This is a genomic window from Aureisphaera galaxeae, from assembly GCF_028561275.1.
GTDB classification, from domain to species: Bacteria; Bacteroidota; Bacteroidia; order Flavobacteriales; family Flavobacteriaceae; genus Aureisphaera; species Aureisphaera galaxeae.
On sequence record NZ_JAQQTF010000007.1, the window covers coordinates 346030 to 403700 of the forward strand.

Consider the following 57671-nt stretch of genomic DNA (forward strand, 5'->3'; position numbering starts at 1 on the left):
TCCGCCCAGCAATTTGTTCAATAGTCCCAGGGCGGCAAAGTCGGCTATTTTGGTCAAGAACTTTCCTGCCATGTTAATGAGAATAACGATGATAAGGAAGGTAACAGCAAAGGAGGCCAGTTTTGTTACCTCATCGCTCCAATTAAACCAGCGAGAAATATAGGCCCCAGCAAAATCTGAAAAGTAAATGGCTCCAAACACTCCAGCTATAAGGCCAATGAGGGAAGCCAGTGCAACAAAAAGTCCTTTTCTAAATCCAGAAATAAAAGCGAGAAGCAAAATAACGCCAAGAACAATGTCTATGATATTCATGATTGTTTTTTAGGTATAACGTAAAGATAAGATTTCTGTTATATTCTCAATTTTAAAGGGGAATACCGCTACCTTTGCATGAGAACACAAAGTATGTCCAGAGATCCACAACTAAAAGAGCGATGGGAGGCCGTAACGACCTTTTTAAGCGACCGTTTTGCCGACGGGGATGCGTTGGATTTGGACGCCATCATTTATTTGGTTGGACTTCAGGAATTGGGACAATTGCACCGTAAGTTTAAAAAGGACGAGAAGGTCAATTTAATGCATATTGCCATTTGTCGTTTGCTGGAACCTTTTGGGTATTATGAATTCGATTATTTCGATGATGACGGATGGCCCCATTATCGTATTTTAGAACAATTGCCGCCCTTAAAGGCGGGAGAGCAAAGTGTATTAATGAAGGAAGCGATCGTTCAGTACTTTTTAGAGAAGAAAGTGATTACTTAATTCAATAGAATTTCTGTAATTTTGCCGACCACATTGGCGTGTAGTTATGATAGATAAGATAAAAGAGCATCTGCAAGAAGTTGAGGTTTTTAGCGCAAAGACCAAAGAGGATATTGAGGTATTCCGAATTAAATATTTGGGAAAGAAAGGACTTCTCAATGAGTTCTTTTCCGAGTTTAAGAACGTAGCCAATGAACAGAAAAAGGAGTTTGGCCAAACAGTGAACGCTCTAAAGAAGGCTGCCGAAGAGAAGGTGAATGCCCTTAAGGAAGAGCTGGAAGGTAAGGAAGAGAGTGCTGGTATCTACGGCGATCTTTCCCGTCCAGGAGAGCCTATTACCCTTGGATCAAGACATCCTATTTCCATTGTAAAGAATAAGATTACTGAAATTTTTTCCCGCATTGGCTTTAATGTTTCCGAAGGTCCCGAAATTGAGGATGACTGGCACAACTTTACAGCTTTAAACCTTCCCGAATATCATCCGGCGAGGGATATGCAGGATACATTTTTCATTCAGACAAATCCCGACGTTTTATTGCGTACCCATACCTCTTCGGTTCAGGTACGTTATATGGAGAACAACAAACCACCCATTCGGACCATTTCCCCAGGAAGGGTATACCGAAATGAGGCCATTTCTGCCCGATCGCATTGTTTCTTTCATCAAGTAGAGGGATTGTATGTGGATAAGGGAGTGAGTTTTGCAGACTTAAAGCAAACCCTTCAGTATTTCACCACCGAGATGTTCGGAAAGTCGAAAATACGTTTGCGACCCAGTTATTTCCCATTTACTGAACCCAGTGCTGAGGTAGATGTGTATTGGGGATTGGAGACGGAAACCGACTACAAAATGACGAAAGGAACGGGTTGGTTGGAAATCATGGGCTGTGGTATGGTAGATCCTAATGTTTTGGAAAACTGTGGAATTGATTCCAGCGAATATTCCGGTTTTGCCTTCGGAATGGGGATCGATCGTATTGCCTTACTACTGCACCAGATTCCAGACATCCGTATGTTGAGCGAAAACGATATTCGTTTCTTGGAGCAATTCAAAAGCACTTTGTAAACCCGCACAGAGCGTTCACCATTTATGAGAAAAGATATTAAGATTCCTGAGGTTAAGGATGTGTATGTAGCTGCTGTTAAGGAATTCAATAAAGATTTCAACACCTACGATTGGAATGCGTACATCATTAATGATGGCAATGAGCCATTGGAGACTGTTTTGATTGTTTCCCAAGGCTATAATACCGAACATATGACCGCTCCTATGAGGCATTCGTTAAAACTGCTTCCTGTAAGAAGTTATGCGAAGATTGAGTTCTTGGAGGAGAGTATCTTTAAACTGAATAATTACTTTTCCGTTACTTTCTTTATTGGCGATACCTTATACGATAAGCGCTATGAATTACCTGCGAATTCCATTCTGGATGATAATGCAGTAGAACTTCCTGTTATGGCACAGAAGGGCGTGATCGCTCGATAAAATCTCAAAAAATTTTTCATTAAAAAACCCTCCTTCGCGTAAAGCTCTGGAGGGTTTTGTTTTGGGAATTGTTTTCCCTTATCTCTTGACGAGTCGCTTCACCGTTGAAGCGTCCTCGCTTGTGATCAGTACCATGTACACTCCCGTTGCCAGTGTGGACACGTCTATGGCCTTCTCCTGCTGCATGTCGCTCAGGTCGATGGTCTGGATGTGCCTACCGTTGGTGTCGTAGATCGCCGCCTGGTCCAACAGGATGTTGGCCGTGTTGGCAATGTTGACCACGCTCTCCGCTGGGTTCGGGTAGATGCTGATGGCATTGTCCAGCACCGTGTCCTCAAGTCCCAGTACGCTCTCCACCGTAAGCTCGAAGGTACATGTCGATACGTTTCCGTACTCGTCCTCGGCCGTCAGGGTGATGGTATAGGTCCCGTCCGGTACGAGGGTTCCGGCAGCTGGGTCCTGGCTGGTGATGGTCACCGGGTCGGTACAGTTGTCGGTCGCCGTTGCCTCGCCCGTGGCGAAGTAGTCCGGGATCTCGTAGAACAGGTTCCCCGGTCCTGGGTCAACGGTCTGGTCGTCAGGACAGGTAAGCTCCGGCCCCATGGCGTCCACAACGGTCACCTGCGATGTACAGGATGCGATGTTCCCGCTCNCCCGAAGATGTTGTCGTCGGTCTGTGAACGGAAGCCGAACACGTCACCGGCCACTAGGCTCACGGATGCACTGCCGGACTGGTTGCCCTGCGCTGGGTCCGTAAGCTGGGTGTACGTACCGTTGACGAGGTACCCGAAGCTGTCGAAGCCTGGGGTGTCGTTAAGGGTGTAGTCCCAGTCGAAGCTGACGGTCACGTCGGCCGTAACGTCCACGGTAAAGTCGGTGAACCCTTCCGTACCGGACTGGTTGTCGCTACCGATGACCATGGCCTCGAAGGTGCTCGGCGCGTTGGCCAAGAGGTCCTCAGGGTTTATCTCGGTGGTCCCGTCAGGCCCGATCTCGATGGTCACGTCCTGGCAGATGAGTATTGGGTCGGTCACGTCAAGTACTTCAACGGTGGCCGTACAAGAAGCAGTGTTCCCACTGTCATCGGTAACGGTTACTTCTACCGCATTAAGTCCCAAATTAGAACAGTCAAGGTCAAGTGTTGTTGAGATTCCCCCTCCACAGGTTCCGCTGAATACATATACACCGTCGTTTCCAGGCACTGGGTTCCCCCAGGTGGCCCCACCATCGGTGGAGTTCAGGCAGTCATAACTTCCTGCCCCCGTAGCACCGGACACTTCCCAAGCGGTGATCCCACCGGAAGAAGAGGTCACGGATACGGATACCCAATAGTTCGTATCAACACCTGCTTGGCTCGCAAACAGGAATGGAGCGATGTCGAATACTGTTTCACTTACGTCGAAGCCGAAGTTGTTCCCCACAACGGCCTGCGAGGTCGGTACAACGCCCGCTTCGCTACCGATCATGGTACCGGGCTGTCCACCGTCATCCTCGTAATAGGCAAAGTCCGCGGTTGCGATGGTCGCCCCCACGTCGTGGAACAGGTTCATGGTCACCTGCTCTAAAGTAAAGTCTAGGTCCGCTGCCACGACGATATCATTGGCTACGATGAACCCACTTCCCGGGTCACTGAAGTATCCGTTTTCAAAGGCGTTACTTGGGTTGGACTGGTCGCATGGAGCGGCGGGGTCACCTGTAGTGGCGGTCCATCCACAGGCTTCATTAACACTAGAGATCAAGCTACTAACATTGATAGTTGCCATTCCGTTGGCATCCAATTCTACTTGAAGTACAGAAGAGGCAGGAGCCATAAAGGTCTGTCCAGCGTTAATACTACCAGGAGAAGAAGCAGAAGGAGCGTTCCATACGAAATCACCACTGCTGGATCCAGTTCCTGTTAATTGCAAGGATTCCCCGATTGGAGTCCCACTAGCTTCAGATACTCCGATATCGGTAGAAGTCATTCCGTTCGCAATACCATCGATCGCAGTGAACGTACCTTCATAGCTTAAGAACTGAAGTACATTTCCACCCTGTGCCAAAACGATTCCGTCTGGCGATCCGTTCTGGATTCCAGCAATTGGGAAGTTTACAGCACCGTATCCGTTTCCTTCATCATCAATAGTTCCAGAAAGGGCTACTTCGTTGTATTGTGCACCACCGTTTCCATTGTACAGTACAATGGTATAAACACTCAAGTCGGTTCCTGCGGGACCAGCAATTTCAATTGCTTCATCCTGATCGGCACCAGTGTTGTCATAGTGAATCTCATTAATGAAAACAGGCTCTCCGTTAATTTCGCCTAAGCAGAACACTTCGGGAGCAGTTACATCTTCTACCGTTACGTTGGCAGAGCATGATACCGTGTTTCCAGAGTCATCAGTAACATACAGTGTGTAGTTGTTGGTGCCTACATCTGCACAAGTTAAATCCATTGAGGCCGTAGTTGCATTATCGAAAACAAATAAGGTTTCCGAAGGCGTTGCCCCATCTCCGGATATTGCATATAGGTTACCTGAATTATCGAAAGAAATTCCTGAGAATCTCATACCCGTATTTCCAATTCCTGTACCAATTCCTGTAGTTACATCTATGATTCCAAGACTTCTGTTAGAACCACCACTTTTGTAAATGATATATACTTCGCCCGTAGCAGGATTTGCCGTTAGGCCCGTAGATCCAGCTGTGATCTCAACTCCATCCATTACAACAGGAACTGTTGAAATAACGGCACCAGTATTAGGATCAAATTCTACAAGGTCCGATGAGAAAGGATCTACAGCATAGATACTAGTTCCCACAACAGCAAAACCTCTAACATAATCACGAGCCAGTGTAGATAGTAAGGTAAATGTCTCAGCAACAGGATCAACCAAAACAATGTTTTCAGATCTGTCCATTGCGACAAAACCGCTCAGTGGTGGATAATATGCCATACCAGTAACTTCCTGTGTAAGACCTGAAGGCCATGTGTTTCCAGGTGCGAGATTCGCTCCAACCGTAAGGGTTGTCAGATTTATAGGTTCAAAATACTGGTCTCCTGGAGAAATTCCAGAAGCATGGTACATAAGACCATTAACAGGATTGTAAGCAATAGACTCTCCATCGTTACCATTTCCTAATGTCAATACTTGTGTATTGCTTGCCAAAGGACCAGGAGGTGTAAATGAGAAGTTTACATTCCCACAATTATCGGTGCTACCACCGTCCAATTCGGAAGCATCTAAAGTATACATTCCGTTGTCGTCCAACTGTACGGTAATGTCTTGACAAACGGCAACAGGGTCTTCATTATCTTCTACAGTAATGGTAAAGGAACAAGAAGCCGAGTTTCCAGCCAAGTCGGTTGCCGTAAACGTAATTGTGCTTACTCCCACAGGGAAAGCACTTCCACTTGGCAATCCACCTGTTTGTAGCACCGTATCTAAATCTCCATCAGGATCGCTCGCAATGGCATCTGGGAAACTTACAATAGCTTCACACTGTCCTGGGGAAGCAGGTGTAACCACATCACTAGGACATGTAATCATTGGAGGATTTCCTGTACCTGCAGAAAAAGTTTGACCCACATTAATAGAGCCAGGGGATTCTGCAGCTGGAGCATTCCATGTAAAGTCGGTGTATACATTACCTGTACCGGTAAGCTGAAGGGATTCACCCACAGGCGTTGAACCGGGTTCGGAAACACCAATATCGGTTGAGGTAATGCCATTGGCAGGGCCATTGGAGGCAGTGAAGCTACCTTCGTAGCTTAAAAATTGCACAAGAACGACTCCATCCACAAGGGCAATTCCGTCTGGAGCACCGTTTTGAATACCAGAGATTAGCTGGCTTACAGCTCCAAAACCGGCTCCTTCGTCATCAATAGTACCGCTAAGGGCTACTGTATTGTAACTGGCGCCTCCGTTACCATTGTAAAGAACGATGCTATAAGTAGAAAGATCTGTTCCTGCAGGCCCAGCTACTTCTACAAACTCTCCAACGTCTCCGCCAGTATTGTCATAATGAATTTCATTGATAAATACAGATTGGCCAAAGGCAAAGCAACCCGTAAATAGCAATAAAAAGGTTAAAGTAAATTTTTTCATGTAATAGTGATTTGTAATAATATCCTACAAATATACTGGATTACATAGGGGATAGGAAGGTTTTTCGGATTAAATTAATGTGAAGAAAAGACAGACAACTATGAGTTAAAAAGAAGGCTGGGAATTTGACAATAGTCATTAATCGGCGAAAGGCAATAGAGAGATGCTTATGGCCAAAAAGTTAGTGCCCACATGAAAAAGTAGTGGATACATAAATCCGAAGGAAACCCGCATGTATCCATAAATGAGAGCACTCATGAGTTGAGGCAAGGTAAGGATGGGGAGGAGAAGTACATTGGTGAGGTTCAATTCATATTTCGTGATGTGTGCCCAAGCGAAAATCACGCAGGATACGTAGTATATACTTTGGAAGTGTAGTGTCCAAAATTCGATCAACTTATCTTTTACCGTTTTCAGGTTTACAATTGGAAACAGAACGACTCCGACTAAAACCGAAATGGCAACCCTAGTGACAAAACTCTCATCGACGGCACTCATTTTGGTGAAGAAAACGGCCTTGGTCAAAATGTAGTAGGTGAATACAATGGACGACAAGACAAAATAGAGAGGCCTGAATCGCAAGGAAAGCCTGAAAGCGGTTTCTTCAAGAAGGGGTAAAATAAAGGCCCCTACCAACAGCAATAGCATAGGAGAAAATCGCTCGGCCATACTTACACTTTGTACGTTCTCCGGATCATACACCAATGCGAAGAATAGTACTACGGGAATGAGTAAGATGAGTTTTAAAATGTACAATCCGATAGTGTCGTAAACCTTGGCTTTGGTCGATTTTTCCAGATTTTCTTCGTTGTGCGGACTTTTAATGAAACTGAAAATTTCGTTGAATAGGGAGATATAATACTTGGGCTTGATCAAGGGATACTTCATGTTCGGCTGCTTTAACTGGAAGACGAAGCACCCTTCTATTTGTTACCTCAAGGAGGGAATGAAACAAGAGTATTCTGGATGAATGCCAATGGGTTCGCGAAGATTTGGAAAGTGAAATCTAATTTAGTTTGTCAGTCAATTTTTTGAAGACCTTCTTTGGGTTCTTCTTTTCATACAGTACGGCATAAACCGCATTGATGATGGGAGTTTTGGCCTTTTTCTTTCCCTTGGCATTGTTGAGTTCGTAGGCACTTTTGGTTGCATAATATCCCTCTGCGACCATGTTCATTTCCATTTGGGCACTTTTCACGGTATATCCTTTACCAATCATATTACCGAACATTCGGTTACGGCTAAACGTAGAGTAGCCGGTTACCAGAAGGTCCCCCAAATAGGCAGACCCGTTAATATCCCGTTTCATTTTGTGCACCTTTTTTACATAGCGCTTCATTTCGCGAATGGCATTGCTCATTAATACGCTCTGAAAGTTATCCCCATAGCCCAAACCATGGGCGATCCCTGCGGCAAGTGCATAGATGTTCTTCAGCATGGCCGCGTACTCGGTACCGATAATATCATCACTAGTAGTACATTTTATATAGCGGCAGGATAATTTGTCGGCCACCAATTCCGCTTTTTCGGTATCGGCACAGGCAATGGTAAGATAAGAGAGACGCTCCAAGGCAACCTCCTCCGCATGGCAGGGTCCCGTAATAACGCCTATGTCCTTGAAGGGGATATTATAGTGGGTATAGAAATGGTCTCCTACGATCAAACTACTTTCGGGAACAATTCCCTTAATGGCCGAAAAAATTACTTTCCCTTCTAAAGAAGAGGTTAATTTCTCCAACTCTTTTTCTACAAAGGCGGATGGAATTACGAAAATGAGATAGTCGGCATAGTCCACCAACTCATTAATATCATTGCTTAATTTTAGTTTATCGATGTCGAATTCTACAGAACTGAGGTAATTCGGATTGTGGTATTGTGTTCTTAGGTGTTCCAATGCTTGTTCGTTTCGCATGTACCAACCTATTTCATCTAGGTTCTCGGAAAGCATTTTCACAATGGCGGTAGCCCAACTACCCCCACCAAAGACTGCAAATTTTGTTTTTTGAGCCATGTAGTTTTTTCTGAAATGTAAAAATACACAATTCTCCTGCATGCTACTTTCCAAATGGTTTCTTCACACATTATTGATTTCAAATTTCCATTAAACTAACATTTAAGTTACTGAAAAACAGATTAATAAATTTTTGGCACGCTTTTAGATTTCCACTTCCCGAACCTTAAAATCCAGATGATATGAAAGCACTTAAATTACTTTTCGGATTTACGTTATTGGCTACGCTATTCACCTCTTGCTACACCGAAGTGGTAGTAGAGGATCCTACAACAACCATAGATCCCGTGCCAACGGTTACCTTGGCAGAGGTATTGAATTCTTATGAGTTATGGTATGTGGATATTAATCGCTCCAATGCCAGTGGTGAGATTCCGTTCATGCAAATTGCCTTTACGCTTTCATTCAGAAATGGAAATCTGAAGGCAAACAACAACCTGGTTGGTATTGGCGATCAAGGATATGGTTTTGGAATCGATGTGGGATACTACGACACCTTTGTGGATGAGTTGGATATATCTCACGATGTCGATGGATTCCACTCCTTTGAGGTGATCCAATTGAACAACCGTGAAATAGAATTGTATTATCCACCGTTGAATCTACGTTATATTCTGGTGGGATACCAGAGAAGTACCTTCGATTACGATCTGCTGTTCTATGACAATATCCACTATTTCATGCAGGAATATACTGCTTGGGAAAAGATATATACCAGTCCTTATGGAGAGCCGAATGAGTTCGATTACGAGAATTTCCTTCAGTTTTTACCAGGAGGTGGTGATGGAAACTTCCAGAGTTCTCAAGATTTGAATGGAACGGACATCTATGATATTTACTGGGATTACACGGGGATTTTCAATATAGATGATGTGTCGGGAGACATCTACACGAAATATTTAACACTAGATTATGATTATCTGGGCAATGAATATTTTGTTCTCGACGTTATTGATGATAGAACGGTCGAATTGTTCCATGAACCTTCAGGTACCTTGTACCGCTTCCGAGGAAAAGGATACATTCAGTACCGAAACAATGAAAGAGGAAAAATGCGTTTATCTAAAAAGGATATTGCGAAGCAAACCAAGAAGATTAGCATTTTCTAAGATATAAAGACTTTTGGTTGGTTATTTAGTTGAAACCGCTGGCACTCAATCTTCGAGTTCCGGCGGTTTCTCATTTGTAAAAATTCATTTCGTCCAAATACTGCCAAACATTATGAGGCAGTAAAGGCCTAATGTTTTTCCCTTCTTTGATGCTGTTTCTTATAAAAGTGGATGAAATTTCCATAATAGGGGCATTTATCTTGGTGATCTTTTCGTGTCCCTCAAATTGATGCTCAATGGTTCCTTCGGAAATTCTAGGGTAGACATAAATGGAATATTGCTCTAGAATAATTTCATAGTTTTTCCATTTGTGGAAACTCTTCAAATTGTCTTCGCCCATGATTAGGCAAAATTCATGGTCGGGGTATTTCTCTTCCAAAACTGCCAAGGTATTTACCGTGTAATTGGGCTGTGGCAAATCGAACTCCACTTTGCTCGATTTTATTTTCGGGTAGTCTTCTAAGGCAATATCTACCATGACCAAACGGTGTAAATCACCTAATAACGTTTTCTTCTTTTTGTGCGGATTGTGCGGTGTTACGACCATCCAAACTTCATCCAACTCCCCATATTCTACCATATGGTTGGCAATGGTAAGGTGGCCTACATGGATGGGATTGAAGGTTCCGAAATACAGTCCTATCTTCTTTGATGTCGCCATTATTCTTCTTCTGCACTTATTTCATTGGCAATGTGCTGTGCCACTAAATGCTCTGCTTCTTCCAAAGCATTTTCCAAGATATCATTCTCGATGATGAAGTCGAACTGTGGGGCCGTGGCCATTTCTACGGAAGCTTTGGCAATGCGCATATTGATCTTTTCTTCACTCTCGGTTTTTCGTTTTTTCAATCGGATCTTTAGCTCTTCTACGCTGGGAGGACGCACAAAAACAGCCAGGGTTTCTTCCGGGAACTTTCGTTTAATGCGAAGACCACCCACCACATCGATATCGAATATTACATTTTTCCCCATGGCCCAAATGCGTTCTACTTCTGTTTTTAAGGTGCCGTAGAAATTATCGCGGTATACCTCTTCCCATTCTAGGAAATCACCCGCTTTCATGTGTTTTTTGAATTGCTCGAGGCTTATGAAATAGTAATCCGTTCCATCTTTTTCATCACCGCGTGGCGCCCTTGAGGTAGCCGAAATAGAAAATTCCAGGTTGAGATGTTTTTGGGCTAAAAGATGACGGACAATGGTCGTTTTTCCACTCCCAGAAGGGGCCGAAAATACAATGAGTTTTCCTCCCTTCATTATAGTACGTTTAGGGCTTGTTCCTTAATTTTTTCGAGTTCGTCCTTCATCTGTACAACCAATTGTTGCATGGGAGCGAAATTGGCTTTAGAACCAATGGTGTTTATTTCCCTTCCTATTTCTTGGGAAATGAAACCTAATTTTTTCCCGTTGGAATCTTTTGAAGATAGGGATTCTAAGAAGTATTCCAAGTGATTTTTAAGTCGAACCTTCTCTTCGGTGATATCGTACTTCTCCAAATAATAGATAAGTTCTTGTTCGAATCGGTTTTCGTCTACATCTTCCTTAAGATCCGAAACGGCTTTACGAAGTCGTTCTTTTACGGCATCCACTCGCTGGGGATCCATCTCGATCACCTTTTCCAAAAGTGCGGAAATGTTAGTGATTCGTTTTTCAAAATCCTTCTTCAGGGCATCCCCTTCGGCGCTGCGGTATTTGTTAATTTCTACCAAAGCCTCGTTCACAGCATTCAAAATCTGGTTGAATTCATCGGCATCGATCTCCTCCCGTTCTGTCTTTAGCGCATCAGGCATTCGAACGGCCATTTTCAACAATTCCGTTTTATCGCCATCCACCACATGGGTCAATTGCGAAATGTATTGGTTAACAACGGCCGTGTTTATTTTGGTGTTGGTTTCTTCTCCCGTAATTTCTACGAACAGATTAAAATCTACCTTTCCCCTAACGAGGGATTTGGCGATCCTGTTGCGGATTTCCAATTCCTTTTCCCGATAGGCACCCGGAACACGGGCATTCATATCGAGGTTCTTGCTATTAAGGGATTTTATCTCAACCGTTATTTTTTTACTGGCCAATTGGATTACACATTTTCCATAGCCGGTCATGGATTGAATCATACTGCAATGTTAAGAGAAGCAAAGGTACGCAATTCCAAATTCTGAAAGGCAAGGACTATTCCTTCGGATTTCCCATAGCATCGAAATGTTTACTTAGATAACGTTCCGTACTGAAAAATGCCAAAAGGATAAGGAGTGTATTGCCGATAATGGTTCCCAAGAGATTATATTGGGGATACAAAAAGTAAAGCATCGCAGGAATAAAAAAGCTATAGAGCGTATACCGAATTGAAATCTCTATGGAATGCTCATTGGCGGCTTTCCAGATGGTTTCATTGCGCATGGAACGCGTGGTCCTGTACCCATAATACATATTGATTTTTTTAGGGGGAAACCTTTTAAAAATCAAAAAGAGTATGAGCATAAAGACGCAGTATCCTACACCCAGTAATAATTGAAATTCGGCGGTCATACCTAATTAGTCTAACTCACGTACCCAAATGTTACGATAGCTAACCCCGCTCATATCCTGATGGTCTTGTAGTTTAATGGGACCTTTGCCATGGGCATTGTTTTTAGGCCAACCAATATATTCGGTAGTTCCCTGTAATTCAAAATGATCCTGCACTAAGACTCCATTGTGTAATACCGTAATGGTTCCGGATTTGGTTTTATTACCCTCGGCATCAAATTCAGGTGCATGGTAAATGATGTCGTATGTATTCCATTCCCCAGTAGGAACCAGTGCCTGTACCAAAGGAGGTGCTTGCTTGTAAATGGAAGCAGCCTGTCCGTTTATGTAGGTTGGGTTGTCGTTGTTGTCCAATACCTGTACTTCGTACAGATCCTGAAGATATACACCACTATTGCTTTTGGCTTGCCCTTCGGCAGTGCTCTCGGAATTACTTCGCCATTCTACATGCAATTGTACACTGCCAAAGTTTCTTTTGGTCTTGATATCCCCTGTTTTATCCTTTACGGTCATACTACCGTCATCGTTCAACACCCATTGGGCGGGACCTCCATCTTTAGCCGACACCCATTCGTCCAGATTGGAACCGTCGAAAAGAACAATGGCATCACTAGGAGCGCCGTTTTGCCCTGTGGGGTTCACAATTTCACGAGCAGGTTCCCAAACTTCGGTTTCTTTGGGATCTGTGGGTTCTTTTTGAGTAACTTCTTCTTTTGGAGCTTCTTGTTCCATGGTTTCTTCAGTTTTCTTTTCCTGTGTTTGTCCACAGGAAATTAAAAAGATACAGAATAGCGGAAAGAGTACGTATTTTTTCATGACTTTATTTTAAAGCTAGAAGGTAGAAAGGAATCCATATAAGAATCATTACTACAACAGCGATTATTATAGATAGTATTGAATATTTTTGTCTTCGACTTCGTCCAATTATTGCTAACACAAAAGCACCTATTTCAGCTAGTGATGATAGCATCAAAAGCCTAATATCTGAGGCAAATAGAACAGGATCCCTTCCACTTATGATATAGCTGTTTTTTGCCCTTACAATGAATTGATACATGTCCAAGTTTAACCAAACAATTATTACAATGACCAAAAGGGAAATCAGAATAGATGCTTTCGATGCATTCATAATGATGCTACAACCCTAATATTTTCTTCAGTTTTTCTTTATCAATTTCCTCTCCGGCAAAATCATCGAAACGCTTTTGGGTGGCTTGAATAATATGGCTTGCAATAAATGGCGCTCCTTCGCGTGCCCCTTGTTCTGGACTTTTAATACAGCATTCCCATTCCATTACCGCCCAGACGTCACAGCCGTATTCGGTTAATTTACTGAAAATAGTTTTGAAATCTATTTGTCCATCCCCTGGGGAGCGATACCTTCCAGCACGATCCCGCCAATCACTATATCCGCCAAAAGTCCCGCGTTTACCATCGGGTTTAAACTCACTATCCTTTACGTGAAAGGCTTTGATGAACTCGTGGTAATGGTCTATGTATTCGATGTAATCCAATTGCTGCAATACAAAATGGCTTGGATCGTATAAGATATTAACGGCTTTGTGATTGTTCGTTGCTTTCAAAAAACGCTCGAAAGTCACCCCATCGTGCAGGTCTTCTCCTGGATGGATCTCGTAACAAACCGCTACGCCATTATCTTCAAATTCATTCAGAAGGGGAAGCCAACGGTTTGCCAATTCTTCGAATCCCATTTCCACCAGTCCATCAGGGCGCTGAGGCCAAGGATGCCATGTATGCCAGAGCAAGGCTCCACTAAATGTAGCATGGGCATTGAGTCCTAAATAATTACTGGCTTTAGCAGCACTAATTAGTTGTTTTCGGGCCCATTCGGTTCTCTTTTTTGGGTTGTTTTTGCAATCGTCGGGTGCAAAATTATCGAACATCAAATCGTAAGCAGGATGCACTGCTACCAACTGCCCTTGCAAGTGGGTGGAAAGCTCGGTAATTTCGAGCCCATAGTCGTTTATTTTACCTTTCAGTTCGTCACAGTAGGTTTTGCTTTCCCCTGCAGTTTCCAGATCGATTAAGCGTGTTTCCCAAGTAGGAATCTGTATTCCTTTATATCCTAAATCGGCAGCCCATTTGCACAGCCCATCCAGAGAATTGAAAGGGGCCTTATCGTCCATGAACTGGGCTAAAAATACTGCCGGTCCTTTAATTGTTTTCATGTTGTTTTCTTAGAGTTCTTTCCAAACATTTCCTTCTGCATGGCTGGCCACAGCTGTTTCAATAAAATGCATGCCTCGCACGCCATCCTTCATTCCTGGAAATTCGGCGGGGTGGTATTCCTCTCCGCGAATGGCTTTGGCCATACCTTTGTATATATTCCCCATGGCATCGAATATTCCTTCGGGATGCCCCGGAGGTAATTTGGTGCCATCCAAAGAAAGGTCGCTGTTGTATGCGTGACCTGGTTTTAAAGTACGCATGGGCTGTCCATCTTCCAATAAATAGAGGTAATTAGGGTTTTCCTGTTCCCAGCGTAGGCCTGCTTTCTTTCCATACACCGCTACAGTGAAATTGTTTTCCTCGCCTGTTGCAATTTGGCTGGCACACAGCACGCCTTTTGCGTTTGTATCGAAACGCAACAGTACCGTTCCGTCGATGTCCATTTGGTTGTCATTATAGAGATGGTTGAGGTCGGCCAAGATAGAAGTCACCTCCATACCCGTTACAAATTCGAGCATCTGATAGGCATGTACCCCAATATCTCCCATACAGCAACTAATCCCTGATTTTTCGGGATCTAATCGCCAAGTAGACTTTCGTTTTTCGGGATCGTGAATAATCGGATTGATCCACCCTTGATAGTATTGCGCGTCCACCTTCTGGATATCCCCAATCTCACCATTGGCTATCATTTCCTTCATTTGCCGTACCATGGGGTACCCCGTATAGGTATGGGTTAATGCGAAATGTGCTCCACTTTTCCTTTGAATTTCAGACAACGCTACCGCTTCCGCATAGGTCATGGTCATGGGCTTTTCGCAAATGACATGGAATCCTGCTTCTAGCAGTTGTTTTGCCATAGGGAAGTGCAGGAAGTTGGGCGTAAGTACTGATACTACCTGAATGCGTTCGGATTCTGGGAGCTTAAGTTCCTGGATGATCATATCGTCAATTCCCCGATAGATCCTATCTGTGGGAATGCCCAATTCCTCGGCAAATTCTATACTTTTTGAATGTTCTGGATTAAATGCCGCTCCGGTAAGGGCGTAGGCATCGAACATACTGGCGGCTACACGGTGCAATACCCCAATTAGGCTATCGCCACCGCCTCCTAGTACACCCCATCTAATTTTTTGGCTCATTAGGCTTTGTATTCTATTTTTTCGTTTTTAAATAATATAGCAAACAGGACAAATACTCCTGCTGCAAATAATGCTGGGAACAACCATATGTCTTGCCAGCTATGTACTCCTTCTGAAACTAAATATTTGTCTGTAATTTTTCCGGCCACCCAGAAACCAATGAGCATTCCTACTCCATAAGTTGCCAAGGTAATCAAACCTTGTGCAGCACTTTTCACTTTTTCTCCAGCTTTTGAGTCGGTATATATCTGTCCCGATACGAAGAAGAAATCGTAACAGATTCCATGCAAAGCGATTCCGATCAATAGCATGAACAATAGTTCCCCGGAATTTCCATAAGCGAATAACAGATATCTTAAAGCCCAAGCGATCATTCCTATTAGGATAGTTTTCTTAAATCCATACTTTTTAAAGAATACAGGTAATAGAAGCATGAATAGAACTTCCGAAATTTGTCCAACGGTCATAATACCCGTTGGGCCGATATCCTTCCCGAAAAGATTGATTTTAGTGTCAATTTCGGCTAAAAAGGGATTTGCATTTTGGTAATAAAAAGCTAGGGGAATACAGATCAATACAGATGACAAAAAGAAAATCAAAAAGTTCTTGTCCTTCAAAAGTTTTAGGGCATCTAACCCCAAAATGTCTGAAATACCAACTTTTTCATCCTTACCTTTTGGGGGAGTTTTTGGAAGAAGAAAACTAAAAACACCCAAAACGGCCGAAGCTATTGCAGTCATTAAAAAAGTATTTGACAATAGTCCTTCGGCGATAGACTCTTTTAAATCCCAACCAAACCAGCTAATGAGCAATCCAGCAACGACCCAACCCACAGTTCCCCAAACTCTAATAATTGGGAAGTCTTTTGAGGGATCCGACATCTGATTAAAGGATACTGAATTCACTAAAGCCAAGGTTGGCATATAGGCGATCATATAGCCCAGTACGTATGGATAGAAACCATTAAAATCGGTTGCTTGGGATAGCTGATACATTAAGACAGCGCCAATAATATGTAACACACCAAGGATTCTTTCGGCATTGAAAAAGCGATCTGCAATTAATCCAATAACAAAAGGAGCGATAATGGCTCCCCAAGATTGGGTGGAGTAGGCCATGGCGGTTTCCCCACCACTGGCGGACAGATTGTTCCCCAAAAAGGTTCCCATGGTTACAAACCAACCTCCCCAAATAAAGAATTCGAGGAACATCATAAAGGAAAGCTGTATGCGTGTAATAGATTTCATACGATATTATTTTTGGTTAGCGTGGGCTTTTTCAATGAGGGCTTTGGTGGCTAGAATACCTTCTTCTTCTCCCATATCCTCTCCTTCAAACTCCACTCCAATATGTCCATCGTATCCAGCATCCTTTACAATCTGCATCATTCGGTAATAATCGATCTTTTCTTCGTTTCCATCGGCATCGAAACTATAAGACTTGGCACTAACGGCCTTTGCGGCAGGCATCATTAACTTGATTCCTTCGTAATAATCGGGATATTCCTCCACACATTCGCCCCAACGTTTTCCGTCTTTTCGCTTTACGCACCAGTTTCCGAAATCGGGTAGGGTACCGCAGTTTTCCATATTCACTCCATTGATAGCTTCCATGAGCTTTGGAGCATCGGAAGAAAGCCAGCCATGATTTTCGCACAATACATTAATATTCTTCGTGGCTGCATATTCAGAGATTTTCTTGAGTCCATCTTGCACAGCAACCATCCATTCGTCAGGGTCATTGGTCCCGAAGGTATTTACCCGGATTGCATGTCCTCCTAATTTGGCAGTAGCATCGATCCATTTTTTGTGCTTTTCTACTGCCTCATCGCGTTTGGCAAGATCGGGATCGGCCAAATCGCCTTCATGATCTACCATGACCAATACGGTGCTCACCCCGTTGGCTTCGTTCATGGCTTTTAAAGAGTCGATCACCGCATCAAATCCTAAGGATTCTATGTCCTTTTCGTATAGTTGAGAAACGAATTCGACTGCATCAAAACCGAGTGCTTTGGCATCGGCAGCAAAAGTAAAAGGATCTCCGCCTTCGGCTTGGTATTTCTTATGTAGGGACCATTGTGCCAAGGAAAGTTTAGGAGCCTGTTTCGTCTCTTCCATCTGTGTTTCTTCTTGGGTGGGTGTTTGAGCTGTTTCCTGGGTTTCTTCGGTCTTATTCTTGCAGGAAAATGCCAACACCGCTATGAGGGATAATAGTATAAAACGCTTCATGTAATTGGAGTTTGTTTTTTTGGTTTTGGTTTGTGAATAATAGTGTTCTAAGTTAGGCTTTTTTTAAAAGTTTTATAAGAGAATAGAGCTTGTATTGCCATATTCGTATCCGAAAACGTTTTCGGTTGCTGATCTTATTCTTTTAAGAGTGGTTTTTTGTATAATCCGAAAAAATACAGGAAATTAGACCGTTACTTGAACAACAAACCCTATCTGTTTTTAAAACAGATGCAACCAATAAACTTACGAATCGATTTTTAAATAAAAAACCACCATGGCAAACCCTAGCGAATTGTATGATGCCATTGTCGTAGGTTCTGGAATTAGTGGCGGATGGGCTGCTAAAGAACTATGCGAAAATGGATTGAAAACCCTCGTTTTAGAACGAGGTCGTATGGTAGAACACGTAAAGGACTACCACACCATGAATATGGACCCTTGGGAATTTAAATTCAAAGGTCAACTCCCCTTAGAAGAAAAGAACAAACAGTTAAAGCAATCCCGTACCGGATATACGACGGATGAAGCACATCGTCATTTCTTTGTGAACGATGTAGATCATCCCTATAATGAGACCAAACGATTCGACTGGATTCGTGGGTATCACGTCGGAGGAAGATCCATTGTATGGGGGCGCCAAAGTTACCGCTTGAGCGATATTGACTTTGAGGCCAATAAGAAGGAAGGCATAGCCGTAGATTGGCCAGTGCGTTATGAGGATATTTCACCTTGGTACGACAAAGTAGAAGAATTTATCGGGGTTAGTGGCGAGAATTTGGGCCTACCTCAACTGCCCGATGGAAAGTTCTGTCCACCCATGGAATTGAACTGCGCAGAAGAAGATCTTAAAGGGAAAATCGCAAATAATTATGATGATAGAGTATTGACCATTGGTCGATGCGCTCATATTACAGACGACAAGGCCTATGAAGGAGATGGTCGCGGGAAATGCCAATACCGAAACCGTTGTATGAGAGGATGCCCTTATGGAGGGTACTTTAGTAGTAATTCGTCTACGCTTCCGGCCGCCGAAAAGACAGGGAATTTAACCCTTCGTCCAAATTCCATTGTGAGCCAAGTATTATACGACGATGAAACAGGAAAAGCCACTGGTGTAGAAATTATAGATGCTGAAACCAAGGAGAAAATGGTATTTAATGCTAAGGTAATTTTCCTTTGTGCTTCTGCCATTGCCAGTGCTTCGATCTTGATGAATTCCAAGAGTGAACGTTTCCCGAACGGAATGGGGAACGATTCTGGAGAATTGGGGCACAATATTATGGACCATCATTTTAAAGCTGGAGCTTGGGCCAATGTTCCCGGTTTTGAGGACAAATACTATAAAGGAAGACGACCCAATGGAATTTACGTTCCGCGTTTCCGTAATTTGGGAGGGGATACCGACCAAAAAACCTTCAAAAGAGGATACGGATACCAAGGTGGCGCCAGCCGAAGTCGCTATAACGAAATGGTAGCGGAGTTGGCGTATGGTAAGGATTTGAAAGAAGCCATCGTAAAACCCGGTACATGGCGTATGCTGCTACTTGGATTTGGGGAATGTCTACCTTACCACGAAAATAAAATGACCTTGGACTATGATAATCTAGACCAATGGGGATTGCCTACTGTGACCTTCGATGCAGAATGGAAGGAAAACGAATACGAAATGCGTAAGGATATGGTACAACAGGCCATGGAAATGCTAGAACAAGCAGGCTATACCGATGTTGAACCTTGGGACGATCCGGGAGCCCCCGGGCTTGGAATCCATGAAATGGGAACGGCCCGTATGGGACATGACCCAAAGACTTCTGTACTTAATGGGAACAACCAGATTCACACTGTACCCAATGTGTATGTAACGGACGGAGCTTTCATGACCTCAGCAAGTTGTGTAAATCCTTCCTTAACGTATATGGCATTTAGTGCGCGAGCTGCCAATCATGCCGCCAATCAACTTAAAAAAGAACAAGCGTAATGGATAGAAGACAAGCCTTAAAGAGTATAGGAATGGGAGCTGGCTTTTTGGTAGCCACGCCCACCATTATGAGCCTGTTGCAAAGTTGCACCAGCGAACCAGAATTTAACCCCGTATTCTTATCGAAAGGGGAAGGACATGCCTTACGCCGAATGGTAGATCTTATCATCCCCGATGATGAGGCAGTACCGGGAGCCAATAAAGTAGGCGTACATGCTTTCATCGATGCTTTCTGGAACGAATGCATGGAAGAGGACGACCAAACCCATGTTCGCAATGCATGGGCCGTGTTTACCGACCAATTCAAAACTACCTTCGAGAAGGAGGAGTTGGAAAAAGGAAAACCCGAGGAGTTCGATCAATTGTTGGCTAAGTACCTTAAAACGGATGAAGAAACCCAAATGGGATATGGACGTAAAATTGGGGAGTACTATCAAGCTTTTGACAGTGATCCTACAGTGAAACCAGATACGGATGCTGCGATGTTCAGCCTAATGGCAAACATTCGAGGCATGAGTATGTGGGCATGGAAGGCCTCCGAAGAAATTGGTAAGAACGTACTTTGGTACGATCCGGTTCCGGGCATGCAAAACGGATGTATTACCTTAGGGGAAGCCGGAAATAATGGAAATGCCATGGCATTATAATTTTAAGACCACCCACATACGTGGGCATTACATATGAAAAGACGAGATTTCATACAAAAGGGAGCCTTAACGGGTTCCCTTTTATCTTTGGGAGGGACTTCCCTCGTTTCGGGGATGTCGCTATCCGCTTCGGAACAAAAACACACGTTTAACTTAAAATACGCTCCACACGAGGGGATGTTTAAGACCCATGCGGGGAACGATATTTTGAGCCAGTTGGACTTCATGGCCGATCAAGGCTTTACCGCTTTCGAAGACAACGAAATGAAGGGCCGATCTATCGAAACGCAAACTGCCATGGCCAAATTGATGGAAAAACGAGGTTTGGAAATGGGTGTTTTCGTGGCTCATAAAATCTATTGGAAAGAACCTAATCTGGCCAGTGGCAAAGAAGCTCGGCGCGAGGAGTTTTTAAACGATATCCGAAGTTCGGTCGAGGTAGCCAAGCGGGTAAATGCCAAGTGGATGACAGTGGTGCCAGGTCACGTGGATTTGCACTTACATCCAGATTACCAGACTGCCAACGTCATAGAAACCTTAAAACAAGCAAGTGCGATTCTCGAACCCCATGGACTCGTCATGGTTTTGGAGCCGCTTAATTTTAGGGGCCATCCAGGTATGTTCTTGGCCGAATCACCCCATGCCTACCAAATTTGCAAGGCGGTGAATAGTCCTTCGTGCAAAATCCTATTTGATATTTACCATCAGCAAATTCAAGAAGGGAACCTTTTGCCAAACATTGAAGCCTGTTGGGATGAGATCGCTTACTTTCAGATTGGGGATAATCCCGGACGCAAAGAACCCACTACCGGTGAAATTAATTACCTGAATGTCTTCAAATACATTCATAGTAGAGGTTTCGATGGAATTTTAGGAATGGAACACGGGAACTCAGTAGAAGGCAAGGAAGGGGAACTACGCGTAATTCAGGCTTATAAAGAATGTGATAACTTTGCCTAATCATCTAGCGCAAAGTACATGGAATCATTACTGAAAGGGATTGCCGAATATACCCTCGTTTCGGAGGAGCTGAAAAGTGAATTGGAAACGCGTTTCGAAACACAATTCATTTCCAAAAATGAAATTCTTCTCAAGGAAAATGCCTATTGCAACTACTTCTATTTTTTGGAAAAAGGACTTATTCGATCCTATTTTCTGAAAGACGGTAAGGAACGTACCTATTGGTTTTACGATCAAGGGAACTTTTTCACTTCCTGGTATAGCTTCTATCTTAAGATGCCCGGTTTTGAAACTTTTGAAGCCATTGAGGATTGCCACCTCTACCGAATTTCCAAAGATAACTTCGATGATTTTGCTCAGGAATCTCCGCGTTTTGAACGTTTCGCCCGACTTTTTATCGAAGGCCAATGTGGCTATATAGATTATGTGACCAAAAACTTCATGGACCTGACGGCAAAGGAGAAGTACCATCAGATGTTGGAGTCCATGCCCGATATAGAGCAGCGCGCTAAGTTGGGACAGATCGCTTCTTTTTTGGGGATGTCGCAGGAAACATTGAGCCGACTTCGAGGACAAAAGTGATTTTTTGATATAGGTCAAAGGAAGGGGTGTCCGGTGATGCTACTTTTGATTTTATAAAAATCAGATTATGAGCAACACAAAGTTATTTTTTATCAGTATCGGGATCATTGCCCTTCTGGCTGGTGTCCCTCACATTACCGCAAACCTTTCTTATGCCAATACCACAGAGATTGTGGAAACGCCCAAGGAAAAGATCATTTCAGAAGTTACAGAAGCAGAACCTTTTGAAGAAGAAGAGACCATTAATGAATCACCCTTTTTGGGAAAATGGAGGGCCAGTTTCAACTATGATGGAACCATGGGTTATATGATCGTTCGTATTACCTCCAAAAAAGGAAAGATGGTAGGGCATATCATTGCCTATGAAGACGATTTGGGAAATAGCGAAGGCGCCAAGGATTTGGTACTGCAATTCAAAAAAGAAAAGAAGTCGGGATGGAGTGCGATTTACACCACAGAATATGAGAACGAAACCTACCAAATTCCGTGTACAGTTAAGCTGTTGAGTCCATCACAGTTGCAATTGAGCTATGATTACTATGGGTTTTCCGATATAGAAACTTGGACAAAAGAGAAGTAGTATGGTAGCGTTGTTGGCAAAAGAATTAGAGTGGATAGACGTACAATATTGGTTTTCCATATTCAATGACTGGAGCTTGGTATACGTCATTCTTCCGTTCTTTGTTTTCGAGCTGATCCGTTATACGGTTTTGAAACGGATGACGATGGACCTTATTAAGGATTCCATTGCCAACGCCATCACGTTTGTGGCCTTCGTGTCCATTGAATATATCTTAGGGATATTGGCCGTTACCAAACTCTATTTTTGGGTACACGAACACGTAAGCTTGCCGCATTTACCGCTCAACTGGATTACCATTATCTGCTGTATTTTATTGGCCGACTTTGCCTACTATTGGGATCACCGTATGATGCATAGGATAGGGATTGGATGGGCTACACATGCGGTGCACCATAGTTCGCCACATTTCAATATGTCGGTGGCCTATCGATTCGGTCCCATGGATGCCATTTTTCCTATTTTGTTTTCCATTCCCATTGTTATGTTGGGGTTCGATCCTATCTTGGTATTACTATCGGAAGTTTTTGTTCAGGTGTTTCAAACCTTATTACATACCGAAGTGATTAAGAAATTCCCAAAGCCCATCGAATATATTTTCAATACACCGTCCCATCATCGGGTGCATCACGGATCCAATAGGCAATATTGGGACAAGAATTATGCGGGAATGCTCATTATATGGGATCGAATGTTAGGCACCTTCGAACCTGAAGTGGAAGAGGTGCGTTACGGGATTGACAAACCGGTTGACTCTACCAATCCCATTACCATCTTTCTTCATGGGCTTCAACGATTAGTCAAACAAATGAAAAAAACTGAAGGGATTGGGAACAAACTAAAACTATTGATAAAACCACCGGGTTGGGAGCCCAAGTAAGTTATGAAAGGCAACGATTTTATTTGGACCGATTTGGCCACCTTCCACCTACTGGAAGCCCAGGATTTCTATACTAAGGCTTTTGGTTGGGAGTATTCTAAGATAGACGACAACTACTACTTTGCGCACGATGGGGTTCGCAATTGCAGTGGGCTCTATCGTATGCCCGAGAAGTATGAAAGTATGGGAATGCCTTCTTTTTGGATGTCCTATATAAGCGTGGAGAATTTGGAGGATACCTTAGAAAGGGCAAGGACTTTAGGAGGGAGAATAGAATGGTCCAATAAGGATGCTTCCTTTGGCCATACCGCCTTAATTCGGGATCCTTTGGGAGCTGGGTTTACGATATATGAGGGTACCGCTTTTCAATCGAAAACGGAAAAAACTCCCGGCACCTTGATCTGGAACGAATTGTTCGTTTCCAGCTTTGAGAACGTAGAAGCCTTTTATAAGGGCGTATTCCAGTGGCAATTGGAATACGAGGGATATGATCGACACTTCATTGTTTCCAACGGAAGGCGCATTGGAGGCATTCAGCAAATGAGCAATGCCATAAAAGGAAAGCACGAGTATTGGGCTGTTTACTTTGCCACAAATGATTTGGCTGCTTCTCGAAAAAATATTCTGGAAGCAGGAGGTAATATCCTATACGAAGGAGAAGGCATGCATTTATATGCCGATCCTTTTGGCGCTATGTTTCAGTTAAAGGAAGTGTAGCTTATTCTACGATAAACTTACCTTTCATTCGGGCTACGTGCCCCGTAAAACTACAAACGAAGTCATAGGTTCCTGCCGCTGGTGCATCGAAGGTGATCGAAGTAGATTGTCCACCACCAATCATTTTGGTATGAACGATAACATCCTTCCCGCCATCCGGAATCCAATCACTAGGCTCTCCAGCATTGGCAGCAGCAAGGGCGAAGGCGTTGATGTCCGTGTCTGGTTTCAACAATACAAAATTGTGCCCCATGATTTTAATGTCGCCTTTCCCTGTATGACGAAAATTTAGGGTAACCTTCTGTCCCGCTTTTACCCTAATTTCAGTTTTATCGTACTGCATTAGGTCATCCCCACTTAAGGCTACTGTTACGGCATTAGAATCACTTTTCTTAGTCTCCTTTTTGGTGCCTATTTTCACAGATTCTTTCTCGTCTTCCTTCTTTTTATCGCCTCCACAACTCACAAGGGCTAACGATAGTACAAATACACAGATGAACTGAAATCGTTTCATATTTTTTGTTTTAGGGTTGGGTTAAAAACTGAAGGACACGTTGCTCGCTATAATACAGAGAGTGGGTCGCGTGGAACCCTACATGTCCGCCGTGTTTTGGGGTTTCAAGATAGATGTTTTTTTGCTTTTCTGAAAGCGAAAAGGGATAACATTCTTCCGAAAGAAAGCTATCATTTAAAGCGCTTAAAACGAGTACGGGAATTCGCACATTGGGAAGGAAATAGAGACTGCTATTCTTTTCATAATAGTCCATTGCATCCTTGAACCCATGGGCCGGAGCCGTATAGATATCATCAAAATCCCGAAGGGATTTAATGGCCTTGAATTGAGAAGGGTCCAGACGGTCTGGAAAACGCTTCATTTTCTGTTTGCACTTCTTCTTCAAGTGGTTCAGGAAGGTCGTATAATAGACCCAATTTTGACGTTCTGTAAGTCGCCGCAGGGAACCTTCTAAATGCAGGGGTGCCGATACAGCGGCCCCTTTCTTTATTTGCGATGGAACCTCTTCCCGTTCACCGAGATACTTTAGCAGTAAATTTCCACCCAAACTAAAACCCACCAAGGCGATTTCATCATATCGATCCTTTTCCAATATATATTGAATGACGGCTTCCAAATCGTCTGTTTTACCCGCGTTATACGATTTGTACGAGCGATTTTCTTCCCCACTGCATCCACGATAGTTCACGGCACAGGCATCCCAGCCCTGTTGATTGGCATATTTAGCTTGACCTTTCATATAGGTGCGGCGGGCATTGCCTTCTAAACCGTGCAGTAAGATGATGATCTTCGACGAGTTCTTTTCAGAAAATGAGAAATCAAGATCCATGAAATCCCCATCGGGCAGGGTAAGTCGTTCGCGCTGTAGATGCAGGGAAGGGTTGGGCCGTAGCTTGGCCGAATAAATGGTTGCAAAATGCATGTTTCTGTACAACCCTTTGGCACGATAAGAAGAAGCAACTTTGGGCATTAATACAGAATATGGTCTTTGGGTTGGATGCCTTTGGGTAGATCGGTTTCGTCTAGCATATCCCTTAAATCAATTTCTATGGTCCGGCATAGTGCGGTCATGGGGACATCATTTATGCGTCCTTCGAAAGGATCTTCACTATTATCCCCAATAGAATCCATGGTGCTGAAAATCCAAGAAATAAGCACGGAGAAAGGAATCATTAAAAAGAGGTACCATTCCCTCATTCTGGGCCCTACATCTATAATGTCTTTTTCAAATACATCCAGCAAACCAAAAGGGAGTAGTAAAATAAAAATGGTTGTAAATAACCACGCAAAGTAACCATACTGTCTAGGGAAAGGAGTATTCTTAATGCGCTCACATTTGCCCTGTAGATTGTAAAACTCCTCAAGTACCGATTGTAGTTGATCCTCTTGGAAGCCATCGATAATTCCCTTCTTTTTCAACTCGGTAATTTCCAAGGCTTGGTTTTTTACGAGTTGAGTAGCCGGATTCACTCTATTTGTGAGGTCTTCGAATTCTGCAGGGCTCACATAATTTTTGGCTTCATTGCACGAAGGGTTTCGTTCTCCGTGCCGGTCGAATAGCCTTTCCACACTCTTATTTTCCTTGATCGCCCAGGATTTGGGTTGTCTTAACTGTACACGCAGGGAATTGAGCCAGGCAATGTGTCGGTAGATAAGTTCTTTTTGTACTCTTTTATTGAAATCCTCATCATCACTTTGTACAAAACTAAGGACCTGTATACCCCAAGTCCGACTATAGTTTACTATGCCACCCCATATTTTACGTCCTTCCCAAAAACGGTCATAACTCTGGCTGTTTTTGAAACCTATGTAAAAGGCGACGGCAATTCCTATAACACTAAGGGGTTGAAAGGGGATGTCTAAAAAATGCCATTCGAAAAAGTGATAAATACAAAAAATGGCGCCGGCATACAGGGTATAGAAAATTACTCGTTTCCAGGCGTATCTTACTATGAGGCCCCAGCCTACATTTCTTTTTACGTACATAGTTAAAAATTGGCAATTTAAAGATAAGGTGAAATGCGAAAACCATAAAATTTTACTAAAACGTTTTTTTGAAATGAACGTTTCAGTATATTTGTCATGCAATTGCAATACTAAGAATGCCTAGAAGCGAAGATTTTAATAGAGACGAAGTACTGGACAAGGCCAAACAGGTTTTTTGGATGAAGGGATACAACGGTACCTCCATGCAGGATTTGGTGGATGCTACGGGACTGAACCGAAGTAGTATCTACAATTCGTTTGGCAATAAGATGGAGCTCTATCAACAAAGTCTGAAGAAGTACCAAGATGAAAGTGGTTGTCTTTTCAATCGAGTTAAGGAGAAGAACCGCAATGCGATGGAATCTGTAGGACTGGCGTTTTTATACGTGCTGGACGAAATGGTACATGATAAGGAGAACAAGGGATGTATGCTCATTAATTGCTTCACCGAAATGGGCAATCAGGATGAAGCCTTGCTTGGGCTCTTAGAGGCCAATCAGGAAAAAATGCATGGCGTTTTCGAAGATTTGGTAAAGCAAGGACAAGAAGATGGTTCCATTCGTACCGATGAAAGCAGTGATGCACTGGCACATTATCTAGTGAGCGCTTTTCAGGGTTTCCGGATTACGGGATTGGGGGTACGCGACCCCAAAATATTGAAGGGCATCATTCAAAATATATTAAAAACAATAGCATAAATTTTTTTAACCTTTTTTGAAACGATCATTTCAAAACAAATTAATACACATGGGAAAATTTCAAAACAAAACAGTAGTAGTAACAGGGGGTAATTCGGGAATCGGATTGGCCGCAGTAAAGGGATTTTTACGAGAAGGGGCCAATGTGGTCTTTTCCGGAAGACGACAAGAGGCCTTGGATGAGGTTTCTAAAGATCTAGAAGGTAATTTCAAGGCCGTTTTGGCCGATCAGGCAAATCCAGCCGACAACAAAAAACTGATCGATGCGGCGGTGGACACTTACGGCAAGATCGATGTGGTATTTGCCAATGCTGGAGTAGCGCAATTTGCACCTGCCGATCAGATAAACGAAGATTTTTTCGACAATCAGTTCAATATCAACATTAAAGGTCCTGCCTTTTTGGTGAAGGAAGCCATTCCTAACCTGAATGATGGAGGGAATATTATTTTCAATACCTCTATTGTGCATCAAAAAGGATTTGAAGGTGCTGGCGTGTATAGTGCAACCAAAGGAGCCCTTCGTGCCTATGCCCGGGTATTGACCACTGAGTTGGCTCCACGTAATATTCGTGTGAACTCTATCGCCCCTGGGCCTATTGGAACTCCAATCTATGATAAGATGGGAATGACCGAAGACCAGATTCAGGAAATGGGATCCTCCTTTGCGCAGCATGTACCATTAAAGCGTTTCGGGGAATCCGAGGAAGTAGCCGAAGGCGTACTGTTCTTAGCAAGTGGAGAAGCCAGTTATGTAAATGGGATCGAATTGGAAATTGATGGTGGAATGAGCCAGATCTAAGAAAGGAATTCCTTACAAATCACAAAATCTTCCCAAATCGGGGAGATTTTTTTGTTTAGCAAGATACCGATCGGTATCTTTGCCCCGTGAGAAATCCAGAAACCACAAAAAATACGATTATAAAGGAGAGCGCAAATCTCTTTAATACCCAAGGGTACAAAGCGACTTCCATAAGTGACATAACCAAGGCAACAGGCCTAACCAAGGGAGCCATTTATCGTCATTTTGAAAGCAAAAGTGATCTGGAGCAGGAAGCGCTACGAAGTTTGGGGAAGCTTATGTTCAACGAATTGGGGCAGTCCATTCGGGAAGCGAAGAACTTTCATTTAAAGATGGAAGCCATTTTCTCCTTCTTCGAAAAGTACATGGAAACTCCGCTTTACGACGGAGGTTGCCCTCTTATGAACGCTGCGGTGGAAGTAGATGATACCAATACCGCTTTGCGTCAGCAGGCCTACAATATGTTGGCTCAATTAAAAGCATCTGTAGAAAAACTGTTGGTGAATGGAATTAAGAATGGCCAAGTAAGGCCAGAGATCGATACGTCCCTTTACTGCACCATTATTATTGCTACCCTGGAAGGAGGCATTATGATGAGTAAGTTGGAACGAAACAAAACTGCCATTACCCAAACTATCGCTCATTTGCGAAGTTTGGTGAAGGATATGTCCTTGTAATATTTTTTTGAACAAAACGATACCGATTGGTATCTTAATTAAAATGAAAAAACTAATCACCCAATCCGTAGGTGCGTTTATTAACGTAACTGCTGTAGTATTCCCTAAATGGAATGCCGATTTCTCTTTCAACTTGCTTTGCAAGGTGAAACGTGTAGGCATTTCTGAAAAGGGAAAAGAATTTTTTGAAGATGCTGAACAGACCTTCCTCGAAGTGGATGGACATTCGGCCGTACTGCACAAATGGGGTCAAGGCCCAAAGACCGTGCTGTTTTTGCATGGATGGCTTAGCAATTCCCAACGCTGGCGCAATTTCGTAGATCATTTAGATCTCAGCGAATACACCGTATATGCAGTTGATGCGCCGGGTCATGGTATGGCCAAGGGGAAGTACCTCAATTTGGAAGTGTACCGTCAATCCCTGCGTCAGGCCCTGGAGCTAACCGGTCCTGTGGATACGTTGGTATGCCATTCCCTAGGAAGTTTGGCGACTGCCTATGCCCATTTGGAAGCGGACGGATTGCCCATAAAAAAGTACGTCATTACCGGAGCTCCTTCAGGCATGGATGCTATCTTTGTGTACTTCGAAGAGTTGCTGGGCCTATCCAATAAGGCCATAGCTAATTTGGAAGGAAAAATTAATAGCATCTTGAAGTTACCGCATGGTGAAGTTTCTATGAAGCATTTCTTTAAGAAGGTACAGGACCCCTTGTTGGTAATTCATGAGAGAAACGATAGGGTAACGCCTTTTAGGGCGATTGAGAGTGCCTTGAATGGCAACAAAGTGATCCAAACCTATTTTACCGAAGGAAATGATCATAACCTGAAAACGCCCGATGTTATTGACAGAGTAATAACCTTTATAAAAAATTAGTGCATGTATTTTAAGGAATTCGATATTCGATGGAGCGATCTGGATGCCAACCGCCACTTGGCCAATAGTTCGTATATCAACTTTATGAGTCATACCCGCATGGGCTTTTTAATTGATCATGGGATTAATCAAGAAGTCATGATGAAGTACGATATGGGCCCTGTGGTTTTTAACGAGAATGTATTTTATTTTAAGGAAATATTCCAGGGGCAGCCTATAAGGGTGAGCTTTCAGTTGGGCGGTATGAGTGAGGATGGAATGTTCTTTCGTTTTGTGCACAATTTTTACGATCATAAAGGACGTAATCTGGCCTTTTGCGAAATGCAGGGAGGCTGGATGGACCTAAAGGCACGTAAGCTCACCGCACTTCCGGAGGAGCTACTTCCTTTGTTGGCAAAAGCTCCGAAAACGGATGATTTTAAAGTCTTGACAAAAATGGACATGCGGCAATCGGGCCGAATGCCTAAAGATTTAGCATAAAAAAACCTCCCAACGGGGAGGTTCTTTTTTATCCTTCGCTAGGAACGTCGTAGAAGAATTGTTCCCGTACTATTTTTCCGTCGCCTACGGTATAGACACTAATTTCGGACGTCTTGCTGCGCTGTCCGCTGGGTTTGTGGGTTACATCTATTTCGTGACGTACGCTAAACCAATTATCGGCTATGATGGGATCGCTCATATGGCTACTGTGCATTTCAAAATTCTCACGCCACCATTCCCCTTTTTTAGCCACGGCTTCCATGCCTTCGGCAATAGGATTTTCTGAACTTCCCTCAGGCTCGATACTTACAATATTCGGGCTGTACAACTCTTGGTAGCATCGCTCTTCCTGACCGCTGTTACACCATTCTACTAGCTTGCTTGCAATTTCTTCAGTATTCATTGTGTAAGGTTTTTAATTAGTCCCCTAAAGTTAGGAATTACGGCGTTCAATAAAATTCGCAACATGTTAATCCTATATTAAAAAGTAGACAGACTTGTCTGTTTTTGAAAATTACTGCTATATTTGTTCCCGTGAAGCATTCAGAAGTACGAAATACGATTGTAAGGACGGCCTCCAATTTATTCTATGAGCAGGGGTATAACCTAACGGGAATCAATGAGATCATTGCCGAGGCGGGTATTGCCAAAGCGACCCTGTACAATCATTTTTCGTCTAAGGAAGACATTTGTGTGGCGTATATTCAATACAAGAACCAAGTGTTTTTGCATGAGATTGGGCTGTACTGCTATGCAAAGCCCAAGGGAGACAAGCAGATCCTCGGAATTTTCGATTTCCTCCAACAGTTTTTTAAAGGGGATGGGTTTCACGGTTGTTGGTGTTTGAATACGGTTTCTGAAATCCCCAGCGATAACCAGAAGATATTGGTGGAAATTCAGAAAGAGAAAAGGGAATTCCTGAAGTTCATAGAAAAGCTCATTGCTGCCAATCGGGAAGGTATGGAGGAAAAACAAGCAGAATCCTTGGCCAAACAGATCTATTTGCTGTATGAGGGAGCGGTGGCCGAAAGCCATTTGTACAAACAGGATTGGCCTATTAAAATGGCCAAGCATATGGCTACCCAATCCTTGAAGTAAAAATTTTTAACCAAAAAAAGACAGACTTGTCTGTCTATATTAATCTTTAAATTGCATACTATGAAAGAATTCGAAAACAAAGTAGCCATCATCGTTGGTGGCACCAGTGGTATTGGAAATGCCGCAGCACATCAATTATTGGATCAAGGAGCGACCGTAGTGATCGTGGGACGAAATCCCGATAAGGTGGCAGATAAACCCAATCTTGTAAAGGTGAAAGCCGACATTACCAAGGCTAGTGATTTGCAACAGTTGGTCGATAAGATCGATTCCTTAGATCGGGTAGACTATTTGGTAAATGCTTCAGGAATTTTTGGTCCCAAGTCTTTCCTGGATCATACCCTAGCCGATTATGACTCCTATCTCGATCTAAATCGCGGGTTCTTTTTCCTCACACAGGCCGCGGCCAAAAAGATGAAAGAAGGCGGGAATGGATCTATCGTAAATGTAGGTTCCATGTGGGCCAAACAGGCGGTAAAAGCAACTCCTTCTTCCGCCTACTCCATGCAGAAAGCCGGACTGCATTCCTTAACACAACATTTGGCTATGGAATTGGCCGACCACAACATTCGGGTAAACGCGGTATCTCCAGCTGTGGTTGCTACTCCGGTGTACCATAGTGTTTTTGGAGGACAGGAAGAAGCGGAAAAGGCATTGGAAGGTTTTCACGGTTTTCATCCGATAGGACGTAATGGAAGTCCCGAGGATGTGGCCAATAGTATTTTATTCTTGTTATCGGATAAAACTTCTTGGGTTACCGGTGCCATTTGGGATACGGATGGTGGTGTCATCGCAGGAAGAAACTAGTGTTGTTTTTTTTGAAATGAAAAGCGGTTTAGCCTCCGGGTTGGGCCGCTTTTTTCTTTCGGGTTGAAAGGAATACGCCTAGAAAAATCAACGCAGCAGCTCCTAATCGTAGGGAATTGAGGGTGTCTGCCCCAGCCATGATGGCAAATAGCGTGGCCAATACCGGTTGCAGGTAAATAAAGGCACCTATCGTAGACGGGCTTAGTTGCTTTAATGCATAGATGTTGAAGAGATAGGTAAGATAGGTAGTTCCCACCACCACAAAGGCCAATTTCCACCAAGCATCAAAATTCAGGTTTGCCCAGTCCACTGCCATAAATTCGCTTCCACCAATCGGGATATTGAAGAAAATCGCAATGAGGAAGAAAAACTTCATCAGGGTAATGGAACTATATTTAGCGACCAAAGGTTTCACCATAATGAGGTAAAATGCGTAGGAGGTTGCATTTACGATGAAAAAGATGTTCCCAAGTGGAATGTTAGGCGCATTGGGCTGGGTCTTTTCACCAAAGAGAATCAGTAGGAGTGCTCCCACCAATCCCAGACCAATCCCTACCGATTTCAACCAAGTAATTCGTTCCTTCAGGAAGAATGCCGAAAGTATAAGCAACAAGACAGGCGTAAGCGTAATCACCACAGAACTATTAATGGGCGTACTCAATTCCAATCCCTTGAAAAAGGCATTCATATTCATGACCATTCCAAAAAGGGCACAGCCTACAATGCGCAGCCAATCTTTTCTGTCGATTTTTTCCTTGGGAAGGAACAAACCGGTGATCCAAAACAGCACTGCTGCACCCGTTACCCGCAATACAATAAACCCAAACGGGCCAATGACATCGGGCATTAGGCCTTTGGCCAACGTATGGTTAATCCCATAAATAGCGCTGGCTCCTGTAGCTGCAAGAAGTGCAAGTGCTCTTTGGTTCATAGGTTATTAGGAAAGACTGGCTTTGGCGGCTTCCACCACTTTTTTACTGTTCCCCACAAAGATTTCGCCTCCATTAATGAGTACGGGACGTTTTAAGAAAGTATAGTGTTCTAAAATGAGTTGTTTAATGTCATCTTCAGAGAGATTCTTATCCTTTAATCCGCGTTCCTTATAAAGTCGGGCACGTTTACTGAAAAGGGCTTCATAACTTCCGGCAAGTTCCTTCATCTGCTCTAATTCGGACTCGGAAATGCCCTCTGATTTTATTTCACGTTGTTCAAAGGTTTCGGGAAGGTCCCATTCTTTCAGGATGCGTTGACAGGTGTCGCAAGTAGCTAGGTGGTATACTTTATTCATTCTATGTTAAAATTGAGATGTTCGTCGATGTTTTCTAAGGGAACTTTCAGCTGGATGATGCCTTCAGAATAGGGTGCAATGTCGTACGGATTGTAGGTAACCAGCATGTGGTTTGCCGTGAATCCAACCGTTTCAGGAAGGTAAAAGGTATCATTTTCGAACCAAAACCCAGGATCGTTAATGCTTTTATCGTTAGGGATGTCGTATTCCTTTCTGAATGCTTCTTCGACCAGCTTCGTAATGGCCTTGGTGTCGGAAAAAAGGTCTTTTGTTTTTATTTCTTTTCCCGTGGTGCTGTTCAGATTGAGGTAAGAGATTCCGCCATATCCGTGTGCTCCACCGGTATAGGTAAAGTGATCCATCATCATGGAAATGATTTCAGAGGATTCATAAGTGATCCCTATGTTAATTTCGGCTTCGTATCCGCCAGTATCGATTGCCGTTGGTAGATCCGCCTGGTGATCGCGATAGGCGAGAATGAAATCTTCAGCGGTACTTTTCAACGTTTTTGCGGTAGGTACGTCGTCTTCCCCCAAAAATAGTACTGCAGCAATCCATTGTTCTATCTCGGCATTGATGGTTTTGGAAAGGTCGGCATCGCCACTCACTCGTGGAAAATCGACCACGACCGAAGAACAGGGTTCCTCTTCACAGATCTTAAGTTCTTTTTCAGTAAAACTTTCAGGAGTAAAGGTCAGGGTAGGTTCGCTTTTGCAACTTATGAGGAGGCAAATGAAAAGGAGGGACAAGGACTTTTTTAGCATGGAATAAAAATACGACGATTTTAATTATTGCTATATAACGTGGACTTCAATTTTACATTTCCTTGTGTGAATAAAATTCAGCTTTCTAAGCTGTAAAAGGAAGCTAATAACAAGTCCCGATAAACTAAAATTGGGCCTGTCTCAAAAGGTAATCCGTACGGCAAAACCGTAAGCATGGTTTGTAAAAAGCAGGAGATTTCAAAAGGGTTTTTCCTATTCAAAACGGGGCGTTCGACCCGACATTAAATAATTGATTCATAATAATTTAGCATCTCCAATCAATGATAACTTTAATATCAAACCTTACTTAAAATCTTAATTAAAACATTAAAAACCACCATTATGAAACTATGTTATTTTCAGTATCGAAAAATCCCTGTGTTCAGAGGGAAGATACATCATTTAAAAACTTTCATGCTTTTGGCCTTGTTCCTATTTTCGGGAACATTGATGGCCCAAAATAGAATTCACGATCAGGTTCAGGAAGCTAAATCGAATAATATCGATTTTCAAACGGTAACACCTTTCGAGCTTTCCAGCAAAAGATATGCTCAACCCGAGGATTTCTACAATGCCGAAGAGGTGCACTTATTAGAGTATCAGCAAAATTCCTCTCAATGGAAAGGAAGGGCTATTTCCTTCGATATCCCCTTGGGAAGAAGTACTGCTACCATCGATTTGGTTGCCGTTCCCGATAGTTTTTATGACTATCAATTGGTAACCAGCGATGGAAAGCAGCATGAGCCCAACAGAAACGCAAAGCATTATCGAGGTGTAATCCGAGGTGAGGAGAACAGTCTTGTGGCCTTGAGTTTCTTTGAGAAGGATGTCATGGGTTTTATCTCCAACAATGAAGGGAACTACAACATCGGTAAGTTAAAAGATGCAGATGAGTTTATCATCTACAACGATAACAACTTACGCGTGCATTTCGATTTTGAGTGCGATATGCCAGATGATATTGGCTTTATCGAGTACGATCCGAACATGTTGATGGAGCCTTACGATCCGCACGGGCAAACACGTGCTTTCGAAACCAACTGTGTGGGACTATATTTTGAAACGGAATTCGATATTTTCCAGTCTTTCGGAACGGTTCCTGGAGTAGAAAATTATGTAACGGCCCTGTACAATCAGGTAGCCATTATCTACTACAATGAAGGGATCGATACGACCATTTCCATGATCAATGTTTGGAATACGGCCGATCCATATACGGCGACCAACACAGCCTCCCTACTTACCCAGTTTCAGAACAATACTGGGGCCTTTACCGGGGATTTGGGGCAATTGCTGACCTTCCGAAATGCTGGAGGGGGACGTGCCGCTGGGTTCGATGGGATTTGTAATCCCAATACCGATTTAAGTCTGTCTGTTTCGGCCAACCTCTCTTCTACTGTGACCAATGTTCCTACTTACAGTTGGAATGTGATGGTAGTAACCCATGAGTTTGGACACCTTTTTGGTTCGCGACACACGCATGCCTGTGTATGGAATGGTAACAATACCGCCATCGATGGTTGTAGTAGCTGTCAGGAAAACCCGAATCCGAACATTCCGGGATGTAACTTCTGTCCACAACCTCCTGTTCCTGCCAATGGGGGAACTATTATGAGTTATTGTCATATCCAGCCTGTGGGGATCAACTTTAACCTTGGGTTTGGATTACAACCAGGAAATGTATTGCGTGACAACGTAGCCAATGGCTCTTGTTTGGGCGATTGTTCACCATGTCCTATTGTTTCGGGATCCTTTGATTTGTATACGAAGGATCGTCCTTTCGATATTGGATTGGAGCCGAATCCAGATACGGGCCCAATGTGGATTAGTGAAGATATTTGGGTGCGTCAGTCCTTAGACGGAGGAACCACGCCACAGAATCCAGAGTTTAAGGAGTCTGAGCCCAATGGAGTCTATGTGAAGATTAGAAACCGTGGGACTACGACTTCAGACTGTGCGGTGTTGAAGGTGTACTTCAGTAAGGCTTCTACGGGACTGCAATGGCCAGTGCATTTCGATAATTTCTATCAGAATGTAGGACCTAACAGTGTGTTGCACGGAGATATTATTGGTACGGCTATCATCCCATCCATTGCTCCGGGAGCTGATATTACTATGGAAATTCCTTGGTGGCCACCTGATCCAGACGATTATATTAATGACAAACACCATTTCTGTTTGGTATCGCGTATTATTTCGCCCAACGACCCTATGTTTAATGAAGCAGTGGGAAGTGTGAGCCCGAATGCGAGAAACAACAACAATATTGCATGGAAGAATGTTAGTGTATACAATGCCGATCCTAATGATCTTCCACCGCCACAGAGTGTGTTTATTCGTGGAATCAACGAAGAGCTGCCATTGATCAATGTTCGCTTCTTCGATAGAGGGTTCAATGAAAGAATCAGAAAAAGATATTTCGACGTTGGACATGTTTTGGTGAAGATGGATTATGAGTTGTTCGAGCGCTTGTTGGAATACGGTTCCTTGGAAGGGGAAGGCATTGAGATTGTAGATGAAGCTGTTGTAAAACTGACAAGTCCAGAAGCTGCCTTTATGCGATTCCCATTAGAATATAGAGAGACTTTCTCGCTTACTTTCAAATTTGAATTGTTCCGTGAAATAGAACGGGGAGAGCAAATTTTGTTCGATGTGGTTCAGGAAAATTACCTGAAGCGTGAGTTTGAAGGAGGAGAGCGATTCTTGATCATTAACGATCCTGAACAACGATCTGCAGATGCCGAATCACAGGCACGACAAGCTTCGTTTAGTATCGTTCCGAATCCGAACAGTGGAATCTTCGATTTACGCTTGGATGCTGCCGAAGAAGGTACGTATGAGGTGTATGATTTCCACGGAAATACAATTGCAAGCGGTACAACCGGAGGTAAGAAGCAGATTTCTGTGAATTTATGGAAGAAAAAGTCAGGAATCTATTTCGTGAGGGTTACTACGCCGTCCATTAATATGAACAAGATTCTGGTTCTGGAATAATCAGAAATAATAGGTTTGATTTTATAGTTTGGCACCCGGGAAACTGGGTGCTTTTTTAATATAAAACCAATAAAAAAAACGGTATAGTACAAGATTGGGTTGCCATTTACTGAATTGTATTTTTTGCCTAAGATTTATTCTGATTACGCATTGTTCCTTGGTATTTATATGGGCATGTTTTCGATTAGGGGAGGTTTTATTCGATAATTTGTACCGATCCTAGTTAGGATTTCCTTACTTTGGGAGCCCCCAAATGTCTCAATATGAGTTATCTGAAAAAGAACTTACACTGGATTTCCTTCTTTTTCTTACTCCTTACTGGAGCACTTTTTATTTTATATCTCAACAATAATTTTAATAAGAAGGAGGAACAGGAGCGAAATCTTAGGTTGCAACATGAACATAGTAGAACCGTGGATCGGTTTACGACTTCTGTGGATAAGTTTGCTGGTTTGGTTGCTGGAATGCGATCTTTTATGAACCTCTCCACCGAGATGCCCACAGCTGAGGAATTCCAAGAATTTGTAAGGAACCAATACGCCGATATAAAAAGTGAAGATTCCATTGTGGTTTCTTTTATAGACACCAATCATGTTTTTAGGCAGTCCTTTAAAAGGGATAAAATGAATCCTGCCGGATTGGTGGGAACTTCAGTGTCCTCCCTTAGAAGTGACAGGAAGATTAAGATGCTCGATGCCTTGATGGCACAAGATTCCCTTAGGGTATTCCCTCCGTTAAACCTAATTGAAGGATGGGTAGGAGTGCCTATCGATTTTAGAGTAAAGCGGAATGGGAGGGTACTGGGGTATGTGGCTGCCATCGTGGATTTTAAAAGTATTATCCAGGACATATACGACGATGCCGATGAGCAAGAATTCGTTTTTCATTTTAGTACACAGGAAGGCTATGATTTTGATAGAGAGCAAACCTATAACAATACCAAGGTATACAATACTGATATAGATACGGAGTATTATAAAAATTATATGGCCGATACTTCTTCCTTTATTTACTCCGATGTCACGGCTTATGGGTTTGGGTTTAAGATTGGAACTGCCTACAAACCTGGAGGAGCTACTGCAGGGTTTTCCAGTTGGCTGTTATTGTGGTATTGCACCTTTTTGGCATTGGCATTTGCTATAACATTACAGGTAAGAAGCTATAAAAAGCTTAGTTCGAGGCTAGAAAAGGCCAATGAACTGCTGGTAATCAATGAAGAAGAAATACAGCGAAAGAATGACGAACTCTCGAAAATGAACCAGACGCAGAAAAGGTTCTTCTCCATTATTGGACATGATATGAAGCAGCCTTTGAATTCTATTGAAGGAATGCTTCACCTTCTTAGAAATGAAGAAATAAATAATCCAGGTCTCACTCAAATCATAGATGGCTTAACTGACGCAACTTCCAATACGGTAGATTTATTGAATAATTTACTTCGTTGGGCACTTTCACAGACTGGAGATATCCGATTTCAGGAAACTTCATTTCACATGAACCATTGTTTAGTCCATGTCGGGAGCTCTATGCAGCAGCATGCTAGGGCCAAGGGAATACGATTGACATATCAGTTGGAAGAAGAGGTGCTTTTTAGAGGGGATAGTGATATGATGCAAACGGTATTTCGCAATTTAATCTCCAATGCGATAAAGTTCACTGAATATGGTGGAGAAATTAACTTGGGAACTCAACTTAAGAATGGGGTATTACGGGTATGGATTAGTGACAATGGAACGGGAATGCACCAAGAACAGGTAGATGGGTTGTTTCGTTTGGATGCCCGAACCAGTTCGTCTGGCACTCACGGTGAAGAAGGAACTGGACTGGGTCTTATTTTATGCCATAATTTTGTGGAACGTCATGGGGGGCATATAGTAGTGGAAAGTAAATTGAAAGAAGGAACCCGATTTACGATAGTGCTACCAAATCGCAGTGTGGCTAAGGAAGTACAGATCTATTAAATTACTACGATCCTTTTAAAAGCAGAACTTTATTAAGAACTTTCTCCTTTGATCTTTTCATAAATATCCTTTTCAACAGCTTCAATAGATTGAGTTAGTGTTTTTATTTCCTCACCAATGGTATTTAGAAAAAAAACCTTTTTACCATTTTGAAATTGTAAGTAAAAAAATAGAAAAACATTCCCCACTTTTTTTAACTCTTCCTTCTTGATTGCCTTTTCACTGAATACTCCCTTTGTGATGATGTTGTTTTCATCAATAAATATCGATTTTAGTTTAATCGCGAGTAGGAGAAATAAAATGCAAAGTCCTCCAATAATTATTGCAGCAATAAGATGTCCGTTAGAAAACATAATCCAACTGAATGTCAATAGGATTCCGGATACGAAAAATAAAAGCAATTTATAAGGGATCGTAAGTACAGAACTTATTCTTTTCATAAAACTTACTTTATAATATTACCGACATCAAATCCATCATAAAAGCCAATTCCTTTTTCCTGAACCAATTTATAGAACATCTGATTTCGTTCATGTAACGTTTCTGTATTGTGGTATTCGATTCTTTCTACATGTAAATAGTATTCTTTAGGATCTTCTTGACTTTCCATTTCGGCCTTAAAAATATCAACGAATCTGTACCCTTTCCCTTTCATCTCATCGCCAAATCTTTTTAGCCTATTCAAGTTTGAGTCCAGAAAGAAATATCCCCACATAAGTTCCGTAGATGTGTCAAATTCATTTCCACTTTCTAGGTTTGCAAAGAACTCTCTTATAATTTCCTTTGTAATCATAGTTAGAGGATTCTATATTTCTAATCCCTTTTCTAAAAATAAGCTGCCCTCAGTTTAACAAAAAACCACAACCCTCGGCTAGGCGTCGAGGCTGTATTCTTAAAAATAGAAATTTTATTTAATTCTGACGTTGCATACCTATGCCCATAGAAGAACCAACCAGCCTGCCGATTGGCAGGGTTAAAGGCCGTAACAGTGGACATGAAAAAAAGGGGAAAACCACGCTAATAATACCATCTTTTAACTGTAAATATCTCATTATCAATTTATTAAATTTAAAGTCAGTGTAGCTTATTTCGTGGGCTTTGGTCGCGAGGTATTAAATCTAAATAAAATGGGACAACCAGTAATTAAATCGAACTCCGTCATTAAATCCGGAGATAAGTTCATTCAGGTAATCAAGATTTGTAACGAATCCAATACGGATGAAACACTATGGGTCACAAGCTGGCCTTACGAAAAAGAGAAAGGAAAAGCGAAGAAAAAAATAAATGCGAAGCGATCGGGTAAAAGAATTAAAATTGCCAAAGGGAAGTGTAAAACGGTGGTTTTTGAACATACCAAAAAGCCTTATCAGTATTATACAGATTTGTACCGATATAAGGCCGGCGGCAACCATCAAGGCAAATGGTTTGGATGGAATGTGAACATCGTTAAAATTTTCGACCTTGATGCATTTCTGGAGAAAATCCGAAAGTTGGGGATATGGCATTTTCAATACATTTCTTTCCTACCGTATCCTATGCGACAAGAGGTAGGGGGGAGCCCAAGACAGTTCAAGATTAATAACGTTAAAGGACTTCCCGAAGGATGGGAGGTAAGTTGGTTGTCACCCGAAATTGGGCAAGTACTCAACTTTTATCCAAATCAGAAGAACGATCAGGTATTGCTTGAATTTGTTGCCAGTAATGCCAATATCGAAAATGAACGGTTGGACATATTGATTGATGCAGGACTTGTGGACGAGCCAGATACTCCGTTTAATTCAATACCCATTGGGCTAACGGCGGTGCGAAGACAATCACTTCCTGAAGCTACTAAGATCCGATATAGATACGACAAAGAATATCCTCATCTAAGATGTCGTATTACGGTAACCGATAAGCAAGGACTTATGGATGCTCCAGAAATTACTTACTCTACAGATGGTGGGAAATCATGGATTCGGGAGGATATGAAATTAGACAGAGTCTATGAATTCACAGATTTGGGAATGGCTCGGGCTCGATTTAGCGCATGGATTCCTTTGCCTAAAATGAATGCGGATGTACTGGTTGGATATGTTCTGAATGATCAGTTTTGTAATACAGTTTCGGTTCCTATGGAAATGGTTTCTGGTGAAAATCGTAAGAAATAGTTCCTATGTTGGCGCCAGACAGGTGTTCAACCTTGTCTGCCACTGGGCAGAAAAAACCACGGCCTTCTCTATGAAGGTCGTGGTGGTATAAAGAAAGTATTTCATTTTCATCCCTCAGCGCCGACCTGACCTTTTGTATGAACCCGACAGGGTCGGGCGCTGGCAACGTATATCATTGTGTTAATAATCAATCGCTTCCAAAGTTGTATGTTTTTTCTTCTAATATATTGCCATCCTTGTTGGTAATCTTTAGAAGTCTTCCAAAACTATCATATATATAATTAATCTCATCTTTTCTATTATCCATTTCCAGGATTGTCCTTCCCTCGCTATCAAAAAGGGATATGGATACCATTGCCGATGGAATTCTATCATAGAGGACGGAGAGCGCTGATTTAAGGCCAGCACTAATATCCTGAAGTTGAGCGTAGCTGTAATCCAATTCAGCCACAACATCATTGAATCTTGCATTTTTAATTTGAGCCACAGGATAACGATGTTGCATCCCATATAAGGTCGTTGAATAGATTCCTTCGCCATTATTGGTTTCTAGTATATTACCATTGTCATCAATTTCAGAGATTTGGCTAATTCTTCTAAATGAAGAAGCGTTAGTTTGTATCCACTCCTCGTAAGGATAAACTGCACTTACAGAGGTTTTTTCTTCCCAAACGGTTCTACTAATAGAAACTACTTGGCCATTTATCTTATTGATGACTTCATACGGGGCAGTTAAAAGGTTATTGTCATTTACAAATGAATATTGTTGGTAGGCATAGAATATTTCTTGACTCTCCGTTTCACCTAAACTATTTGTTGAATACTGTCCAGTTTTTAAACCAAGACTATTATAGGTATTGGCCGTTATCATTTCATCTAGCTGATCGCCATTATCCATAAATTGTTTATTTGTTGTACTCATTAATCGTGCATAATATGCTGGGGCGATGGCATATTGCCCATTGTGTGATAATCCTGTCTGCAATATATCCCAGTTATATATACTCTCACTCTCTAAATTATTATTTGCATCCCTTATTTCCTGTTTCTCAAGTATTCCAGCCTTTCTAATATCTATATCACCTATATTATAAAAATTCTTAGTGTATCCAATATTTCCAGATCCCAATCCTTTATTTTTTGAAATAACCTCTCCATAGTACGTAATACTTTGATCCGGTAATGAATTCGGATTTGAGTAGGCATAATCCATCTCCCTAATGTTACCTTTATTATTGTCTATCAGAATGTTGTCAACAACAATGTCATATACATCTTCATTGATTCTGTCATCGATAATTCTGTACAAATAAGTGCTGAAAGAACTCATTCCATAGTTGTCGCGTAACCACATAGAGTTAGTACTAAGAAAAGGATACCAACCTCCGAAAGAACCTCCGAAAAGACCAAAAAGATGAGATTTACTATTTAAATTGATATTTTCAATGTTCCCATTTCGCTTGTTTTTATAATAGAGTTTTGAATGTGAAAAATTTAATCCCCCATTATAGAATTGGGCAAGAATATGATTATAATTATTAGAATATACAAATTTCGAATCGTATGAACCCTCTATAGTTACTGGAGTATGCAATGCGCCTAAAGTATTTCTTGTGTAAAGCTTATTTCCTGTTATTCCAAAATCCGGAGTAAGACCCGCTATGGCCTTATAATAGTTGGTTTGATCATAGTAATCTAAGTATGTTTTTGACCAATTGTCCGTATTTGGATTGTAAAGCCAATAGTAAAATTTTTCTGTTCCAGTCCCTTCATGAGTCAAAACCATATTTTCAGATATGGTTGTAGAAAAAGAAGGTGTTATTTCCTTTACGTTCCATATTGATCCGTTAAATCGAACTGTTTTTTTAGGGTTTTTATTATAGGAAGTAAGAGTAAAATTATTATTGAACGTAGGAAATATTGGAGAACTAGAATCATACCAACCATAAGGGGAATCGACCCCAGTAACTGCATACAATTTGTTCCATTTTATTATTTTCTCTGGATTATCGTCATCTTGAACAAATCCGGCCATTGTCGTACCGGGGTAAAAGTAACTTGGATGCTCGATGCCATTAAGGTGTGGGTCTAAGATACTTGACCATGAATGAGTTACCCATTTCCTTTCCGAATCCAGATAGTGAAAATAATAATTATCATTATAAGTTTGCCCATCTCCCATATCTATTCCTCCGTCTTCATCCATAGCGAGGATAAAGTTAATTCCAGCTCCATAATAATATTGTCCGCTACCTTGGAAAATTGTTCTTTTCCCCCAATCGATACCATTCCAAAAATAATTTATCAGTTTGCCATTATGATGTGAACCAATACTTACATATTCAAGCCCATTCATAAATCTTGGTTTACCGGGTCCAATATCGAGATTCAGGTCCTGATATAAATCCCAGGTTTTTCCGTCCTTGTTCAAATGAAACATATGAAGATCAGCATCGTCATTTTCATATTTTACGATACCATAAAAATTCTCGTTGAATACGGCTAACATGTTTTTAGGCCTTTCAGTCCCTCCGACAGTCTCAATCTCAAACAAATCCCTTCCTGCTTGCATGAAATCGTATAAATCGTGGTTCCATTTTTGACCATTCCACCAGAATCTCAAAACCCTAAATTTTCTTTTATTACCACTATACAGGGTTTTAGACATGTATAGTTTTAGGGCAAAATTGTTCCCAGAATAGGATCCTGCTAAATTGTAGTCTTGGGATAGATTAGGGGGAGCAGTTTCAAATCTATTATAACCGTTGTAGAACTGATACTTATTTTCATAATTGTAGGTAACAGAGCCACCAGAGGGGTAGGTTATTTTTTGAAGGCCACCTTTGAAATCTCCATTGTAAAAATATTCAAATTCCTGGGGAGGTAAGGGATTAAATTGGGAGTCTTTCTTGGTAATCCTAGTGAGGTATCTCTTCTTATTTTGAGAATCTAAATCTTGAATGGTATGCTCCAAATCAAATAAATATTTAAAATTATTTTCACGATCGAAAATTTCAATATTGTCTAAATATTTTTTTTCGTAGAATTCTTGATACGCGTCTGGTTCCGCCATTTCTGTATGTGGCTCAAAATATTCACCTATGTTTTTGGTTCCATAATTGAAAATAACTTTACCCCCGCGAGAGGAGATGATTTCCTTTACATAACTTGCTTCCGTGTGGTCTGCGTAACTAGGTTGACTGCTGTTGTTTTTGCCCATGATCTCATCATATACAAATGAAAGTGAATTGCCATTCCAATGATCTTCGATTTTCCCCAATTTCCATTCTCTTGTAAAACGAGCGTCAGCAGATACGCTTGTGCTACCAACCCAATTTCCGCCTTGCCATGTTGAGATGTATGAGTTTTTATCATATGTATAGATAGTTGCATTTTCATCGATTATAGTCCATGTGTCAGCGAACTGGTCGTAGGTAACTTTAATCGGACTATAAATTTCTGGCCTAAAATTGAAATTACCCTCATTCAATAATTTTACTGAAGAACCGTTCGAAATTAAGTAGAATGTGTCATCATCTATAGCCCCTGTATTATTGTGATCTGCGATAATTTTGGGGATCTCCATAGACCATCCGACACCAACTGGGCTTACAGGGCTATATTTGTTCTGTTGGCGTCCCTGTTCAAATGAAATTTGTCCGTTGTATAAAAGTGCGATAGGAAACGAGACTCTATTCGCTGATATAGTTGCTACTGGTATGTTAAAGACAACTTTACCCGTAGCAAGATTAACTGAATTTTGGATATGCCCTTCAATCTGATCTCCCGTATTGAATGGGATATCTTCAGGAATTGTAACATCATAACCATCAGTAGCACTTACTGAAAATCGATCAGAAGTCGCCTGTGTTGTCTCATTTTCTATAACTTCATATTCACCGTTTGCATTTTGTGCTAAAACAAGCCCGATGTTAAAAAGGGTCAAAAAGAAAAAGGGTATTTTCATAGTATTATGCGTTGATTGAACGATATTAGTTTTCGAACTCGTAGATAAATGTAATGTCCGGTCCGCCAGTAGTCTGATTTGCTTCAATAATTTCGATTGTTAACGATACTTCAGTCAATTCCAAGATTTTCGATGAGCGTATATTTGGGTTCGAAAACTCGACTTGATCATCATTAGGATTTTCAATAACTTCACTTGTTTGCTGCATGAAGTCGATATCGTCATTGGATACGACATAATTACCCGTAAACTCTGCTGTAAAATATTCATTGACATCACAATCCACATTCTGGGATTTTCTCCATATATAATTCCCGCTCTGATTAAGAATTAAATAATTCTGAGATTGACACTTGCCAACTTGTACCCAATGCCCATAAAGTATGTTTAATGATTGGGAATCATTGTCAGAAGTGGAATCATTGTCAGAACTGCATGATTGCATAATTAATGCGAGAGCAATCAGGAATGGGAACATTACATTCACTAAAGAATAATAATTATTGAAAGAAAAATATTTGAAACCCATACTAATTTGTTGTAAAAATGAATGCTTTCAATTCAATTAAACCCATTACCGTATCAACGGAGGTATCACCATTCTTTTTTTGATTATTATAAGTCAAAGACAATTCAAATGAGGAATTGGCATCAAACTCTAATCGTTCAAAATAATTGGTGACTAAAGAAACTCTTTTTTGAGAGTTTGATTTAACAAGTAGAAACCTAGGTAAATTAAGTACTTGATATGGAGGGTCTAAAGTTTTGATTTTCCTAAAAGTATTGGGCTTTACTGGTTTGATGCCTATTTTCCAAACTAAGGCATCGCAATTAATCCATAGATCTCGATTTTCTTCATTATTAATTAGTATTTCGATTGATTTTTCGACTACATCAATATTAGTGATCTCTAAATAGATCTTATTCTGATTAGCCTTGTTAATAAGTTTTTCTTGGCTCTTACAACTGACCAATACCACGAATAATATTAATAAAATACTTCTCATAATCATTAAAAATTAGCTGGATTGTAAAGATTAATACCGAATAAATGACCTCTTCTGGGAATATTCCAGAAATTTCTAACGAAGTTAGATCTTCCAAAATGGGTCTTAAAATTTTTCCAAGCGTCTAGGGAATACACCCTGTCCGGATTGGAAAAATCTCTAGGGCCAATTATTCTAAATTTACCAGAGTTCTTTATTGTTTCATAATAACCAATTGGGCCATCGAATTCGAATAAAGCTTGTTGTTCAGCAGAAAGACTTTCTGAAGCCCAAACACCTGGCAAACCAGGCCCTTCCTGAATTAAATCTTTATAAAAATGAGCTTGTTCGTGAATAAGTATTTCTTTAAAATACCCAACGGTTCTTCCTTCTCCGAATTCATGTGATGAGACAGTAATGATCCCATGCTTATCTGTCATAGTTTCAACTTCCTGTGCTCCCGTAAACATGGATGTTCCACCGTACCTTTTTGTGAAAAAATCCACGGCTCGCTCCATTTTTTCATCAGCTATTCGTTCCAGTTCGGTATTTAGCATATCTCCTGCTTTATAATCGGCTAATGCTTTTTGAGCATCTTTATATAAATGTTTCAAAGTTCCGTCATTTGTTCCGAAATAACCTTCACTAAATAAATTCTGGAAACTTTCAACAGAAGAAGATATAAAAGCAAGTGCACCACCTGTAATTGATCCTCGTAAGAACCCCTGACCAATGTCATTCCCTTCTAACAAGGCTCCTACACTCCCCGTAACACCTCCTGAGCCGGCACCAGACGCAACACTAGCAGCAAAGCTTCCCCCTGAGACATATTGTCCAATTCCACCTCCAAGAGCTCCAGTAACAGCACCTTTCCAAGCTCCGTCTAAGAATTCGCCTCCCGAAATATCAGCGGTAATACCTCCAATATAAAATCCGGTAATAGCTCCAATTATGATGGGGGTCCAGGCGAACTCTCCATCCGGATCGATGCTAATAATAGGATTATTGAAAGCATAAACATATGGACTTGAAAATTGATTTTGTGGATCTGTATTGAACCACCTTCCTATTGAAGCATCATAATTTCTCGAACCAAAATCGTACCAGCTCAGATCTAGCTCCGACTGTAGTTGTTTGCCTCCAAATTTCCACTGCTGTGCAATAGCATTTCCACCTCCGGTAATGCCCGAATTATATCCCTGATGCTTTAAGCCGAAAGGATAGTAATGAGATTCTTCAATTATTTCTGACATGCTAACAGCCCCATTTTTGTTTAAATCACTATAGGACAATCGAACATTTCCCAGATGATCCGTGTACTGAAACACATAATTATATGCACTATATGTCGTTTGACCTGTGTCAATATCAAATCCGGTTACTGATTTTGTGTCGCTTCCATCTGTAGGAATCACAGGCGTTGGTTCTACATACCCTTCAGGATGTCCAAAGAATTGAAGTAAATTATCTCCTGAACCAATTTGATTGTAAATGTGTCCACCATCATATTGCGTTATTACAGGTATAGGATTGACTCCCGAGGGAGTAAATTTTTTCTCAATTTTATTTCCAGTGGCGTCATAAATATATTCTATAATTCCACCAACTCCATTGTTATCAATGTTCACAAAAGTTGGCAAGTTCAGGTGGTTATACGAAATACTTACAATGTTCTTATTGGCATCACTAATTAGATTACCATTGTCATCATAAACATAATCTTGAAGGTTATTATTTGAATCATTAAAACCCTTATATTTTTGCGTTGAGGTGCTATTATCAATTACCCCTAAAAGCTTATTTCCATCATAGTTATACACTAAATTATCCCATTGTGCTGCCCCCCCATTTTCATTATCCCCCCAACGGATCATTGACATAAGATTCCCATTTAGGTCATAATCTATCCCCCAAATACTATGATTGTCGTCTGTGTTTAAATCACTTCCCACTCTACTAAATGCTGCTTTCACCCTATTTAAAGCGTCATATTTGTATCCATAGCTTCTTCTTTGAGAATCAACATTGTTTGTTTTCCAAATAGTTTGAGCAATATTCCCATTGTACAAGGGGATGGTTTTGCCAGGATCTCCAGCTGAACCTTCAATGTCCCTGTTGTAAATTATTCTGAATTTGAAAAGATCTGTATCCGGAGCAAGAAGAGTGGAAACAGTCCCAATATTGTTGATATCCGTTAGCCATCCTCTTACATTATATTCGTAATCTACAGTTTGTAAGGATTTATCGATGTTGGTAGCGTAAAATTGGAGGTTACTTATACTGGCACCAGGTGTATAGAACGATACGTCCCCTACCAGAGCAGGATTTGACAGAGATACATCATAAGTATAAATAGAATTACCATTATGTAAAAAATGGAGATTATTGCCATCCTGTTCAATCGCAAATAAATCCCCTTCATTGTACTGATAATAGGGTCCCGTATATATGGTTACATTATTCTCCCTAATTCTTACACGAAATCTATTGGGGTTGGAGCCCGTTCCCAGGAAGAAAAATGCATAATCGATTTCCCCGTCACCACTACCAGTGTTACTGTCATTGAGACCAGCATAGTACTTTTTTTGGACGTCGCCGGCAACAAAGGAAAGCCCTCCATCACCTAGGAGTTCTCCAATAGTGGCCAAGCCAGCATCGTAAGCACCGGAGGAACCTGTTTTGGTAATTACTCCAACAGACGAAACGCTAACATTAACAATATCCGTATAACCATTTTTAAAGAGTTCGCCACCAACTTTTTTTCTAACCAATTGCCCAATTTCATCAAATTCATTATGGACTATTAATTGGGTTGGTTCGTTATCTATTCTTTGTTGATGGGTTATGAGTCGTCCAATATGGTCATATGAATAATAATCTCTTGTTGTGATGGTAGCATTTCCAGCCTTACTATGAGTGGTTTGACTTTCAGTTGTTTTGCCTGTAAAGTCAAGTTTACTGTGGATAGCATTTGTGGTGAGAAGATATTCATTGCGGGAACCCGCGTAAATTACTCTCCCATATTCGTCATATCCAATCAAAGAAATCCGCCAATCATTAGTGCCTAGAACTCTTTCACGATTTACTGTGAGAAGTCCTTTCGTTTCAACCTGGGTGGATTCACCAAAAATAGATGTTGGCAAGGCAATACCCGTATGATCTATGTAGTTATCATAATAGTTGATTGACAAAACCTCAATATTCAAGGTCGGATAGGCACTATTGCTGTAGTAAATATTAGTATCTCCTAAAGTAATAGGGTTTTCTAGTCTCTCTTCTATTATCGGTTGTGATGTAAGTTCAACCATTAATGCAGATCTATTCAAATTATTTGAATATAATCCGCTGTACGCTAGTCTTCCAAAAGCGTCGTATTTTTTAAATAACCACTTTCCTTGATTCCTTAGATTTGCATCTTGTAGTAAAATTGGTTGATCTAACTTATTATATATGATGCTTTCCCAACCCTTCGAAGGAGTTTTTTGTTCAATAATTCGATTTTGATCGTCATATTTGTATTGGAAAACCAATTTGTCTAATATTTCCTGGTCATTGCCCTGGGTTGTTTGAACTGTTTGTCCACTTTCATTAATTGTACTCACCAGAAACATGTAATTCGGATCGTTGTCGTGTGTAATTGAGTTTCTTAGGTTTATATGTAAATTGTTGTTAATAAGTGCAAATTCGTACCAAATATCATTGGGGAAAACGGGACTTTCAATAGTAAAAAGCACTTGATCTGTTAGATGGTTTCCATTATTAGGAATGGAATATACTTGTCCAATTTCGAAGTAGGCACCAGTTCCTCCATACGCCCAATCATCATACTCCATATTAAAATTCCAGTTTAATGTATAGATGGTATCTCCATTTCCATCAACTTGACTCGTTAGATCGATTATGCCAGAACCTGTTCCATCGGTTGTTTCCGGAGATTCAACGATATCATCTTGTGTTAATGTTTCAGAAAATTCCAAGTACTGACCAAGGGCTATAACTTCGGAAGCCTCAGGAGGAATTTTAAATGCTACTCTTCCCAAATGGTCATATACCATGTATGTAGATAGCTTAGTAACTGAGTTGTCTTTCCAAACATAGTTATTTGTCAATAACTCTCTGCCGCTCTTATCCGTAAAAGTTTCCGTAGTGTGTAGATTTCCGCTAGTCCAATTTTCATTTTTCAATATAGATTTAACTAACTTGTCTTCAGTGTAATATCCTTGATAGTGCAAATTTGCAGTACCATTACTATCATATGAAACCGTGAACTTCTTAACTTCGGTATTATTGTTAGTTTCAAAACTGGATTTGACCGTATGTTCTCCTCCATTTCCTAAACGCCAATCGAAGCCTGGGGCAGAAGTTTCTTCAACTTTACTTAAAGGAGAATCGTCATAACGCGTTTCGACAAACGGATTATCCCAGTCTGGTATTAATGTTAAACCATTATTTTGATAAAAATCGTCCGGAAATTTGGCTTTATAATAATCAGCTGTTTCTCTTTGAATGGTCACCCCATTAACACCCTCATAATATTCGGCATTATTATTCGCTTTGGGAAGAGGAAGGTATTGGCGATTTTGCCTTCCGTAAGAATCATAATATATATGGGTTATCAGGTCTTCACTGCTTCCTCCTGCCATTACAGAAACATTTTGAATAGGCCTATTTAGGCCATCGTAGTAAGTGACTGCTTCGATTTTTTCACTGTCTAAAACATTGCCATCTTGCGTTTCAACTTGGTAAGTGGTTGATTTTGTATAGTTTTCAGTATTGGTTTGAGATCTACAAATACCAGAAAATAAAAATAATAATATCAAGAAAATGATATTTCTAGTCATATCAAAAATGTTTCAAATTAAAAAACTCGTGTATTAACAATTGCCCAAAATGGGGAGGGAGATTTTTGAGCTAAAATTGCCCTCTAATTTATGTAATAAACGCTCTCTTTGCAACGTATCTTGTTAATTAGTACCGACAATTCAAGAATTTCGACTTATTGTCTGTATTCAAAATTCTGAAATTCAACAAGTTGATTCTTTGTTGGAAAATCGAACTTTTTCAAGAATTTCGACTTTTACGTCCTCACCCAAATCGAACACAATTGTAGGAATAAAGGGTGAACGTGAAATACGCAATCCCTTTTACGGTCGACCTAATTCGTTAAACGGTTGAAAAAGAATAGGAAACGGTTTGGAAGGGAACTTCAGAAGTACATTTTAGAGAAATAATAACGTAACAATCTGATAACGTGAGGTTTATAAAATAGTAAATCTTCTTCAAACCACCAAATGTCAACACCCAAAATCCACACAGGGTTTTTCCCCTAAATAATCCAATGAATCCCCCCGACCAAAACGGGTAGAACGACTGCTACATTTTTCTTACAAATTGAGGAGCTTAGATGTCTCAAAAATCAAGGGGAAATAATGGCTTCAGATGTCATCAGCAAAACACTGCAGTTTTTAAAAGCTAAAGTAGATACCTATAATAGTAATGTAACTCCTATTGTAGAGATCACAAATATCGCCACACTTAACGATGGGGATGAGTACTTGCACTCTACCACACCCATTACACTTTCCATCGTTAATATTGAAGAAGATACCGTGGCCAAAGTGCCCAATGTATACCTTCCCAATACTACACAGGCTTCCAGTGTAGAACGATATAAGAACCCTGCCCAAAACTTGGTCATCTCATTGCTGTTTACTTCCTATAATAAGGAGCAAGCCAGCGATAAGTATGAAGACGGTCTCTTAAAACTGGAACATGTAATTCGTTGTTTTCAGGAACAGCATGTATTCTATATCGATGGCACTACCGAAGTAGACCCTACCCAAGACCATATAAAAATCATTCTCGATCTGGAAAGCCTAAAGTTGAGCGAGCTCAACCAATTGTGGTCCATGCTCGGGAACAAATACATGCCCTCGGTGCTGTACAAAATGCGGATGATCACCATTCAGCATGATGAAGAAGATGGTGGTAGTACCGTAGAGCGCCTCCGATTGAAGCTCTGGAACGACAACCCGAACGATATCGCCGGACAACTAGAAGAAAGTGATGAAATAATTCTAAACAATCCTTAAAAATCAGAAATTATGATAAGTTCAATCAAAACACCTGGGGTGTACATCCATGAGATCAACGGATTTCCCCCAAGTATCGCCCAAGTGGCAACTGCCATACCCGCTTTCATTGGGTATACAGAGAAGGGCCCTACCGAGCCTACCAAGGTGACCTCGCTTTTGGAATACGAGGAGAACTTTGGAGGTGCTCCAGAACCGGCTGGGGTGAACATTACCTTGAACGTGGAGTACACGGTGACCGAAAGCCAGTTCAAGATGTACAACAGTTTGCGTTTGTTCTTCGCCAATGGCGGGGGTGAATGCTATATCGTTTCCATCGGGGACTACGAAACCGCAACTCCATTTTCCTCTGCCGATCCCTTCAATGATGGATTGGACCTTTTGGAAAAAGTAGATGAGGTAACTTTATTATTGTTCCCAGATGCGGTGAATCTTGGAGCTACTAACCTTGGTTTGGTTCAGAAACACGCCTTAATGCAGTGTGCCGACCTAATGGATCGCTTCACGGTTATGGATGTGATTCAAACTTCAGGTCCAGCCAACGGACTGGAGCAGGACTCTGCCGATTTCCGTGATCAAGTAGGAAACCAAAACCTGAAATATGGTGCGGCCTACTATCCGTACTTACAGACCAGTTTCGGTTACAACTTCAGATTTAACGACATTAACGGAACCGCGGCAGGGAAAGTAGACTTCGCTACCCTGTATGCTTCCGATGCTACCATTACCTCGGCATTGAGCGACTTCGCTACCATGAATACCGATATTAACGATGGAGCCAACGGAATTCTAGCCGACTGGGATGCTGCCCAAGCGGCCAACCCAAAAGTGACGGTTGCTGCCGACGGTGACGTAGCCAATTACCTATCCAATATCTTCGGATTGTTGGCCACCTTAGGAGATCCTGTAGCCGATATTTCACATACTGGTTTAGAGACTTTGGTAACCGATATGATTACCACGTCCCTTCGTCCGGTAGTGCTGAAGTTGGTACAGATCAACTTGGCCTATGACGGACTGGGAGGAACTATCCTAGATGTTTCTGGAGGTGGTGTTGGAGGTGATTTTGTAAATGCCCAGTGGGGTGATTTTACCTCAAATGGAGCTGCTGGAGATTATCCTGTAACAGGAACGAACCCCTATACTGCTCTTATTGAAGACAGTGGCAACCCAGGAAATGCAGATTTGGCCAAGACAGCGGCCCAATTGGATAAGTTGTTCAGTCAAGTAACTACAGCTATGACAGCTGCTATTAGCGCGGTGGAGGAGTACGAGCTGAAGGTTGAAAATGACCTTACTTCTATGTTGCCAGTATATCCCTCGATCATCGCAGAGCTTAACAAGAGTATGAACCACGTACCTCCAAGTGGAGCTATGGTAGGGGTTTATGCTAATGTAGATGCTACGCGTGGAGTTTGGAAAGCACCTGGAAATGTTAGCGTAAACGGAATCATTGGCTTGGCCGATGATATTACCGACAAGGAGCAGGAGAATATGAACATCCACGAGTCGGGTAAATCCATTAACGCCATCCGTAAGTTCACAGGAAAAGGCTTGTTGGTTTGGGGTGTAAGAACCTTAGACGGCAATAGCAATGACTGGAGATATATTAACGTACGTCGTTTGGCCAATATGATCGAAGAGTCGGCCAAGAAAGCTTGTATGAACTTCGTGTTCGAACCTAATGTGAAACAAACATGGGTGAACATTAAAGGAATGATAGAAAACTACCTCACCACCCTTTGGAGCGACGGAGCATTGGCAGGAGCCAAAGCAGAAGATGCCTTCTTCGTGAGTGTAGGGTTGAATGAAACCATGTCTGCACAGGATGTATTGGAAGGAAGACTGATCGTGAAGATTGGTTATGCACCATCCCGTCCTGCGGAATTCATCATTCTTGAGTTCATTCAGACACAACAAAAATCTTAAAAAACAGAACCATAAAATAGAATAGTCATGGCAGATTATCCATTACCAAAGTTCCATTTTAGAGTAGAATGGGGCGGAACACGCATAGGATTTCAAGAGGTTTCAGGTCTTAACAAAGAACTGGAAGTACTTGAGTACAGAGAAGGATCCAGTCCGGAGTATTTTAAGCATAAAATGCCTGGAATGCACAAGCTGAGCAACATCACCTTGAAGAGAGGTGTTTTCCATAACGACAATGAGTTCTACGACTGGTACAATACCGTGGCGCTGAACACCGTGGAAAAGAGGGACATTACCATTTCCCTGTTGAATGAAAATCACGAGCCAGCCATCGTTTGGAAGGTGAAGGATTGCTTTATCGTATCGTTGAAGTGTACCGACCTTAAGGCGGATGAGAACGCTAACGCGATCGACACAGTAGAGATAGCCAATCATGGGTTTACCATGGAACACGCGTAAACCATGCCAGACGGAATGCCATTAAGCGGGTACCATTTCTCGGTCATCTTCGAGCTATTACCTCAGTTTAGTATCGATACTAAATTCCAGAGCGTAACGGGCTTGAAGGCCACTATGGAGACCGAGACCATTTCCGAAGGGGGACAGAATATGTACAAGATCACCCTTCCGAAACGGACCACCCACGAGAATTTGGTACTCAAACGAGGCCTTACCAAGGAACTTTCGGGTCTACGCATGTGGACCACGAAAGCCTTGAACGACTTCGTGTACCATCCGGCAAATCTGGTCATATCCTTGCTCAATGAGAACCACAATCCCGTAAAGGTTTGGTATGTATCACAGGCCATACCCATAGGATTGGAAACCTCCGGTTTTAATGCCGAAGAGAACAAACTGGTTATAGAAACCTTTACCCTTAAGTACCAACATTTTAAAGAGATCCCTATCCCTTAAATCTTTTACAATGGCTATAGAAATTAAAGAACTTCATATCAAGGTAAAAGTAGAGGACGCACCCAAAAAGGAAGTGGTATACCACAACCAACAAACGGTGGTGAACCAAGAGGTGATGACTGCGGAAATCATTAAAAAATGTACGCGTAACGTGTTAGAAATCCTTAAAGAAAGACAAGAACGATGATCGAAGGTCTCTTAGGAATAATCGATAAAATGCGGATAGAAGTCTATCCCAACGACGAGTATAACGAAGCGGAAGCCATTAGTACCATTTTCGTACAGGTAAACCCGGAAAGTTATACCATGAACCATCAAGTTGAATTCTGTGAAGGCCAGGCCATGGGTGCCTCGAGCCAGAACCTGAAATTCAATAAGATTGGTGCCGAAGAAGTAACCTTCGATTTCATTTTCGATAGTTCGGGTGTATTGCCACCTGCCAAGATAGAAGCCGGGAAAGTAGAAAAACTTCCCCTTCTGGATAGCTTGGTCGATGTGCTAAAACCTGCCATTGCCAATCCATTTGAAGAGGCAGCCACTGTCGAAGAAGAATTGGAACAGTTCAAGGATCTATTATTGGGGTACAATGGAGATACCCACGAAACACGGTACTTACAGTTGCTTTGGGGTGGTTTCGAAATGAAATGCAGGCTCATGAGCATGCAGATCGAATACAAAGTGTTCCGTCGCGACGGAAGACCCATTCGAGCCAATGCCCAGTGTAAATTTAAAGGGACTCAATCCTACAAGGAGATGCAGGCCGAACAAAACCAGCAGTCGCCCGATGTGACCCACAAAAAAGTGGTGAAACTACAGGATAAGTTCACGTTACTCGCAGAGCAAACCTATAACCAGAACAAGTACTATATCGATGTAGCCAAAGCGAATGGCTTATTGAGTTTCAGAAAGTTGGAAACAGGCCAAACCCTGTTGTTTCCACCGGTAAAATAATAGAAGAACATGTCGGTAACACCCTACACTCCAGAGTATAATACACTCCAATTGGAAATCCTGATCAATGGAACCAACGAGGGCTTGCATACGGTACTGAAAAAAGCTGAGGTTCATTACGAACTGAACAAAATACCCTACGCCAAGCTGCACTTTATCTCGTCCAATCCAGACATTGATCCGGATGACAATCCATTGCAGAGTGATGTACTTGCTGTGACCGATGAAATTGAAATCAAAGCCACCACGGACGAAGAAGCCGAAACGCTTTTTAAGGGAATTGTGTACAAAGTAGAGCGCAATGCCGATCCCAGTGCGGGTTTTGAAACCAAGATAGAGTGTAAGGACAAAGCTGTAAATCTTACGAGCCAGCAAGATGTAGTGGCCGATGAAACCTTTGCGGAAAAGATGGACCGTTTTCTGGGAGAAGTGGAAGTGACCAATGAAGCTGATTTAGGTGCTTTTGGAGAGGAAACCGTAAGCAAGACCCAAAACGTAACCCCTTGGGATTACATCATCAGTTATTTGGATGGGTTGGGTTATATGTCTACGGTACGGGAAGGTGTTTTTACCATTTTCGATAGTACCGCAGATCCCGAAGAAGCCACGTATTTGGCCAAAAACGGAGTGAATGTGTTCGAGTTCGAAGGGCGGGAAGAAGAAAGCGTTTCCGATGTGGAAGTACGCTACTGGAATCCCGAAACCCAAACGGTAGAAACCCAAGAAAGCAGTACCAATGTGACCAACGGAAGCGGACGCGAGGTGGTCGATATGAGTCAGTCGAATTTCTCTTCGGAAACCTTAGCGCAAATGGCTGCTGCCATTGCCGCCAAAAACCGATTGAACACCTTGAAGGGACGTGTAAAGACCTTTGGCAATTTACAGGCCAAATATGGGGAAAATATCACATTCGAAAAGGTAAATGCCGCCATCGATGAAACGCCGGTTTTAATTCATACAGAGCACCATACAATTGAAAATGGATGCTGGGATACCGAATACAAATTTGGTTTGGAGAGTAATCAATCCTTTGCCCAGAATATTAGTTCGGCCTCGCCTTCGAGTACGGCCAGAACCGGGCAGACCAACAGCATGCAAGGCCTTCAGATTGGTATTGTAACGCAGTTGGAAGACGATCCCAACAATGAATTTAGGGTACGGGTACGGATCCCGTCCATTTCCGATTCTGCTGAAGGTGTTTGGGCCCGTTTGGCCTCCTTTCAGGCAGGAAGTGAACGTGGAGCCTTCTTTATCCCTGAAGTAGAGGACGAGGTGATCTTGGGATGTTTGAACAACAATCCTGACGCGCCTGTGATTTTAGGAAAACTGTATAGCAGTTCAAAGCCAATGCCCTTTCCCATCACGGCCGATAACTACATCCAAGGGATTGTATCCAAGGAAGGAACCCAAGTGGTGCTGAACGATGAGGACAAGTCGGTAGAGATAAGTACCACTAACGGGAACAAGCTGCTCATAAGCGATGCCGAAAAAGGATTTGTACTGGAAGACGAAAACGGAAACTCGATCAAGATGAATGATCAGGGTATAACCATAGAAAGCGCAAAAGATATTGTGCTGAAAGCTTCCAAAGATATCAAAGTGGAAGGCGTGAAAAGCTCGCTGAAAGCTTCGGGTCAGATGGAACTTAAGGGACAACTCATAAAACTGAATTGATATGTCAATGGCCGCCAGAATGAACGATATGCATGTATGCCCGATGTCCGATGGGCCCAAACCCCACGTTGGGGGACCGGTATTACCGGGAGCGAATACATCGGTACAGATTGGAGGACAATTTGCCGCCGTAGTGGGCGATTCCTGCACCTGTACGGGGCCACCGGATACCATTGCCGCAGGA

56 protein-coding genes (2 of these 56 only partly in view) are annotated in these 57671 nt (G+C 41.9%); 29 read left to right on the plus strand and 27 right to left on the minus strand.

The genetic code is table 11. The features are described from left to right. Positions 1-312, minus strand: partial view of a CvpA family protein gene (locus POV27_RS14645; RefSeq protein ID WP_272863536.1) — the 5' portion only. It extends 222 nt beyond the left edge of the window; the window shows 312 of its 534 coding nt (coding positions 1-312); its start codon is at positions 310-312; its stop codon lies beyond the left edge, outside the window. A 93-nt stretch (positions 313-405) separates the two neighbouring features. Here POV27_RS14645 and POV27_RS14650 point away from each other — a divergent pair, with 93 nt between their 5' ends. From POV27_RS14650 to POV27_RS14660, 3 genes are read left to right on the plus strand one after another with little or no spacing between them, the layout of a single operon-like run. Continuing rightward, positions 406-762: a hypothetical protein gene (locus POV27_RS14650; protein WP_272863678.1), complete on the plus strand. Its 357-nt coding sequence runs from the start codon at positions 406-408 to the stop codon at positions 760-762. Positions 763-808: 46 nt separating this feature from the next. Next, the gene (gene pheS, locus POV27_RS14655; RefSeq protein ID WP_272863537.1) at positions 809-1828 is read left to right on the plus strand and encodes a phenylalanine--tRNA ligase subunit alpha; all 1020 of its coding nucleotides are present in this window, start codon (positions 809-811) and stop codon (positions 1826-1828) included. A 24-nt stretch (positions 1829-1852) separates the two neighbouring features. After that, positions 1853-2248 (plus strand): hypothetical protein, encoded by a 396-nt coding sequence (locus POV27_RS14660; RefSeq protein WP_272863538.1) that lies wholly within the window; start codon positions 1853-1855, stop codon positions 2246-2248. A 78-nt stretch (positions 2249-2326) separates the two neighbouring features. On the opposite strand, the gene POV27_RS14665 is transcribed toward POV27_RS14660, so the two are convergent. The 4 genes from POV27_RS14665 to POV27_RS14680 form a co-directional block, all read right to left on the minus strand. Beyond that, positions 2327-2869 carry a T9SS type A sorting domain-containing protein gene (locus tag POV27_RS14665; RefSeq protein ID WP_272863539.1) on the minus strand — a complete coding sequence of 181 codons (543 nt, stop codon included), beginning with the start codon at positions 2867-2869 and terminating at the stop codon, positions 2327-2329. Then, positions 2866-6336: an HYR domain-containing protein gene (locus tag POV27_RS14670; RefSeq protein WP_272863540.1), complete on the minus strand. Its 3471-nt coding sequence runs from the start codon at positions 6334-6336 to the stop codon at positions 2866-2868. Before POV27_RS14670 ends, POV27_RS14665 begins: the two co-directional genes overlap by 4 nt. Positions 6337-6474: 138 nt before the next feature. Next, positions 6475-7224: a hypothetical protein gene (locus POV27_RS14675; RefSeq protein WP_272863541.1), complete on the minus strand. Its 750-nt coding sequence runs from the start codon at positions 7222-7224 to the stop codon at positions 6475-6477. A gap of 118 nt (positions 7225-7342) precedes the next feature. After that, on the minus strand, positions 7343-8347 hold the full coding sequence (locus tag POV27_RS14680) for an NAD(P)H-dependent glycerol-3-phosphate dehydrogenase (protein WP_272863542.1): 1005 nt from the start codon (positions 8345-8347) through the stop codon (positions 7343-7345). Between the two features lie 182 nt (positions 8348-8529). On the opposite strand from POV27_RS14680, the gene POV27_RS14685 reads away from it, so the two are divergent. Next, positions 8530-9456, plus strand: coding sequence for a nicotinic acid mononucleotide adenyltransferase (locus tag POV27_RS14685; RefSeq protein ID WP_272863543.1), 927 nt, complete (start codon positions 8530-8532; stop codon positions 9454-9456). A gap of 70 nt (positions 9457-9526) precedes the next feature. Here POV27_RS14685 and nadD read toward each other — a convergent pair whose 3' ends face one another. From nadD to POV27_RS14730, 9 genes are all read right to left on the minus strand, one after another. Next, positions 9527-10117 carry a nicotinate (nicotinamide) nucleotide adenylyltransferase gene (gene nadD / locus POV27_RS14690; protein WP_272863544.1) on the minus strand — a complete coding sequence of 197 codons (591 nt, stop codon included), beginning with the start codon at positions 10115-10117 and terminating at the stop codon, positions 9527-9529. Next, positions 10117-10710 (minus strand): guanylate kinase, encoded by a 594-nt coding sequence (gene gmk / locus POV27_RS14695; protein WP_272863545.1) that lies wholly within the window; start codon positions 10708-10710, stop codon positions 10117-10119. The genes nadD and gmk overlap by 1 nt, the downstream gene beginning before the upstream one ends. Then, a complete protein-coding gene (locus tag POV27_RS14700; protein WP_272863546.1) occupies positions 10710-11567 on the minus strand; it encodes a YicC/YloC family endoribonuclease in 858 nt (285 codons plus the stop codon). The genes gmk and POV27_RS14700 overlap by 1 nt, the downstream gene beginning before the upstream one ends. 55 nt (positions 11568-11622) lie before the next feature. Continuing rightward, a complete protein-coding gene (locus POV27_RS14705) occupies positions 11623-11979 on the minus strand; it encodes an SdpI family protein (protein ID WP_272863547.1) in 357 nt (118 codons plus the stop codon). A 6-nt stretch (positions 11980-11985) separates the two neighbouring features. Beyond that, entirely contained in the window at positions 11986-12795 is an 810-nt protein-coding gene (locus tag POV27_RS14710; protein ID WP_272863548.1) for a 3-keto-disaccharide hydrolase, read from the minus strand. A 320-nt stretch (positions 12796-13115) separates the two neighbouring features. After that, complete coding sequence (locus POV27_RS14715; protein ID WP_272863549.1) at positions 13116-14168, minus strand: sugar phosphate isomerase/epimerase family protein; 1053 nt, start codon at positions 14166-14168, stop codon at positions 13116-13118. A gap of 9 nt (positions 14169-14177) precedes the next feature. After that, positions 14178-15311, minus strand: coding sequence for a Gfo/Idh/MocA family protein (locus POV27_RS14720; protein ID WP_272863550.1), 1134 nt, complete (start codon positions 15309-15311; stop codon positions 14178-14180). Continuing rightward, on the minus strand, positions 15311-16558 hold the full coding sequence (locus POV27_RS14725; protein ID WP_272863551.1) for a nucleoside permease: 1248 nt from the start codon (positions 16556-16558) through the stop codon (positions 15311-15313). The genes POV27_RS14720 and POV27_RS14725 overlap by 1 nt, the downstream gene beginning before the upstream one ends. Positions 16559-16564: 6 nt before the next feature. After that, positions 16565-17539 (minus strand): sugar phosphate isomerase/epimerase family protein, encoded by a 975-nt coding sequence (locus POV27_RS14730; RefSeq protein WP_272863552.1) that lies wholly within the window; start codon positions 17537-17539, stop codon positions 16565-16567. Between the two features lie 274 nt (positions 17540-17813). Here POV27_RS14730 and POV27_RS14735 point away from each other — a divergent pair, with 274 nt between their 5' ends. The 7 genes from POV27_RS14735 to POV27_RS14765 all read left to right on the plus strand — a co-directional run bounded on the left by POV27_RS14735 (position 17814) and on the right by POV27_RS14765 (position 23883). Further along, positions 17814-19517 carry a GMC oxidoreductase gene (locus POV27_RS14735; RefSeq protein ID WP_272863553.1) on the plus strand — a complete coding sequence of 568 codons (1704 nt, stop codon included), beginning with the start codon at positions 17814-17816 and terminating at the stop codon, positions 19515-19517. Further along, positions 19517-20164, plus strand: coding sequence for a gluconate 2-dehydrogenase subunit 3 family protein (locus POV27_RS14740; RefSeq protein ID WP_272863554.1), 648 nt, complete (start codon positions 19517-19519; stop codon positions 20162-20164). Before POV27_RS14735 ends, POV27_RS14740 begins: the two co-directional genes overlap by 1 nt. A 33-nt stretch (positions 20165-20197) precedes the next feature. After that, positions 20198-21124, plus strand: coding sequence for a hydroxypyruvate isomerase family protein (locus POV27_RS14745; RefSeq protein ID WP_272863555.1), 927 nt, complete (start codon positions 20198-20200; stop codon positions 21122-21124). An 18-nt stretch (positions 21125-21142) separates the two neighbouring features. Continuing rightward, entirely contained in the window at positions 21143-21706 is a 564-nt protein-coding gene (locus tag POV27_RS14750) for a Crp/Fnr family transcriptional regulator (protein ID WP_272863556.1), read from the plus strand. A 67-nt stretch (positions 21707-21773) separates the two neighbouring features. Continuing rightward, a complete protein-coding gene (locus POV27_RS14755; protein ID WP_272863557.1) occupies positions 21774-22286 on the plus strand; it encodes a hypothetical protein in 513 nt (170 codons plus the stop codon). A gap of 1 nt (position 22287) precedes the next feature. Beyond that, positions 22288-23166, plus strand: coding sequence for a sterol desaturase family protein (locus POV27_RS14760; RefSeq protein ID WP_272863558.1), 879 nt, complete (start codon positions 22288-22290; stop codon positions 23164-23166). Between the two features lie 3 nt (positions 23167-23169). Beyond that, a complete protein-coding gene (locus tag POV27_RS14765; RefSeq protein WP_272863559.1) occupies positions 23170-23883 on the plus strand; it encodes a VOC family protein in 714 nt (237 codons plus the stop codon). 1 nt (position 23884) lies between these two features. Here POV27_RS14765 and POV27_RS14770 read toward each other — a convergent pair whose 3' ends face one another. From POV27_RS14770 to POV27_RS14780, 3 genes are read right to left on the minus strand one after another with little or no spacing between them, the layout of a single operon-like run. After that, the gene (locus tag POV27_RS14770; protein WP_272863560.1) at positions 23885-24397 is read right to left on the minus strand and encodes a plastocyanin/azurin family copper-binding protein; all 513 of its coding nucleotides are present in this window, start codon (positions 24395-24397) and stop codon (positions 23885-23887) included. A 10-nt stretch (positions 24398-24407) separates the two neighbouring features. After that, positions 24408-25367 (minus strand): YheT family hydrolase, encoded by a 960-nt coding sequence (locus POV27_RS14775; RefSeq protein ID WP_272863561.1) that lies wholly within the window; start codon positions 25365-25367, stop codon positions 24408-24410. Further along, positions 25367-26383, minus strand: a complete 1017-nt coding sequence (locus POV27_RS14780) for a bestrophin family protein (protein WP_272863562.1) — start codon at positions 26381-26383, stop codon at positions 25367-25369. The genes POV27_RS14775 and POV27_RS14780 overlap by 1 nt, the downstream gene beginning before the upstream one ends. 116 nt (positions 26384-26499) lie before the next feature. Here POV27_RS14780 and POV27_RS14785 point away from each other — a divergent pair, with 116 nt between their 5' ends. The 5 genes from POV27_RS14785 (at position 26500) to POV27_RS14805 (ending at position 29911) form a co-directional block, all read left to right on the plus strand. Further along, positions 26500-27081: a TetR/AcrR family transcriptional regulator gene (locus POV27_RS14785; protein WP_272863563.1), complete on the plus strand. Its 582-nt coding sequence runs from the start codon at positions 26500-26502 to the stop codon at positions 27079-27081. A gap of 49 nt (positions 27082-27130) precedes the next feature. After that, the gene (locus POV27_RS14790) at positions 27131-27880 is read left to right on the plus strand and encodes an SDR family oxidoreductase (RefSeq protein ID WP_272863564.1); all 750 of its coding nucleotides are present in this window, start codon (positions 27131-27133) and stop codon (positions 27878-27880) included. Positions 27881-27966: 86 nt separating this feature from the next. Then, on the plus strand, positions 27967-28557 hold the full coding sequence (locus tag POV27_RS14795) for a TetR/AcrR family transcriptional regulator (RefSeq protein ID WP_272863565.1): 591 nt from the start codon (positions 27967-27969) through the stop codon (positions 28555-28557). Between the two features lie 43 nt (positions 28558-28600). Further along, complete coding sequence (locus POV27_RS14800; RefSeq protein WP_272863566.1) at positions 28601-29431, plus strand: alpha/beta hydrolase; 831 nt, start codon at positions 28601-28603, stop codon at positions 29429-29431. A 3-nt stretch (positions 29432-29434) separates the two neighbouring features. Beyond that, positions 29435-29911, plus strand: a complete 477-nt coding sequence (locus POV27_RS14805; RefSeq protein ID WP_272863567.1) for an acyl-CoA thioesterase — start codon at positions 29435-29437, stop codon at positions 29909-29911. A gap of 28 nt (positions 29912-29939) precedes the next feature. Here the strand turns inward: POV27_RS14805 and POV27_RS14810 are convergent, their stop codons facing one another. After that, positions 29940-30314 (minus strand): nuclear transport factor 2 family protein, encoded by a 375-nt coding sequence (locus POV27_RS14810; RefSeq protein ID WP_272863568.1) that lies wholly within the window; start codon positions 30312-30314, stop codon positions 29940-29942. Positions 30315-30445: 131 nt separating this feature from the next. On the opposite strand from POV27_RS14810, the gene POV27_RS14815 reads away from it, so the two are divergent. Both POV27_RS14815 and POV27_RS14820 read left to right on the plus strand, forming a co-directional pair. Continuing rightward, positions 30446-31009: a TetR/AcrR family transcriptional regulator gene (locus POV27_RS14815; RefSeq protein WP_272863569.1), complete on the plus strand. Its 564-nt coding sequence runs from the start codon at positions 30446-30448 to the stop codon at positions 31007-31009. 60 nt (positions 31010-31069) lie between these two features. Continuing rightward, a complete protein-coding gene (locus tag POV27_RS14820; RefSeq protein ID WP_272863570.1) occupies positions 31070-31816 on the plus strand; it encodes an SDR family NAD(P)-dependent oxidoreductase in 747 nt (248 codons plus the stop codon). A gap of 28 nt (positions 31817-31844) precedes the next feature. Here the strand turns inward: POV27_RS14820 and POV27_RS14825 are convergent, their stop codons facing one another. Genes POV27_RS14825 through POV27_RS14835 form a run of 3 tightly spaced genes read right to left on the minus strand, consistent with a single transcriptional unit; the run spans position 31845 to position 33868 of the window. Beyond that, positions 31845-32747, minus strand: a complete 903-nt coding sequence (locus tag POV27_RS14825) for a DMT family transporter (RefSeq protein ID WP_272863571.1) — start codon at positions 32745-32747, stop codon at positions 31845-31847. A gap of 6 nt (positions 32748-32753) precedes the next feature. Beyond that, positions 32754-33104 (minus strand): arsenate reductase family protein, encoded by a 351-nt coding sequence (locus POV27_RS14830; protein ID WP_272863572.1) that lies wholly within the window; start codon positions 33102-33104, stop codon positions 32754-32756. Then, the gene (locus POV27_RS14835; RefSeq protein ID WP_272863573.1) at positions 33101-33868 is read right to left on the minus strand and encodes a DUF3298 and DUF4163 domain-containing protein; all 768 of its coding nucleotides are present in this window, start codon (positions 33866-33868) and stop codon (positions 33101-33103) included. Before POV27_RS14835 ends, POV27_RS14830 begins: the two co-directional genes overlap by 4 nt. Positions 33869-34210: 342 nt before the next feature. Here POV27_RS14835 and POV27_RS14840 point away from each other — a divergent pair, with 342 nt between their 5' ends. Both POV27_RS14840 and POV27_RS14845 read left to right on the plus strand, forming a co-directional pair. Then, on the plus strand, positions 34211-36862 hold the full coding sequence (locus POV27_RS14840) for a M12 family metallo-peptidase (protein WP_272863574.1): 2652 nt from the start codon (positions 34211-34213) through the stop codon (positions 36860-36862). A 263-nt stretch (positions 36863-37125) separates the two neighbouring features. Next, entirely contained in the window at positions 37126-38823 is a 1698-nt protein-coding gene (locus POV27_RS14845) for a sensor histidine kinase (protein ID WP_272863575.1), read from the plus strand. 32 nt (positions 38824-38855) lie between these two features. Here the strand turns inward: POV27_RS14845 and POV27_RS14850 are convergent, their stop codons facing one another. Continuing rightward, positions 38856-39263 (minus strand): hypothetical protein, encoded by a 408-nt coding sequence (locus tag POV27_RS14850; RefSeq protein ID WP_272863576.1) that lies wholly within the window; start codon positions 39261-39263, stop codon positions 38856-38858. A 5-nt stretch (positions 39264-39268) separates the two neighbouring features. After that, complete coding sequence (locus POV27_RS14855; RefSeq protein WP_272863577.1) at positions 39269-39616, minus strand: ribonuclease E inhibitor RraB; 348 nt, start codon at positions 39614-39616, stop codon at positions 39269-39271. Positions 39617-39950: 334 nt separating this feature from the next. On the opposite strand from POV27_RS14855, the gene POV27_RS14860 reads away from it, so the two are divergent. After that, positions 39951-40973 (plus strand): hypothetical protein, encoded by a 1023-nt coding sequence (locus tag POV27_RS14860; RefSeq protein WP_272863578.1) that lies wholly within the window; start codon positions 39951-39953, stop codon positions 40971-40973. 187 nt (positions 40974-41160) lie between these two features. On the opposite strand, the gene POV27_RS14865 is transcribed toward POV27_RS14860, so the two are convergent. The 4 genes from POV27_RS14865 to POV27_RS14880 all read right to left on the minus strand — a co-directional run bounded on the left by POV27_RS14865 (position 41161) and on the right by POV27_RS14880 (position 50767). Next, positions 41161-44940, minus strand: a complete 3780-nt coding sequence (locus POV27_RS14865; protein WP_272863579.1) for a hypothetical protein — start codon at positions 44938-44940, stop codon at positions 41161-41163. Between the two features lie 25 nt (positions 44941-44965). After that, complete coding sequence (locus POV27_RS14870; RefSeq protein ID WP_272863580.1) at positions 44966-45226, minus strand: hypothetical protein; 261 nt, start codon at positions 45224-45226, stop codon at positions 44966-44968. 244 nt (positions 45227-45470) lie between these two features. Then, positions 45471-45947 carry a hypothetical protein gene (locus tag POV27_RS14875; RefSeq protein ID WP_272863581.1) on the minus strand — a complete coding sequence of 159 codons (477 nt, stop codon included), beginning with the start codon at positions 45945-45947 and terminating at the stop codon, positions 45471-45473. A gap of 5 nt (positions 45948-45952) precedes the next feature. Beyond that, positions 45953-50767 carry a DUF6443 domain-containing protein gene (locus tag POV27_RS14880; protein WP_272863582.1) on the minus strand — a complete coding sequence of 1605 codons (4815 nt, stop codon included), beginning with the start codon at positions 50765-50767 and terminating at the stop codon, positions 45953-45955. A gap of 588 nt (positions 50768-51355) precedes the next feature. Between POV27_RS14880 and POV27_RS14885 the strand changes: the two genes are divergently transcribed. The 8 genes in view from POV27_RS14885 to POV27_RS14920 are tightly spaced (at most 27 nt apart) and all read left to right on the plus strand, a layout consistent with a single transcriptional unit that may run on beyond the window. Continuing rightward, positions 51356-52018 carry a Pvc16 family protein gene (locus POV27_RS14885; RefSeq protein WP_272863583.1) on the plus strand — a complete coding sequence of 221 codons (663 nt, stop codon included), beginning with the start codon at positions 51356-51358 and terminating at the stop codon, positions 52016-52018. Positions 52019-52030: 12 nt separating this feature from the next. Then, the gene (locus POV27_RS14890) at positions 52031-53947 is read left to right on the plus strand and encodes a phage tail sheath C-terminal domain-containing protein (RefSeq protein WP_272863584.1); all 1917 of its coding nucleotides are present in this window, start codon (positions 52031-52033) and stop codon (positions 53945-53947) included. A gap of 27 nt (positions 53948-53974) precedes the next feature. Next, positions 53975-54406, plus strand: a complete 432-nt coding sequence (locus tag POV27_RS14895; protein ID WP_272863585.1) for a phage tail protein — start codon at positions 53975-53977, stop codon at positions 54404-54406. A 3-nt stretch (positions 54407-54409) separates the two neighbouring features. Further along, on the plus strand, positions 54410-54862 hold the full coding sequence (locus POV27_RS14900) for a phage tail protein (RefSeq protein ID WP_272863586.1): 453 nt from the start codon (positions 54410-54412) through the stop codon (positions 54860-54862). Between the two features lie 10 nt (positions 54863-54872). Next, positions 54873-55049 (plus strand): DUF5908 family protein, encoded by a 177-nt coding sequence (locus tag POV27_RS14905; protein WP_272863587.1) that lies wholly within the window; start codon positions 54873-54875, stop codon positions 55047-55049. Further along, complete coding sequence (locus POV27_RS14910) at positions 55046-55813, plus strand: CIS tube protein (RefSeq protein ID WP_272863588.1); 768 nt, start codon at positions 55046-55048, stop codon at positions 55811-55813. The genes POV27_RS14905 and POV27_RS14910 overlap by 4 nt, the downstream gene beginning before the upstream one ends. Before the next feature lie 9 nt (positions 55814-55822). Then, on the plus strand, positions 55823-57487 hold the full coding sequence (locus POV27_RS14915) for a phage baseplate assembly protein V (protein ID WP_272863589.1): 1665 nt from the start codon (positions 55823-55825) through the stop codon (positions 57485-57487). Between the two features lies 1 nt (position 57488). Next, on the plus strand, positions 57489-57671 hold the 5' portion of the coding sequence (locus POV27_RS14920) for a PAAR domain-containing protein (protein ID WP_272863590.1). The gene runs 105 nt beyond the window's last position; 183 of the gene's 288 nt are visible here — the first part of the coding sequence; its start codon is at positions 57489-57491; the stop codon falls past the right edge of the window.

Coding starts and splice junctions, on each gene's coding strand:
- POV27_RS14650 (WP_272863678.1), top strand. CDS start 406: ATGTCCAGAGATCCACAACTAAAAGAGCGATGGGAGGCCGTAACGACC.
- pheS (WP_272863537.1), top strand. CDS start 809: ATGATAGATAAGATAAAAGAGCATCTGCAAGAAGTTGAGGTTTTTAGC.
- POV27_RS14660 (WP_272863538.1), top strand. CDS start 1,853: ATGAGAAAAGATATTAAGATTCCTGAGGTTAAGGATGTGTATGTAGCT.
- POV27_RS14675 (WP_272863541.1), bottom strand. CDS start 7,224: ATGAAGTATCCCTTGATCAAGCCCAAGTATTATATCTCCCTATTCAAC.
- POV27_RS14680 (WP_272863542.1), bottom strand. CDS start 8,347: ATGGCTCAAAAAACAAAATTTGCAGTCTTTGGTGGGGGTAGTTGGGCT.
- POV27_RS14685 (WP_272863543.1), top strand. CDS start 8,530: ATGAAAGCACTTAAATTACTTTTCGGATTTACGTTATTGGCTACGCTA.
- nadD (WP_272863544.1), bottom strand. CDS start 10,117: ATGGCGACATCAAAGAAGATAGGACTGTATTTCGGAACCTTCAATCCC.
- gmk (WP_272863545.1), bottom strand. CDS start 10,710: ATGAAGGGAGGAAAACTCATTGTATTTTCGGCCCCTTCTGGGAGTGGA.
- POV27_RS14700 (WP_272863546.1), bottom strand. CDS start 11,567: ATGATTCAATCCATGACCGGCTATGGAAAATGTGTAATCCAATTGGCC.
- POV27_RS14705 (WP_272863547.1), bottom strand. CDS start 11,979: ATGACCGCCGAATTTCAATTATTACTGGGTGTAGGATACTGCGTCTTT.
- POV27_RS14710 (WP_272863548.1), bottom strand. CDS start 12,795: ATGAAAAAATACGTACTCTTTCCGCTATTCTGTATCTTTTTAATTTCC.
- POV27_RS14715 (WP_272863549.1), bottom strand. CDS start 14,168: ATGAAAACAATTAAAGGACCGGCAGTATTTTTAGCCCAGTTCATGGAC.
- POV27_RS14720 (WP_272863550.1), bottom strand. CDS start 15,311: ATGAGCCAAAAAATTAGATGGGGTGTACTAGGAGGCGGTGGCGATAGC.
- POV27_RS14725 (WP_272863551.1), bottom strand. CDS start 16,558: ATGAAATCTATTACACGCATACAGCTTTCCTTTATGATGTTCCTCGAA.
- POV27_RS14730 (WP_272863552.1), bottom strand. CDS start 17,539: ATGAAGCGTTTTATACTATTATCCCTCATAGCGGTGTTGGCATTTTCC.
- POV27_RS14735 (WP_272863553.1), top strand. CDS start 17,814: ATGGCAAACCCTAGCGAATTGTATGATGCCATTGTCGTAGGTTCTGGA.
- POV27_RS14740 (WP_272863554.1), top strand. CDS start 19,517: ATGGATAGAAGACAAGCCTTAAAGAGTATAGGAATGGGAGCTGGCTTT.
- POV27_RS14745 (WP_272863555.1), top strand. CDS start 20,198: ATGAAAAGACGAGATTTCATACAAAAGGGAGCCTTAACGGGTTCCCTT.
- POV27_RS14750 (WP_272863556.1), top strand. CDS start 21,143: ATGGAATCATTACTGAAAGGGATTGCCGAATATACCCTCGTTTCGGAG.
- POV27_RS14755 (WP_272863557.1), top strand. CDS start 21,774: ATGAGCAACACAAAGTTATTTTTTATCAGTATCGGGATCATTGCCCTT.
- POV27_RS14760 (WP_272863558.1), top strand. CDS start 22,288: ATGGTAGCGTTGTTGGCAAAAGAATTAGAGTGGATAGACGTACAATAT.
- POV27_RS14765 (WP_272863559.1), top strand. CDS start 23,170: ATGAAAGGCAACGATTTTATTTGGACCGATTTGGCCACCTTCCACCTA.
- POV27_RS14770 (WP_272863560.1), bottom strand. CDS start 24,397: ATGAAACGATTTCAGTTCATCTGTGTATTTGTACTATCGTTAGCCCTT.
- POV27_RS14775 (WP_272863561.1), bottom strand. CDS start 25,367: ATGCCCAAAGTTGCTTCTTCTTATCGTGCCAAAGGGTTGTACAGAAAC.
- POV27_RS14780 (WP_272863562.1), bottom strand. CDS start 26,383: ATGTACGTAAAAAGAAATGTAGGCTGGGGCCTCATAGTAAGATACGCC.
- POV27_RS14785 (WP_272863563.1), top strand. CDS start 26,500: ATGCCTAGAAGCGAAGATTTTAATAGAGACGAAGTACTGGACAAGGCC.
- POV27_RS14790 (WP_272863564.1), top strand. CDS start 27,131: ATGGGAAAATTTCAAAACAAAACAGTAGTAGTAACAGGGGGTAATTCG.
- POV27_RS14800 (WP_272863566.1), top strand. CDS start 28,601: ATGAAAAAACTAATCACCCAATCCGTAGGTGCGTTTATTAACGTAACT.
- POV27_RS14805 (WP_272863567.1), top strand. CDS start 29,435: ATGTATTTTAAGGAATTCGATATTCGATGGAGCGATCTGGATGCCAAC.
- POV27_RS14810 (WP_272863568.1), bottom strand. CDS start 30,314: ATGAATACTGAAGAAATTGCAAGCAAGCTAGTAGAATGGTGTAACAGC.
- POV27_RS14820 (WP_272863570.1), top strand. CDS start 31,070: ATGAAAGAATTCGAAAACAAAGTAGCCATCATCGTTGGTGGCACCAGT.
- POV27_RS14825 (WP_272863571.1), bottom strand. CDS start 32,747: ATGAACCAAAGAGCACTTGCACTTCTTGCAGCTACAGGAGCCAGCGCT.
- POV27_RS14830 (WP_272863572.1), bottom strand. CDS start 33,104: ATGAATAAAGTATACCACCTAGCTACTTGCGACACCTGTCAACGCATC.
- POV27_RS14835 (WP_272863573.1), bottom strand. CDS start 33,868: ATGCTAAAAAAGTCCTTGTCCCTCCTTTTCATTTGCCTCCTCATAAGT.
- POV27_RS14840 (WP_272863574.1), top strand. CDS start 34,211: ATGAAACTATGTTATTTTCAGTATCGAAAAATCCCTGTGTTCAGAGGG.
- POV27_RS14845 (WP_272863575.1), top strand. CDS start 37,126: ATGAGTTATCTGAAAAAGAACTTACACTGGATTTCCTTCTTTTTCTTA.
- POV27_RS14850 (WP_272863576.1), bottom strand. CDS start 39,263: ATGAAAAGAATAAGTTCTGTACTTACGATCCCTTATAAATTGCTTTTA.
- POV27_RS14855 (WP_272863577.1), bottom strand. CDS start 39,616: ATGATTACAAAGGAAATTATAAGAGAGTTCTTTGCAAACCTAGAAAGT.
- POV27_RS14860 (WP_272863578.1), top strand. CDS start 39,951: ATGGGACAACCAGTAATTAAATCGAACTCCGTCATTAAATCCGGAGAT.
- POV27_RS14865 (WP_272863579.1), bottom strand. CDS start 44,940: ATGAAAATACCCTTTTTCTTTTTGACCCTTTTTAACATCGGGCTTGTT.
- POV27_RS14875 (WP_272863581.1), bottom strand. CDS start 45,947: ATGAGAAGTATTTTATTAATATTATTCGTGGTATTGGTCAGTTGTAAG.
- POV27_RS14880 (WP_272863582.1), bottom strand. CDS start 50,767: ATGACTAGAAATATCATTTTCTTGATATTATTATTTTTATTTTCTGGT.
- POV27_RS14885 (WP_272863583.1), top strand. CDS start 51,356: ATGGCTTCAGATGTCATCAGCAAAACACTGCAGTTTTTAAAAGCTAAA.
- POV27_RS14890 (WP_272863584.1), top strand. CDS start 52,031: ATGATAAGTTCAATCAAAACACCTGGGGTGTACATCCATGAGATCAAC.
- POV27_RS14895 (WP_272863585.1), top strand. CDS start 53,975: ATGGCAGATTATCCATTACCAAAGTTCCATTTTAGAGTAGAATGGGGC.
- POV27_RS14900 (WP_272863586.1), top strand. CDS start 54,410: ATGCCAGACGGAATGCCATTAAGCGGGTACCATTTCTCGGTCATCTTC.
- POV27_RS14905 (WP_272863587.1), top strand. CDS start 54,873: ATGGCTATAGAAATTAAAGAACTTCATATCAAGGTAAAAGTAGAGGAC.
- POV27_RS14910 (WP_272863588.1), top strand. CDS start 55,046: ATGATCGAAGGTCTCTTAGGAATAATCGATAAAATGCGGATAGAAGTC.
- POV27_RS14915 (WP_272863589.1), top strand. CDS start 55,823: ATGTCGGTAACACCCTACACTCCAGAGTATAATACACTCCAATTGGAA.